A 57,671-nucleotide genomic window follows, 5' to 3' on the forward strand; every position below is an offset into this window, starting at 1 on the left:
AGACTGCCTGCACTGCCACCGCCGATGCCGCCATCCGTGATGGCGCCAGCAAACACCGTGGAGTCCGCGGTGCCGACGGTCAGGGCATGACTGCCGAGAGCAACGATGCTTCCAGCTGCACCGCTGAGATCCTGCAACGTCTCCGCACTTGCCTGGGAGATATCCAGCGTGGCACCGGTACCGGTCAGGGCGACACCGCTGCTGGAGGCGATACTGCCGGCAACGCCACTGCTGTTAGTGCCCAGATACAGTGTGCTGCCGGTGCCGATCGTGGTCGCGCCGGTGTACGTGGTATTGGCAAGCAAGGTGAGCGGCAGGTTGCCGATCTGTTGCAGCGAACCGCTGCCGCTGATATTGGAGAGCGAGACGGCGGTGACGCCATCCACGGCACCAGCCGTGTTGTCGACAATCAGTGTGCCGTTGTCCGTGATGCGATCGGTGCTCAAACCGTTGGCGCTGTCGGCAGTGAGCAAGCTGCTGTTACCGCCGGAACTGTTGTAATAGCCGACGTAAAAGTCGACATTGGCCGGAATGCTGCTGGCATCGCCTTGTGTGCCATCGCCAAGCTGCAGGATAGTGCCGGCATCGATCTGGGTGAGGCCGTTGTAATACTCGCCCTGGGTAAAAATCACGTGGTTGGCGTTGGACGCGTTGCCGGTGATGACGATATCGCCGATACCGGGGGTGCTGAGTGAGCCAAAGTATTGGCCGCCGCCGATGGCGGTATTGAGCGTGGTCGTGCCGTTATAGTCGAACCCGAGAATGCCGTTGTTGTGCAGGTTGATGTAGGTGTTCTCCGAGTTGCCGGAGATAAACATCTGGCTGGTGGTGCCGTCGCCGAACTGCACGACGGAGCCTTCGATATTCACCCCGCGCTCGGAAGCATTGCCGGCTAGCGTGGTGAAATTCAGCTTGGCATTGGACAGGCTCGGGTCGTCATCGTTGCCAGAGTCGCTGTAGCTGTAGACCCCGCGAAACATGACGAGGCCGGTATAGGCATTGAGATTGATGTCGTTTTCAAAACCGACTTCCCAGATGTTCTGCGTGATATCGATCTTGCCCGGCAGACCCAGCACCGGCACGGGCGTTTCTGGCAGATACGAAGTCTTGATAACAATAAAATCCGTATCGGGCGTGCTTCCGTACTCACCGTGGTTGCCGATATTGGCGCCATCCTCCAAGAAGAGCGACGGTCCCGTATACGTGTTCACGCCATACAGACCTATGCCGCCATTGCCGCCAGGGCTGATCACAGTAATGCCGCCGCTGCCGCTGACCGATCCGGTCAGCGTTATGACTCCCGAGTCGGCCTCGTCCAGCAGCAGTGTGCCGTTGTCGAGAATATCCGTGCCGTGGCCGTTGTCGGTACCGGGACCGGTACCGGCAACGCCTAAGTTCACGCCACCGGCGGTGGCATTGCCAAGTTGCAGCGTGGTGTTGTTGCCGATCGTCAGCGAGGGGGGATCGGGATTGTTGACGGCGATGACGCCGCCATGGAAAACGTTCGGGCTGGTCAGGCCGTCGTAGGTAACAGGGGCAGTAAAATTGACGTATCGTAGTAGGTGGTCTGCGTCTGTTGGGAAACGGGTAGCGTGTAGGTGGTTGACTGGGTAAGAATGAGCTTCGAGGCGCCATTGGGCGAATCGATGGTCAGCGTTCCGGTGCCAGAGATGACACCACTGTAGGTAGTGACGCCGGTCGGCAGGTTGATGGTGTAGTTGCCGCCCTGCAACGAAATGTCGTCATTCGCCGTGACCAGACTGGTGATGTCACCGCCGGCGCTGGGTGTGGTGACCTGCGCGAATGCGTCGACGCTGGTGGCGGCCAGCGCGATGCCAAGCATCACCACGAGTCGCTTTCTGGCGGGCTCGCCCTGACCGGACTTTTCTCTCAGCCAACGACCGTTATTGCCGACACCGACAACGTGCTTCATCTGCTTGTCCCCTGACCTAGATTTATCAAATGAAGATGTCTAGGGGCTTCCTGCGACGAGCCAGGGTATCAAGAGGCCCGAACCTCGGTCCGGAGCCGTCTGCCCCTGCCCTTATCCAGCAATTGCGTGCGATGCCCCCAGCATCGATCTGCCGCATCCTGCGATGTCGGAAGATCACCGACAATTATGAAATCGCGTATCGCGATTCATGTTTCTCCAATTTGCGACGCTCTCGTCAATTCGGACCATTCCTAAGTCAAGTTTCCCCTGCTGTGACATTGTTCCGATTTTCGGAAACGCTGAAACCAGAAGTGGGCCGCTCCTGACATCGCTCGATAGCCTCGTCATTACTCAGTCATGTACTGACATATACATTCGCGACCTTCGTTGACTTTGTCCGGATACTCCCGTCTTGAGCTTCCCGGGAATGCAAATAAATTCTTAAGGGACGGAGCTGAAAATTGAATCTTCCATTCAAGACTATCGCCTGCCATTTCGGCGTTGTGATGATGACCGTGCTGACCGCACCTTCTGTGCTGGCACAGTCCTTCGTTCACCCTGGTGCCTTGCACACCCAAGCTGACTTCGACCGAATGAAGACCAAGGTCGCACAAGGTGCTCAGCCGTGGCTGGATGGGTGGAACATGCTTATCAAGAACCCGCATGCGTCATTGAGCTGGACACCACGCCCCGTCGACGTCGTCTATCGAGGCAAGATCGGAAACCATCCGCAAAATTACTCTGCGCTGTTTAACGACGCTGCCGCTGCTTACGCACTCGCTTTGCGCTGGAAGGTGAGTGGTGACGATGCCTATGCCGACAAAGCCGTGGCCATTCTGGATGCTTGGTCAAAGACGTTGACCAGGATCGACGGAACCTCGGACAAATACCTGGCATCTGGCCTTTATGGTTATGAGTTTGCCAATGCGGCAGAGATCATGCGCACCTACAGGAAATGGCCAGCGCGTGATTTCGATCGGTTCAAGAAGACGATGCTCGACGTTTTCTATTCGATGAACCACGACTTTCTGATGAACCACAACGGCGCGAAGATCGACCACTACTGGGCCAACTGGGACCTGTGCAACCTGGACTCCATGATGGCCATTGGCATCCTTACAGATCGACGCGACATCTATGATGAGGCGGTCGACTACTTCAAGCATGGCAAGGGCAATGGCGCCATAGACAAGATGGTGTGGAAGATCTACCCGGATGGTCTTGCGCAGACGCAGGAAAGCGGACGCGATCAAGGTCACAGCACGCTCGATGTCTCCGAGCTTGGCGTGCTAAGCCAGATGGCCTGGAATCAGCACGATGACCTTTTCGGTTATGACGATAACCGTATCCTGAAAGGTGTTGAATACATCGCAAAGTACAACCTTGGCTATGACGTTCCATACACTACGTACGCCAACAGTGACGTCACACAGGACGTCATCTCCAATATGGGAAGGGGCGCCACCCGCCCGACGTGGGAGCTTTTCTACAATCACTATGTGGTGCTGAAGGGCCTTGATGCGCCATATATAACTACGTGGGCTAACAAGGTGCGCCCCGAGGGTGGCGGTGGCAACTATGGACCGAATAGCAGTGGCTTTGATCAGCTTGGCTACGGCACTCTGACCTTCACGTTGAAATAGCAGTGGAAAGGCTGTGCAACCCGCATCACACAGTTTCGACGAGGGATAACAACCTGCAGATAGTCTGGATTAAAGCTTGGACCGCGGCTTTTGCACTCCAGGCGTCAAGCTTCCACCCGTCTGCGGACGCAAATTCCCCCTGAACCCGCCTGTTCCAGACCAATCTGGCAGTCCCTGATGCTTTGGTCCTTGCAGATGTTCTTGCAGGTGTTCAGCAAAGCGTTCCCTGATGGTTGTTCTACCTTGATCTTTCAAAGTGGGCTGCTCTTTCGTGATCCATGTACTGCCTTGAAATGTGTTGCTCTTGAAATAGGGATCAGTGCTTGGCGCAGCGTGGATTACATCCACCCTGCCGGTTGCCTGCTTGGCAAAACGGACGGAAACGACATCCCATAAGGCGCCCGCAGCGGAACCCGGGCGGGCCAACGGGCCATATTTTTTCCCTGCTTTATCAGTCGTGGTCAAGCGATCGAATAAACCATTACCCATTTCCTGGCGAACATCCCGGCCGGCATTTGTTGCACCTTTGGTGATCAGGCTTTCACGTAATGCTTGGGGCTCTTTCCATTTCGCCGACGTGGTGTATTGAAATCGTTCCTTGAGGTAATTGAAGCTGTTCGGGTGTCCGGCGTAGTTATGTATGGCGTTTCCGTTTACCTCAGCCTGAACCCTTCAATCCAGCCGCGCGACGCGTGATTCGCGGTTGATCCAGACCAGGTAGATTTCACCGACGACAAACAGACCGATCACGAACACGGCGCCGGCGATGCCGGCCACATCGTCAGCGAAGCGCGCGCATACGTAAAGCAATACCAACAGGCTCTGTACCACCCCGACCAGGCCCGGGGTACGAAACAGCGGCCCTTGGTGATAGCCGATCCAGAATACGAAGCGCGCAAGGATCCAGACGACGGTGGTCGCTGCCACGGCGCGCATGGATGCACCGTCGTCGCAATAATGCGCAAGCCCCAGCAGCCCTGGAATGAACAGCAACAGTTGTTCCACTGTATTTTGCAGATAGCGCAGGTTGACCTTCATGCGCGCCGATTCAGCACCCGCCAGTGGATTGACGGCGGCAGTGACGAGACGCTCATGCGATACAGCTTCGATACCGAGTAGCAGACAAAGCAGCACGGCCACGCAACAGCAACCTATAGCGAACCACAGTCGATCCGGCCATGCCTGCATATCCGGCAGCGGGGACAGACCGTAACGCAGTGCCAGCCAAACGAAGAGGGCAATGGGTGCGGCGATCGGCAGGCCGCGCATCAACGTTTTCCGTTGAGCGTGCAGATTCTGCGGGTCGTCGTGGTTGCTTGCCTCGTTCATACCGTCACCTCTGGCGGAAGCTCTGACCAGCATGTGTGGTCCGGGCCTCAGGCGCAAGTTGGCTCATTCAATAAATATCGAGTAATGCCTCAGTGAAACGGTCCGCCTGGTGGCATGACGTTACAAGGCACGCGGGAATCTCCCCTGCTTCAATAACAAGTTTCTAGCCGATCGACGCTTCGCTGGCTACGCTACGGTCACGACTGTCCATGACCAATCCGAAGGGATACGCTCGGAGTCACCAGGGGCGCCGTTTTTCAACGTCCTGTTCATGGGTAATCTAACGCCCTGAGCGTGAAAAATAGGACCGACTTGGGTGACTCTGAAGGCTGGGACATTACACGCTGCTGAGAGTGCTCAGCACAAGATCGATGGCTTCATCGTTCATGACGGCGTGTATCCGCCGTCGCTAACCATCAAACGCCACGATCATGAACTCGCCAGTGTCTGTGTGGTGATGGCAGGTGGCTACCACGAATCCTTCGGCCGGAAGGAACGCTACGTCATACCTGGAACAGTCATTGTTCATCCAGCCGGCGAGCATCACGCAGACCGTCATGAAGCGGTTCAGACGCGCATCCTGACGATTGAGATAGAGGCTGCGCGTCTCGCCGCATTAAGACCGGAGACGCGGGTTTTCGACGATTCGTGGCACCGGAAGGACGACGTTCTTGCGATCTTCGGCGCCCGCGTTGGCCGCGAAATGAGGCGCCGGGATACGGTGTCTGCGCTGGCGATCGAGAGCCTCGTTCTTGAACTCGTTGCGACAGTAGATCACGCCCACCTTGCAGAGGTTCGTGGCGCCCGCTGGCTGCTGCGGGTTCGCGATTATCTGGAGGCGAATACGGACGGTGTGCCTTCCATGGATCAGCTCGCGGCCGTCGCCGATGTCCATCCTGTGCATGTCGCGCGCGCCTTCAGGCGGACGTTTGGATGTAGCGTCGGAACCTATGCGCGTCGTTTGCAAGTCGCGCGGGCCGTGACATTGTTGCAAGACGGGCGTGAAAGTCTTTCGACGATTGCCCATCAAATCGGCTTCGCGGATCAAAGTCACATGAGCCGAATGGTGCGCGCACACACGGGCCTGACACCGGGCACTTGGCGCCGTCATGACGAGGCTTAGCCCACCCGATGTTTCGCACGTTCAAGACGGCAGCAACGCCGAGCGAATATTTTGTCGGCCATGAAGCTCAATCCATCCATGTTCCTTCCGCTCCTTATGGTGGCGATGCTCTTTCTCTCCTCTCCTCCTGCCACCGCGCAAAATGAGGATAAGGCCACGGCGATTCTGACGGCCATGCGACAAGCCTCCGGCGGTGACCATTGGGAGGGGATTCGGACTCTTCATACGGTCATGAACATGAGCTCAGGTGGGCAGACTGTCCGCGCCGAAAGCTGGGAAGATGTGGCGACGGGGCGTTACATGGATCGCTATGTTCGATCCAATTTTACGACGCAGCATGGGTTTGACGGCGTAACGCCATGGCGGCAGGCCCGTAGCGGCATCGCCTACTCCTTGGGTGATGTCGACGCCGCACTTGTCGCCGCCGATGAAGCCTTCCGTGTGGCGCGCGGATGGTGGTTTCCCGAACGTCGCCCCGCGACCATCCGCTTCGTCGGCGTGCGCAACGAAAACGGGCGGAGTTTCGATGTGTTGGACATAACGCCGGAAGGCGGGCGAATGTTTGAAGCCTGGATTGATCAGGCGACGCATCTGCTGGCCCGCACCGACGAGCAACAGGCTGAAGATCGCGTCGTCACGACCTATTCGGACTATCGTCTCGTACATGGCGTCGTGCTGCCTTTCGCGATCAGATCGGGCGACGGCGGCGATCCCACGTTTGACGATGTGGCGACCGTCCAGTCCGTCGACGTGAATCCCGACATCACAGACGGCCTGTATTCGGTTCCCCCTCTTCCTCCCTCCGACATCGTGTTGCCGCCGCACAAGGATAGCGTGGAGGTACCCTTTCGCCTGACGGCGGACAACCGTATTTTCGTGCCTCTGACAGTCGATGGGCATAAGATCTTCAGCGCCGAGTTCGACAGCGGGGGCAGCCTGATCCTGCAACCCGCTGCAGTGGCGGCGTTGAACATCGGCGTCGTCGGCCGTATGCAAGCCAGAGGTGGTGGTGAGGGCACAGGCCCCATCTCAACCAGCGGACGTCTGGGACAGGTAGCGCTCGGCGATGCAGTGATTAATGACGTGGCTTTCCACAGCATGGCCTTCGACGCTGGAGTCCCCGACAAGGCGCTTGTGGGCTTGGAGATATTGCAGCGCTTCGTCGTCCGGTTCGATTTCGACCGACAGACAATGACCCTGACCCGGCCTGATGCCTTCACCTACAGTGGCGTCGGCGCGGTGATTCCATTTCATTTTCAGGATAACCAGCCCGAGGTCAAGGGAGCCATCGACGGGATCGCGGGGCTTTTCACCATCGATACCGGCGATAACGGCTCTCTATTGCTGATTGCGCCCTTCGCCCGGCGTTACGGCTTGGTGGAGCGCTATCACGCCGACCTGCCTTATACAGGGCAGGCCCTTGGCGCCACCCACGGCGTGTGGGCTCGTAAACGGGTGGGAACGGTTTCCTTCGATGGTCCGGATGGTCGATCGCTGGCCGTCGTCCACGCCCCGGTCACGCGCATCTCGCTTCAGCACTCGGGCTTTGATGCCAACCGCAACGTCTCGGCCAATATTGGGCTCGGCATTCTCAAGCAGTTCAATCTGACCTTCGATTACGCTCGCCAACGGATCATCCTGGAGGCCAACCACCTCTATGGTCAGAAGGACGTATTCAACCGGGCTGGTCTCCGCTTGCTGCGCAAAGGAAATATCTGGTCCGTGAGCGCTGTCTATTCCGACAGCCCTGCCGCCGATGCGGGCATCAAGGTTGGTGAAGTGGTATCCCTCATCGATGGCCAAGGCCCAGATGCGCTCAGCCAAGAACAACTCTGGAGCAAGCTGGAGGGTGCTTTAGGGGCCCGGCTGGAGCTGCAGATGGCAACACCGGGCAATGTGCGCTTCGTAACAGTGATCCTGCGGGATATTCTTTAAATACCGAAAAGGGTGGCATAGACAGTATTCGCGTCACCGCGTGCTGATTGCTTTCGAAAAATATCTCTGAACGCTTTTGTTGGATCGTGAGTCAACAGGAGATAGAAGATTCAATGCGATCACTGATCATCAGCAACGCACTGACCTGCGCCTACAGGAATAAGTGTTCCAATGAATCGGAATCCGCAACTAAGACTGGATGTGGATTTGACAGGCTCGGCTTGCGCTCGAGAGATTTATTACCGAAGGCCTGCCCTACTCGCTCTGATGGCGATCAGACCCAGAACCACTTGATGGCTAGCGTAATGGGATATTTCAGGTTGGTGGCGTAGCCGAAATTCGCTGGAGTGACCTCACACCTCGTAGCCAAGATTGGCAATCGGCTCTGCCGTATAGGGCATCAACGAGCCATTTGGTGCGCCTGATCTGGACGCACCAAAGGCCACAAGCTAGGTCAATCAATGACCGTTGTGCTTGTGCGCGTGCTTCTTTGCAGCGTGTTCGGCGTGTTCAATGGCGTGAAGTTTGTGGCCATGAGCCAAATGGGCGTGTTGACTCGCTTGCTCGTGATGGCCAGCTTCTGAATGCTTGGCTGCTTCACGATGATGCTTGGCTGCTTCGTCAAGATGCTTGGCTGCTTCGTGGTGATGATGATGAATTTCGTGCTGGTCGCTCATGGATAGCTCCTTCATCAGTGGTATTCCCGATCCACAGGAGGATCGGGAATACCGAAGGTAGATACATACGGTGACATTGGTGTGACCTCGCACTCAATGAGTGCTACCAAGCTCGAATGCCATTGCCGATAACGCCCCAATATAGCTTCATGCGGCGACCTTAAAAGGTGTACATAGCACTAACGTACCCCGCTACAGTGACTGCCCAAGACGCCTTTCGAGCAGGGAGCGATAGGTGCGACTCACTCGTGTCTGTCCACCATGCTTGAGCACCACATCGAACTCACCATGGGAGCTCTGCTCCATGCGCAGGATGCTGTCGATGTTGACGATTGACGAGCGGTGAACGCGCACGAAAAGCTGGGGATTCAAGTTCTCTGCCAACTCATTGAGCGAGGCTCGATAGAGGATCGGCCTTCCGGCGACATGCAGGTTGACGTAGACACCGGCGCCTTCGATCCAGTCGATATCGGCAACGCGAACCAGATGAGTCACACCGTTCGACTTCAACACCAGGCGGTCGAGGTAGCGTTCGGACTCGGCTCGCTCCGAAAACATCCGCGTCACATGCTGACCAAAGGCCTGTAACTGTCTTTCCGCCAGCCGTGTCTTTGCCCGTGCCAAGGTCGCTTCCAGACGCTCATCGCTGAAAGGCTTCAGCAAATAATCCAGTGCGTTGGATTCGAATGCATCAATCGCATGCTGGTCGTAGGCCGTAACAAAAACGGTCAATGGCATATGCGAAGGCCCGATGGTCTGGATAACGCCCATGCCGTCCAACTCGGGCATCTGCACATCGAGAAACACCATGTCGGGCCGTTCTTGCTCGATGCGAATGACAGCCTGGAGGCCATCGCTCGCTTCGATCAACGACGTCACCTGGACGTCCTGCTTCAGCACATCGACGAGGCGCTGGCGAGCCGGCGCCTCGTCATCGACGACCAGCACACGGAGAGTTTCAGGCGATTTGCCGATCATGGCTTGCTTGATGAATGTGCAGTGGAAACAGGATATCGACTTCGGTGCCACCTTCCGCGCGTCGATGAATGGCAAAACGACTGGAACCATCTGCATAGCTGGCGATACGTTCGCGGGTCACCGACAAACCTACGCCTTGCCGGCTGCCATTGGGCCAGTCGGGCGGAAGCCCAACGCCGTCGTCGATCACTTGAATATGCAGTTGCTGGTCAAGCCGCTCGGCAACCAAGGTGACCGTTCCGCCGTTCGCGCGGGGCGACAGCCCATGGCGGATGGCATTTTCCACCAGCGGTTGCAGAAACATGCTCGGAACCATGGCCCGTTTCACGTCGTCGGATACGCTTAGATCCAGCCTGAGGCTGTCGCCGAAGCGAATCTTTTGAATGGCCAGGTAATGATCGAGGAAAGCAAGTTCGTCCGTGAAGGGAACCTCTTTCCTGCTCTGCGGTGCGAGGGAAAGACGCAGAAGATCGCCCAAATGCTCGATCATGGTACGCGCCAGCTTTGGCTCGCGCTCCAGCTGCGCGGAAATGGTGTTGAGCGCATTGAACAGGAAATGCGGATCCAGCTGCATACGCAAGCCGTTGAGGCGGGCCTCCGAAAAATTCCGTTCCAGTCGCTGCACCTGCAATGCAGCCGAAACGTAGCGCTGCTGATAGGCATAGGCCTGGCATACGCCCACGATCAAGCCATAAACCAACATGCTCCAGAACATGCCGTGGATGGCGCCCAACAGTATGTCGACATGCAGCAGTCTCGACCAAGGTTGCAGCTGCATCGCCGTCGCGATGGCGGCCGACACATACCCATATGCCACCACCGCCAGCGGCCCCAGCAGCAGATGGGCAATGATGCGATAGCCCAACTGGCTGCCGGTGAACGGTAGTCGTCTATCCAGAGCGTTTATCAGCGGTGTCAGCAATCCCCATGACCACCACTGCGCCAGCGACGATAACAATACATGTTGCCACTCGCCGCCCTGTGCCCGCTGCGACAAAGCGAAGACGCCGGCCACGGCCGTCCAGAAGCCGATAGCCAGGATGAACGAGTGCCATCGCTGAAGAGGCGGCACAACGGTCTGGGAGGGAGATGTTTCCATGGTTATCACCATAGACCTTCGATGTGCCACGTTCCAGAACTGGCGCGCCACCTTCAAGGTGCAATCTTCACGCGCTTGAGGTCATCCAGGCGCAGCTCGACACCCCACCCATATTTATCCGACATATCCGGGGTATTACTGCGGATCGCGATCACCACATCGTTCGCGCCCTTGTGCAACGGCAGGTCGAATGATCCGTTGTCGATCGACAGGCGGCCATCGGGTTCTTTTCGCTGCCCCGGTGTGTTGTACAGATTCTTGTCGGTGTAGACGAGCTTGCCATTGGCGAATACCCACACCTCGCGCAACCAGCCGATCGATAGGTGTTTGGTTTGATCGCGATCGGATTCCAGGCGAGTCTTCAGCCAGGCGATCACCGGAATCTTGCGATCGCTATTGGCACCGTAGTGCCGAGCCAGATTGATCAGGCCGTTTCCTTCGGCATGAATCGTTGTCCACTCTGCCGAGGCCGACGGTATGCCAGCAGCATCCGGTTCGCCGCCTTCGGCGAGCAGCGTAAGGGATGCCAATTCCCAAACACGCAGATACCGTTGATCGCTTGCAGTGGGGTCAGCCATCGGCTCGGGCGACAGACCCTCGACCGCGTTCGGCGTCACGGTCAAGTTGGCAAATGTCGCCGGGCCGCTCAACTCAATACCGCCGGCAAGCGTATCCCCCTCCAACCGCTCCACGCTCAGCGATGGCGTGGATTGACGGTTGACGTAAACATTCATGCGTCGTCCGGAAATCACCAGCTTGATGTGATTCCATTGGTTTTCCAGGAACGGCGCCGGTTTTTGATATTGGATATAGGTATCCCACAACATGCGTCCGTGCGTAACTGGTGTGTATTGCAGGCAGTCCTGTGCCGCAGGGCAATTCGGCCCAACGCGTATGTAGAATTCTTCCGCCGTATTCGCATCGCGCTGACGGAACCGAATGCCCGGCATGTCTTCACCGATCGCTTTCATGTCGAACTCGATCGTACCATCGCTGAACGACAAATCCTTCAGCGCCGCGGGCTCCTTCGAGCTGTCGCCACTCAAGCTCAGCAGCCCTTGCGGGAAGCCTTCTTTCTTGACGAATTTCGCGTCACCCTGCACCTGCCATCGATCTGCCGTGAAAGGCACGGAGATCGAGGCGGCCACCGCAGCGGCCGGCAACGGGGTCACCAGCACCGTGCCGAGCAGCGCAAGGGGCATAACGGCAAGCTGACGATAAAGCATGGCATTTCCTGGCAGCGGTCTGATTGACCGCCAGGCGATGCTAGCGGTCGAACATGGCCGTTACCGAGCGAAATGTTGCGAGCCGGTCGCAGGGTGTTGCCAAATGGACCGACCTCTCCCCGGGACTGAGTAGTGAGCAGCTTTCGAGCCAATGCATCTAGTGACGTCGCCATTGGGTTGAGCTTTGAACTGGCTTGTCACTCACGGGCCGGTTCGCTCCTCGACATCCAGTGCGCCGCAGTATCCCTCAGCAGTATCCCTCAGCTGAGACTGCGCGAAAACTGCCTTGTGCAAAAAATGCAGACATCGGATTTATGATGCATGGATAGTCTCGCTGATCTAAGTTTCTATCCGTCAATGTTGTATTGCGTTTAGTTGAACCCGGGACTTACCTGGAAGAAGCACCGCCGACGACGCCGAATGGTAGAACCGTGTCGGTCAGTCGGTTGGCCACACTGTGTGCCGCTTTACGAATCTCCGGCATGGCCGTGCATTCCCATAAGCCGCCACGAAGCAGAGAGCCAAGTGCATATAAGCCTGGCTGAGCTCTGCCATCGCGGCTCAGTATTTGGCCGTCTATTTCGGTGGCTATACCGAGCTGGAGAGGATCTGGCACCACCATCCCATTTTCCAGAAGCCTGGATATCAGAGGATGCTCTGTGTATGCACAAGCCGTGTCCAGACCTGTCGCCTGGATGACGAGATCGGATTCCAGGATACTGTTCAGCTGAGAAGCACGATCACGGATCGTCAGCCGCAACGGCGCAATGCCCTCGACACGTAGCACCCTCGCAGCCAGGATCCCTAGCCGCCCCTCTTCACGCAGCTGTTCGATCGCGTCATGTGAAGCGGGGGGTACTCGATGGCGCCCTGCTTCCCAAACCCAGCGCACGTGCCGCAGAAACTGCCACCGCTGCCTTGTTGTAAGGCCCTGCCAAAGGAGACTGTTGATCGGCCGTAGACCGTCAACGACGCTACGCCAGTCTCCGGCATGTTCGGTAATCGCACGTCGAATCTTACGGACGATCTGCGGAATGCTGGGAGTACTTAGAAGATCGTCGTTGAGCGTTTGCTGGTCGGGATATGGATCAAGCCCGTCTCGGGCGTGTACCGAGGGCAAGAGACCATGCCGGGAGACGGCAACCATTTGGGCGTTAGGCCAACGCGTGGATACCGTGAGGAGGGTGTCGACTGCTGTAAGCCCGGTGCCGATGACAACGACTCGACGCGGATTGCGCGCGTCACTCGCCAGGTTCCAGGGATCGAGTTTGTATGCGCCACTCTCACGAGCTTCTGATGTGACACATCTGAGAGCGCGAGGCGGTAGCGCACCGAGCGCCAAGACAGCGCCATCCACTTCGATCCTTCTTCCATCGTGCAAGGCGATGCTATACCGGTCATCGCCCGCTGGGGCGATGTCTACCGCACTCGCGCGATGTATCTCCACGGATTGTCCTTGTTGACGCGCAGAATGGATGAGCGCAGCGACTTGGGCCTGGACAAAATCGCCAAATAGACGGCGAGGAAGAAAATCCGAGCCGCTGACGCTCGCCAGTTCGCCGCTCGCATGCTCCAGAAAATCGTAGGGCTGGTGCAGAAAAAGCCCCATCTTGTCGGCGCGAACATTCAACAGGTGACGGTCGTCATCCGTGCTGTATGCCACGCCCCGACCCGGTGAGGACGCACCGACGATCCAGTGAATCGTGCAGGCGCGTTTACGCTGAAGGAGTTCACCAAATACGGCAGCGCCTGCGGCGCCGCCACCGATGATTGCGATGTCTGTCATGGCCTATCCCCACCTGGTTGCGCACAACGTGTGTTGTGGTGCTTCTTCAACTTCAGTCAAGCACGCGCATCGTTAAACTTGCGTATGATTTTTCGCTCTTCCAAAGGAATTGAAAAGTCCATGTGGATATGCCAAATGGTCATTGGCATAGCACCGGAGCACAATGTATTTTCGCACTGCGCGCAGCTCTTTGGCGCCCTATATGAATTGCTCGACCAGCACTTTCTGAGAGCCGATAAGTGATCGACTTTGGATCGTCGCCGTAAGCAATGCAGGCGTCTTACGCGAATAGATGATGCACATTCTTCTACGTCGCATGCGTTCTGTACGCGTTACAGAGTTTCCGTAGACGTTGATTTTCTCTCGCGCGTGGCGACCTCGTGGTCTGGATACACGTCGTACGACTGCAAAGAGCCCCCATAGATGTGAAGACTCAGCGCTGGAGACGACATGGATGGGTTGGAGCATGCGTGCGCGTAGGCGGCGTCTTCGAATATGGCTGCCGAATCGCAGGCAAGATCGATGGCTCTGACGGGGGTCACTGTTTCTCCGATGATCTCGAACTCGTCGACGTGAAGCGATCCCGAGAGAACAAGCTCAATGCCCCAAAGGCCATCATGATCGTGAACTGGCGTGTGATGACCCGGTGGCCAACCTATCAGGATGGCTGAGTAGTGCTCGCTTTCAGCAACCAGCCACCGTCGATAGAAAAATCGGGCTTCATCAGCTTTTTTCGCCAGTTCATTTCTAGCCTGTGTGCGATCTGTTGCCTTGCTAAGTGCTTCTGTAAGCAACGTAAGTCCGTGACGATCATGCGCATGGTGATCTTGCAGCAAGCGTTTGATCTCTTCTTGCCACGACTTGAGAGTTTTCTCTGACATGCACTGCGTCTGTAGGGATACCAAAATTGACCATAACGGATTCCCTGGGGAAGATGCCATAGCACAGTGCAGAACAAGACATTGCGCGGCTTTGATGGAATTGTCTCGCGGATAGCTTCCAGCTGCCAAGCCTACATGCCATGGTATTTGGCAATCACGATATAGACGGCCAAGTCTGTTTGAAGTGTTTTCGTATTTCCGAGTCACTTCGAGATGGGTGTAAGTGATGCAAATGGATCAACAGATCAACTGAGCACCTAGCAGTAAAGACGGCTTTTTATTATCTCTTCCTTGGTGGTCGCTTGCCGATCTTCATCAAAGTTATGGCCATAACCAAATAACTTCTAGTCATTGGTATAGCCGGAAAATCCGCTGCTAGGATCGCTGACAATGGGAACTGTCCGGGGCTATCAGCATGCGCCCTGCCGCTGTTCATGATGAACGAAACTGCCGACCCCGGACCGTTCCCTTCCCTGAAAAATATTCATCGCCGACATATCGGGCGAGCAGGACAGCCGTGACCGCGCTGAATGGTGCGCCATGAGTCAACACTTCAACTTAGGGATGGATACATGGGTAATACGTTCTACCGTCTAGCCATTGGTGCGATAAGTCTAGTCACCGCTGCCGGCATGGCTCACGCGCAGACATCCGCATCCCAGAATGACAATGGTGGTGAGCCTGCAGTGCCTGCCACGAAACAATTGAAAGCTGTTGTGGTGACTGCCCAGCGCCGAGAAGAAGAGGCGCAGAAAATCGGCATTGCACTCTCTGTGTTGCAGGGAAAAGAGCTCAAGGACCACAATGTCCAGAAGGTCAACGATCTGCAGAACGCTACACCGAGCCTTGAGGTCGAACCCGCGTTCGGTGGAGGCCAGCCTGAATTCCGACTCCGCGGGGTGGGCTTTTCTGACTACGCCTCGAACAACTCCTCGCCGGTCGGCGTCAGTTTCGATGGCGTCGCCTATGCCTTCTCGATCCAGACTCAGGGCCAGCTCTTCGACCTGGCGCGAGTAGAGGTGCTACGTGGACCGCAGGGTACGTTGTACGGACGCAACACCACCGGCGGCGCGATCAATTTCATCACCAACGCACCGACCAAGAACCTGCATGCCGGCGTCACCGCGTCGTATGGGAAGTATGGCGAATTGAGTACCGAGGCCTTTGTTTCCGGCTCCCTCAGCAGCACCGTGCGTGGGCGTCTGTCCGTCGCCAACGATCAGGGCGGCGCGTGGCAATACAACCGCGTTACCGATCAGTCACTGGGCACCAAACGTCAATACGCCTTGCGCGGACAACTCGACTGGGATGCTTCATCGATACTGAATTTTCATTTGAATGTGCATGGCGCGCGCGACAAATCGGACGAACAGGGGTTGTATCTGTTCGCTCCCTTCGCCACGGCTGGCGGCGCCGGCCCAACGGTGCCGGCAGACACCAGTTCGCGGGCAACGGGATGGGGCTTTCGGCCGCAGTTTCTGCAGTTGATCGGACAGTCCGCCGACGCCAAGCCACATCGCGACAACAGCAGCGGTGGTGTCGATGTGACGGCCAATCTGGATCTTGGCAGCGTAGCGCTAACCAGCATCACTGCATGGAACCGCATGCTGCGACGTGAACTCAGCGATTGGGACGCCACTCAATATGCGGAGTCCGACGAATACTTCCACAGCAACATCAATGTGTTCTCGCAGGAGCTGCGCCTGAGCTCGCAGGATCAGGGTCCGTGGAGCTGGGTCACCGGGCTGTATTACTCACACGACACGCTGGATGAGCGCTTCTATTCCGACTTCACCAATGTGCTCGGCGGGATAGCAAGAACCTCGTATCGGCAAACTGACGATACCGTGGGCTTGTTTGGCCAGGCCAGCTACCAATTCAACGAGCAGTGGAAGCTGACCCTGGGTGCGCGCGAGGAACACGAATCGCGCGACCTGACCGATCTGTCCACGGCGTTCCTGACCCCCGTCTACACCCCTTTCATCACCAACCAGAATCGCTCGCAGGTTACCAATGAGCCCTCCGGCAAGGCCGAGCTGGATTTCCAGCAGAGTCCTGGCACGCTGTACTACGGCTCGATCAGCCGCGGGGTGAAATCCGGCGGATTCACCGCTTACAACACCACCAATCCGGCACAACTGGCCGCGTTCAAACCCGAGGTATTGAATGCCTATGAGCTGGGTTTCAAGAGTGACCTGAGCTCGAGCCTGCGTCTGAATGGCTCGATCTTTCACTACGACTACCGCAATCAGCAGGTGCTCTCGACGGTCTACGACCCGGTCTCCGGCGGTCCGATCGGGCGTATCACCAATGCGCCGAAATCGAAAATCGACGGCGCTGAACTCGAGGCCTTGTGGCGGCCGCTGGACAACTTGGAGATCACGCAATACCTCGGCTACAAAAAGGGCAAGTATCTGAAATTCGACACCGTGGATGCGCAGGCCTCGATTGCTGCTGGTCACGAAGTCACCAAGAATTTCGCTGGCCAGCCGTTGAGCTTTCCCAAGTTGAGTTACGGCGGCTCGGTGGCCTATACGTGGCCGCTGGGCAGCTACCAGCTGCGCGCCGAAACGAATTACAGCTACCACGATACCTATACCGCGACGCCGCTGATTTTCACCCCGGCCTACGATATAGCCTCCTATTGGCTGGCGAACGCCAATCTCACTTTCAAGCCTGCTGCGGGGCCCTGGAGCGTGTCGCTGTGGGGTCGCAATATCTTCAACAGGCACTATGACCTCACGCGCAACTTTTTCATCAACGCACAGGTTGCAGCCGCGGGTGAGCCGGTGACCTACGGGGTCAGTTTCAGCTATGCCTACTAGCCGGGCCCGACAGCCCACGGGTCTGCACGAAGGCAGGCTCTCGCCGTGGGAAACGCTGGGACAATCGCTGGCGAGCATTGCGCCCACTGCGACCCCAGCCATGGTTGCACCGTTGGTACTGGCGGCATCGGGCAAGGGCTCATGGCTGGCCTATGCATTGGCCACCGTAGGCATCGTCGCGATTGCCGCAGGCATCAATTACTTCGCGCGCCAATCCTCGTCGCCGGGTTCGCTGTACGCGTTCGTGCATCGGTCCTTGGGCAAGTGGCCCAGTCTGATTACCGGTTGGGCGCTGCTGATTGCCTACACCGGAACGGCAGCAGCGGTGACCGGTGGCTTCACCAGCTACGCCTATTCGCTGTTCGCCGGAACCTCAACCGTGGGTTCTATCACGGCTGCAGTGATGACTTTGGGCGCGGTGCTCGCAGCCGGTGCGTTGGCTTATCGCGACGTGCAGATATCGGTGCGCTTGATGCTGGTGATCGAGGCTGTGTCCATCGCCCTGATCCTGGCCCTGTTCCTGATTCCGGGCCAGGGGTCGGCACTGCGCTTCGATGCCAGCCAGTTCCATCTGGATGCTCTGGCCGCGGGTCCGATTCGAGCCGGGCTGGTGTTGGCGATTTTCAGCTTTGTAGGCTTTGAAAGCGCGGCAGCGCTCGGCAGCGAGGCAGCTCGGCCACTCACAACGATTCCGCGCACGATAACGCTCACGGCGATCCTGTCCGGCCTGTTCTTCGTTTTTACCGCGTATGCCGAGAGCATTGGCTTCGGTACGCAGGTCGCCGACCTGGCTAATAACGGTGCGCCCTTGCAATGGCTGGCGCATCGCCGTGGCCTGGATTTTCTCGCGCCCCTGCTCGCCATCGGCTCGACGATCAGCTTCTTCGCCTGCACGCTGGCATGCATCACCGCTGCCGCACGGACCCTGTTCGCGCTGGCGCGCGACGGCTACCTGCATGCGCTTTACGCGCGCGCGCATGTGCACAACAAGACGCCGCACACCGCCGTCGTGCTGGCGGCCTCGTTGACGGTGATTCCTGCGCTGGCGCTGATCGTCGCAGGCACGGGTCCGTTCGATATCTATGGTTGGGTCGGCACGCTGGCCACCTATGGTTTTATCACCGCCTATATCGTCGTCACCCTCGCCGTGTTGCGGACAGTATTCACGCAGGGGCGACGAATCGTCCGCACGCTGATCTTCGCCATCGTAGCGCTGGTGGTGCTGGCCCTGGCGGGCTGGAGCGCTTTCGATCCCGCCGCCGTCGGCCCTTATCGCTGGCTGCCCTATCTGTATCTCACCTTGCTGTTGCTGGGGGTGCTGATTTCAGCACTTACCCCCGGTGCGCATATCTCCACCACCGCAGAGCAATCCACCTCATGAAACATCCGATCCGCCTGCTGTTCCTGTTGCTACTCAGTCTTGTTCCGCCGGCTTTTGCACAATCCAACGCTGCACATGCCAGCGATGATCTGACATCGCAGTTGATCAAGCTGCATTCGGGCATCACCCTGAACTATGTCGTGCAGGGCAAGGCCGATGGCCCAGTCATCGTGCTGTTGCATGGTGCGGGGGACTCCTGGCATTCCTATCAACGCGTATTGCCGCTGATTCCGTCGAGCTATCGCGTCTATGCCGTCACCCTGCGCGGGCATGGCCTGTCGGATCATCCCTCCACGGGTTACAGCCGCGCCGACTTTGCCGGGGATATTCTCGATCTGCTGGATCAACTCAAGATCCAGCACGCCACCCTGGTGGGACACTCGCTGGGTAGCTTCGTGGCACAGAGCGTGGCCGAACTCGACCAGGGCCGGCATATCGACCGCCTGGTATTGATCGGCTCGGCACCCGGCGCGCCCAGCAATCCGCAGGTGCGCGAGGCGATCCGTAGCGAGTTCAACGCGCTGCGTGATCCGATCGACTATACCTTCGCGCGCGACTTTCAAGCCAGCACCATCCAGGGATCTGTGCCGGCCTGGTTCTTCGAGGTGATGGTGGCTGAGGCGCAGCGGGTGCCAGCAGCCACCTGGCATGGCCTGGCGACCAGCCTGACCAGCGACGAGCCAACGGGTGCGCTGGGCAAGATCCAGGTGCCGACGCTAATCCTGTGGGGTGATCGGGATTCGATCTTCAATCGCGACGAACAGGACGCGCTGGTCAAGCACATCGCGCACGCCAAACTGCTGGTCTATCCCGGCACCGGCCATGCCCTGCATTGGGAGCAGCCGGTGAAGTTCAGCCACGACCTGCTCGCGTTTATCGCAGCGACGCCGAACCACACGACCAACCCGCACTGATACGACCGCACTAATTACGAGTCTAGGAATTCACCCCATGTCGTCATCGGCAGACCGCTTGCCACCCCTCACAATCGGCCCACACGAGCTGGATGCCTTGCGTGATCTGGGCAACTTTTCATTGACCGATGCGCTGTTCAATCGACGTTCGCGGCGTTTCTTCCGCGGCGCGGAGATTCCGGACGGACCGCTGCAATACCGTTCGAAGCATGCGCCCTTGCCCCTGTCAGACCTCGAACGCCTGCTCGTGCTGCTGGCGATGGGGGGCGTCACCGGCTGGTCGAATCTGATCACGCGTCATGATCGTTACGCGCCGCATCTGTCCAACTACTCCGGCTCGGCCAGCGGGCGCACAGGAATTTCGGCGGCGGGCTTTCAGACCAGCGAGATTTTCTTCACCGACGACAGTGGCACCTATATCTTCGAGACGCGCGATTTCGCGCCGCCGGTAGCACGTGGCGCCGATGGCAAGAATGATCTGGAGGCCTTGCTCAATGCGCACCAATCGCGCATTCGGCGGATTTCAAATGAGCGTATCCACTTGCCGCGGCGCGAACCCTATATGGAAGGCCATAACACCTGGGTCGCCAATGCGCCGGGGTCCCTGCTGGCGTTTCCGGTAGGCGACCTGGCCCAGCACACGCTGCTGAACCTGATCTTCTACGTGCAGAACGGCTTTTGCATCTACGACGATATCAATGGACGGCCCATTCCCGGTATCGAGGAGTTCGCCGACCTGGTCGACATCAAGCAGCCTTACCCGCTGAGCTTTGTCGATCAGTATTCACTGGCCGAACTGTCCGCCGAGTTGGCGGTATCTTCCTACAACGGCCAACTGCTGCTGCAGGCCATGGGCCTGGGCGGCTGGAGCTTCGATGGCATCGACCGGCTGAGCATACTCGGCGCCAGCGGTGACCCGCAGGTGCCAGGGCTGGGTTTCCGCTTCGACACCGATCCACGCTGGGCGCTGCCGAACCCTACTGGCCTGGAAGGTGTTTTCACCACGCTGACGCCGCCACATTATCCGGACATGCACGCCGCGCTGGATGCCCTGATCGAACGCAAGTACGGTACTGGCGGCCCGTTCCATCCGGATACTCCGGGCCCCTGGAGCGACAGTCCCGGCGTGCGCGCCAGCGCCCAGGTACACGATGCGCGCTTCCGTGCCTGCGTCGCCTTGCAGGCGCAATACGCCTACGACACCTTCGGCAAATTCCCGGCCACGATTCCGTCGACCTACATCCTGATGTATCTGCAGGCGCATCACCTGGACCTGGATTTCTACGACCGCAAATTCACACCAGGCGCCTATCTCGCCACGCATGCCGAGCATCTGCAGCGCTGGCATGCAGGCCACACCGATATCTCGGCATGACGGCATGCCGCGCTTTGCATCTCTCACCTCTGCCTGGAACAAGCCCATGACCTTGAGTCGACGTCGATTTCTGCAAGGACTCTCCGCTGCCGCCCTGGCCAGCCAGTGGTCGTGGTCTTTCGCTGGCACAACGCCGACGCCTGCGGGCGGCACGGCAGGCTACCGTACCGGCCCACGCAATCTGATCACCGATGTACCCGGCCTGCGTGTGGGCTTGGCGCAGGACGAGCGCGTACGCACCGGCACCACGGTGATCCTGCCGGACCAGCCCGTCGTGGCCGCCGTCGATGTGCGTGGTGGTGGCCCTGCCACCCGTGAAACCGATGCGCTGGGTGAACACAATCTGGTGCAAACGGTGGACGCCATCGTGCTCTCGGGTGGATCGGTGTATGGACTGGCGGCTGCCGATGGCGTCGCTGCATGGCTCGGTCAACACGGCAAAGGCTTCGCGCTGATCCCTGCAGCAGGCGTACCGGTATCGCCGATCGTGCCAGCAGCCAGCCTGTACGACCTGGCCGATGGCGGTGACAAGCAATGGGGCGGCGAACCGCCTTATCGGCAATTGGGACTGCTGGCGGCAACGCATGCCAGCGATCACTTCCCGCTGGGCACGGAAGGTGCCGGATACGGCGCCACCACGGGCTTTGGCAAGCTCAAGGGCGGCCTGGGTTCGGCTTCGGTCGTCGCCCCCGATGGCAGCACAGTCGGCGCGATTGTGGCGGTCAACAGTCTGGGCTCGGTGGTGGCGGCCGGCACCAATGCGTTCTGGGCCACGCCGTATGAACTCGGCAATGAATTCGGCGGCGGTGGTGGCAAGGCGCTGGCTCGCTTGCGCGCCCAACCGAACGACTGGCTCGTTGGCGCACTGGACGAGGGCCGTAAAAACACCACCCTGGCCTGCGTCGCCACCGATCTGGCACTGACGCGGGTGGAACTGCAGCGGGTGGCGATCATGGCGCACGACGGCATGGCACGTGCCATCCGTCCCGTGCACAGCCCTTTCGACGGCGATATCGTCTTCGCCGTGTCCACCGGCAAACGCGAACCGGGTGCCAACCGCGAACTCGCCGTGCTGCAGGTCGGCGCGCTGGCGGCCGACACACTCACCCGGGCCATCGCGCGTGGCGTCTACGCGGCAACCGTATGGCCTGGCAGCCCGGTGAAAAGCTGGGCATCTCTGCATAACGCCAGCTGAGTGTCGCCCAAGGCACGATCCAGCCTATCGAGACGCGGGTGTGCAAGCCGAGGAAATCCGACAGGGAGTAGCATCTGAACTTCTCACATGTCCCGAAGGATTTGCTGTCGTGAAGTCTTATCTGCTGATCGTTGCGATGTTGTATGCAGGTGCTGTCAGTGCAGAAGTGCCGACGGGTGACGACTACCTGGTACCACGATTCAGAGCAGGCCAGACCTTCAGTAACGTATTTTCCATTTTGCGTTCAATGAAGGCGGACGGTTATGACGAGCACGTTAGTCGCAATGGGGGTTCGGCCGATGACACTGTACTTTCTATTCGCCCTTCCGCCTGGCGCTTTAGCTCAACTTGGCGCTATGACGGGCAAGCCGGAGGGCATGATGAAGAGGAGCTACGGGATGGCGGCCGTACATATTGTTCCGTGAACGTTGGCGCCCAAGACAAATGCTCGCCATATCTGGAAGCTAGCGGGCTGACATACAACCCCACGCTTTGGGGTGTTCCACCGAAACAAGTGATCCAAGGCATGAAGTGGAACGTAGACCTGAAACAGGCTTGGGAACTCGGTGGCAAGAACGGCACTCAAATGGTGACCGTGATCCGTGTTGATCCATTGACTGACACCGTGACCTTGATGCGTGAGGGAACCTCCGAGGGAGGTTTTTCTGAAAGCGATGCGAACACGATACAACTTAGCCATGCTGACCAAACCGAAAAGTTTGACATCGTTCCGGGCGCATCGCACTGGAAGGGCTATACGACATTCGTCAAAGGTATAGTTTTTAGTGATGAACTTTTGGTGACGCGCAGTGATGTGCTACACGCTAAAAATGGCAAGACAGTGAACGCAATTGAGCGGCGCATCATGCTACTCAATAGCTCGCCATTTCCGACGCTCTGAGCAATCGCATATTTATATTGGTTCCCATTTCATTATTTTGATGCCGGAGCTCAAAATGAAATCCGGGAAGCAATTCGGCTAAACATGCTTTGTTACCGCATCTGCATGCAGGACGAAGGCAAGCGCGCCGTTACCCATTCCGGCGCGCGTCGATCGTTTTATGGAACGGCGTGGGTCGCCGCTTGTTCAATCAAGGCGGCTACTTCTTTGGGGTGCGACTCATAAACCGAATGGCTGGCTCCCTGCACTTCAATCGTGTGGCTGTGGGCGCGCTTGGCGTACATCCGCTCAAGATCAGGATTGATGATGTGATCGGACGTCGCTACGGCGTACCAGCTCGGTTTTGTTTTCCAGGCAGGCTGACCGGCCGGTGAGTTGAATACGGATGCCGCGGTCAATTCCTGCGCATTCGCCTCGAACTGGGCCTGTTTCAGCGGCAGATCCGCAGCAAAGTCTGCCGGATAACGCGCCAGGTCGAGATACAGAAAGCCATCGGCAGTCTTCTTGACGTCGTTGGTTTTGCTGATGGCATTGGGGAAAAGCTTGCCATTGGCAACCTCGGTTTCACCTTGGTCGAGCGCATGTGCGGCGATGTAAACCAGACCTACGACTTTCGAATCGTTGCCGACATCGGTAATGATCGCGCCACCATAGCTGTGGCCCACGAGAATGGTCGGACCATCCTGCATGTCGACAATCCGTTTTACGGCGGTTACGTCATCGCCAAATGACGTCAGCGGATGCTCCGCAACCGACACGTGGTAGCCATCCTTTACCAGAATGTCGTAGACCGGCTTCCAACCATTGCCGTTGACCCATGCGCCATGCACGAGAACGATATTGTGCACCGGTGTTGCTGCCATCGCCTGGCCGGTCAATGCGCTCATGCCCAGCGTCAACGCTGCGGATAGAAAAATGCTCTTTTTGCTTTTGATCTTCATCATCGTGTCCTTGGGGGATGTAGGGAGTTATCGTTTAGACTGCCGGCGGTCCATATTCATCAGGCGAATCGATCGTAACTCCTGCGACTCAGTCGATTTATGAAGTTATCAGAAGCGATTCAGAGGGATTTCCAATGCGACCATTACCCTCCGAGCTTCTCCGCAGCTTTGTCGTCGTCGCCCAGACCGGCAGTTTCACCGTCGCCTCGGAACAAGTAAGCCTTTCGCAGTCCACGGTCAGCCAGCACATCCGTCGGCTTGAAGATCTTGTCGGCCAGCCACTGTTTGAACGGGATACTCGCAACGTGCGCCTGTCGCCTCAAGGCGAGACCTTGCATCGTTACGCAGAAAGAATTCTTTCGCTGATGGATGAGGCGATGACAAGCCTCTGCGGGCCACCGCTGAATGGCACCGTGCGCGTCGGCCTTCCCGAAGATTTCGCCTCCACTCGTCTGACGACAGCGCTGGCCAGTTTCGTGCAGCGTAATCCCGAGGTCGAACTGATCATCAGTACGGGCATGAGTGGTGATCTGTTTCGTGAACTCGACGAAGGTCGGCACGATCTGGTTTTTGCCAAACGTCTCAGCGGCAGCCAGCGCGGCACGGTCGTCCGCACGGAACCTTTGTATTGGTGCGGGAGCCCTACTTCACCATTGAACGGTGGCGAATCGATCATACCGCTGGCCGTGCATCCCGAGCCGAGCATCGCCCGCCGTCGCATTTTCGAGGCTTTGAAGGCTGTCAATCGACCGTACCGGCTTGCCATCGTCAGCAGCAACGTCATGGTGATCCAGGCGGCGGTCATGGCGGGGCTCGGCATCAGTGCATTTGCGGGCTATGTCATTCCGGAAGGTCTGGTACGTCTTGATCAAGGCCTGCCCGAACTTGGCGTTCTGGAATATGTGATCGACCGGCAGCCATCGGTATCGCAAGCCGCATTGGCACTGGAGATGGTCCTCACCGATGCTGCCAACGAACTCTGATGGATCGCTAGCCAGCTCACTCAGGATTGGGTGCTTTTTCCGCCGCCGGGAAACCGGGCAATGGCCTGCTGTGCGGCTTCTTCCAGCGAGTTCACCACTTGGTTGACGCCGGGGTCGGGAAGCGTGATTTCCGGCAGCGCCAGCAACGCAGGCAACAGGACGGCAAGAATGCATGCGTCAGAAAACCGGCGACGCATTTCGCTGGCCACCGTCGCGCTGTTTTCCCTTTCCTTGCCGGGTGCCGCACTGACGATATAGACCATCGAGATGCCGTCACGTGTGACCTCAAGCGGCGGATCGGCTTCAATCGCTTCGATATCCTGGATCGACAGGTGACGTGCATCGATATTCAGATCACGCAGGATACGTGCGAGAATTTCAGTAGCCAGATCATCGCCAATCGTGCCGAGGCCCGTGCACAAGACTACCGATCGCGGCGCCACTACCAGCGGACCCTGCCAGCGTCCGCTGACGCTTTCGCGCCGCTGACGAAGGACCTGACCGATACTCGATCCCTCGAGCACCGATGCGGAACGACGCCAACTCGAATGCCTGCGTCCATGACTACCGAGTGATTCGATCACTCGCACAATGGCGCTGCGAACGATGACCTGCTGCTCCGGATTGATCAGGCCATTCACCAGGTCGATGCGGGTGAGCTGCAGCGCCGGCAGCAGCACGGCATCACAGTAAGCCGCGAAGGATTTTCGCTTCAGAAAAACGCGCGCACTGGCGATGATTTCATCGGAGTCGCCCGAAATCGCACGCTGGTAAAAGCGCTGCGGCATGGTGAGCGCAGGCAAGTCGCCAAGCAGGATATCCAGCAGGTTGAGCGCTTTGACATGCCGCCCGGCGACGACCAGACACAGCGTCAACGGCGTCGACATGATCAGTCCGACCGGCCCCCACAACCAACTCCAGAAAATCGCAGCGACCACCACCGCCAACGGCGACAACCCGGTGGTGTGGCCATATAGCTGCGGCTCCACCAGTTGCCCAACCACCGTTTCGACCACCATATATAGACCGATCGTCATCAGCATCAATGACCAGCCGGGATCGACTGCGGCCGCGAGCAGAGTGGCGAGAATCGCCGCCAGCCAAACACCTACATAAGGCACGAAACGCAGAATCGCGGTAAGAGTGGCCCATAACGGCGCATTGGGTACACCGATGATCACCAGACCGAGCCAGATCACCACACCGACACCAAAGTTGACCGCAAACTGCGAAACGAAAAATCGCGAGAGGCGCTCACCGGCATCGTTGATCGCTTCCGTCGTGGCGCGCAAATCCGACCCACCTGCCAGGCGGATGAAGCGATCCCGCAACGACTCGTGCTCCAGCAATACGAAGATCAGCACCACAAGCACGATGCCAGCCGTCTGCAGCGGTGGCCATATCGATGAAAAAATGCGGCCGACCACGCCCATCGGGCTGGGCGGTGCGGTTCGGATTTCCACCGGCACGACACTGGTGGAGGCCTTCAGATTTTGCTGTGCGTCGGCAGGCTCATTCGCTAGTTCTGCCGTACGGTCACCAAACTGATTCAGTACGCGACCCGCTTCATCCTGCATCGCTTCGAGGCGACCCGCCGTCAGCTTGCTCAAGGCATCGATCTTGTTATGGACCGTCGCCTCGTACTGCGGCAGGCTGGTGGCCATGTGCGCGACCTGCGAGCCGATTATCGTCGACAAGCCCACCAGGAACATCACCAACGCCAGCACTGCGATCAGTACGGACGGCGCATGACCCAGCCCGATCTTGCGTAACCAGCGCACCGGCGGCGCCACGAGCAAACTCAGGATCAGGGCCAGCGTGATCGGCACCAGCACTTCCCTGCCGAGATACAGCAACGCCAGCACGGTGGCACTGGTGATGATCGCTATCGCCCGTGAATGCGCGGGCGGTGCGGGAAGTGGATCTGATGCAGGCGGCATGCACGGGCTCCTGATCGTTGAAGATTCAAAAACGGCTGATCAGGTTGCTACCTTACAAGCTACAAGGCCTGGAAACCGCAGAGCCGTCCAAAGAAATCCACCGCCAGTCTTGAATGCCTATTCACCGCCCTCTCCATCGCCCGCTGCTAGGCCGATCGCGCAGCCATGCGCTTATCGAGACACCTGCCCTGCCTCCGCTACATGATCCGGATCGACTGAGTCGCCGACGCCATAGCCGCCACCCAGTGCCTCGATGAGCTGGATGGAAATATCGGCCTGCTGGCTTTCCAGCGCTGCAGTACGCTGATCGGTCAGCAGCAACTGCTGACGGCTGATCAGGGGTACGAGTGGACCGCTGACACCACCTTTGTAAGCAGTCATCGCCTGCTCCCAACTTTTTTGGGCATCCAGCTGCGCACGTTTCTCCAGATCGATCTGGGTTCGCACCGATTTCAATGCAGAGACCTGATCCGATACGTCATTGAGCGCGGCAACGAGAAGCGTGTTGTAGCGTGCTACCGACTGATCGTAGACCGAGTCAGTGGCGGCAAGCTTGGCACGCAGTCGGCCGCCGTCGAAGATCGGCAGGCTGAGTGCCGGACCAATGCTGAAGGTCCGTGCCGGCAACTGAAAGACATTCGTGCTGTCGCCGACAGCGACCACACCGGCCATCGCGCTGAGGCTGATATTGGGAAGAAACTCCGTCTTCGTCGCCTTGATGTCTTTCGCCGCGGCTTCGACCTGCCAGCGCGCGGCCACCAGATCGGCGCGACGCCCCAGCAAGCCCACCGACAGCTGATCCGGTAAGGCGACCATGCTCTGATCGAGCAGGTGCGGTCGCGTGATGGCGAGGCCCCGATCCGGACCCTGACCAAGCAGCACGGACAGACTGCTGCGCGCCGCATCGATGGCACGATCGGCCTGCACCCTCTGCTGTTCGGCACTCGCCACCTGCGAATCGGCCAGATACGCCTGCTGCGTCGTACCCAGGCCGCCCTCAATCAACCGACGGGTCAACGCGAGCGATTTACTGGCGCGCTGCTGTTCGGCATCGGCCACGTCGCGCTGGGCAAATGCATAGCCCAGCCGCACATAGGCACGTGCCACGTTCACCGACAACTGGATGCGCGCCGCGTGCGCATCGATCTGCACTGCACGACTGCGGCCCAACGCAGCCTCCCAGGCATCGCGTTTGCCACCCCAGAGATCCAGATCCCACGAGAATCCCGCCGTCACCGACTTGCCCCAGGCGAAGGATCCCAGTGCATATTCGGGATAGACCGGATCCTTGCTGGAGAGCCGTGCTCCTACGGCGCTGGCGCTCAGATCTGCCTGCGGATCACGGGCGGCTTTCAGGCTGTCGGCCACGGCCTGTGCCTGTCTGGCGCGCGCTTCGGCATCGGCGAGTGTGGGGTTGTTCTTCAACGCCTCGGCGATGAGTGTATTGAGCTGCGAATCGCCGAAGCCGACCCACCAATCTTGCGCTGGCCACGCGGTCGGACTGAGTGGTACCTGGGCCAGGCTACGCTCAGTTTTTAGGCTGGCGGAATCAGTCATCGCGCCCGTCGTATGCAGTCCGCCGCTACTGACACAGCCGGCTAGCGCAATGCTGAGCACGAGCATTGCGGTGCGGAAAAACTTTCGTGATTTGATGTCATGGACACTCATGGCGATGCCACTACGGCAGTGTCGGCGCTATGCGGATGCACGATCAAGGTGGCGGTCATGCCCGCGGCGAGAACGGTTCCCGCCGGCATATGGTCGGTATCGATATCCACGCGCACCGGCACACGCTGAGCGAGTCGCACCCAGTTGAAGGTCGGGTTCACATCGGACAGGAGATCAGAACCGGTGGGATTGGCAGCATCGGTAATACCACGGGCAATGCTTTGCACCGTTCCGTGCAGATGCACACCGCCGCTCATCAGACGGATATCGACTGAATCGTGGACATGCACCTGCGGTAGCTTGGTTTCCTCGAAATAGCCGTAGACCCAGTAGGAGTGGCTGTCGATCAGTGCGAGGCGTGGCACGCCGACGCTGGCATAGTCGCCGACGCGTATGGCGAGGTTGGTGATGTATCCGTCGGTTGGCGCGCGTACTTCGGTTCGATCCAGGTTGAGCTGCGCGGCAGCCAACGCCACCTTCGCCTGGGTTACTGAGGCCTGCGCCTGCTGCTGACTGGCCAAGGCCTGATCCATGCCAGCTTGCGCGCGGTTGAACCCGGCACGTGCCGTGGCAGCGGCGGATTTGGCATCGGCGCGGTCTTCATCGGATACCACATCGTTCAACTTTTGCCGACGGTTGGATTGCTCGGACGCCATGTCGTAGCTCGACTTGCTTTGTGCTGCGCCAGCCGATGCCGCCTCCACACCGGCCTGGGCGGCACGCGCCACGGCCTGTGCCGCACCGACGTTGGCATTGGCCAGGTCAAACGCATTCTGATAACGCGCACGGTCGATCACAAACAGCAGCTGGTCCTTCTTGACCGTCTGGTTATCGATGACGTTGACCTGCGTCACCAGTCCGGACACGTCGGGCGCTATACGCACGATCTCGGCGCGTACGCGGCCATCGCGCGTCCACGGCGAGTACATATAGTGTTTCCATAGCGCGTGCGCGACGAGTACTGCGACAAGCACGACAACGAAAGTCACAGCAAAACGAATCAGTGTGGCAATTTTCATGGCATCACTCTCAGAACAGGAGCAGCGCAGCGCTGCCAAAGACACAGACAAACAAGGCCAGCCGAAACAGCGGTGGCTGCCAGACCAGGCGATAGAGTCCAAAGTGGCCGGCCAGCCAGTCGAACAGCCAGAGCAGCGCCAGTGAGAACACAAACAGCACCAGCAGGCCTGGCACCAGCGCATCACCCAGGGCAATTTCACGAGGCATCAGCGATCTCCTTGGGAGCCGGTGCAACCGGCCTGATGTGATCGGGCATGTAATCAGCGAGCACGGACTCACCATCCAGCAAGGCGAGCCGGATCAGGTGCAGATGATCGAGCAGTGGACGCGCGCTTGCTTCACTGTCAGCCATGTCGATAGCGGCAGCCACGGCATCGCGCGTGCGTGCATACCCAGCGCTATCCGGATGCTCATAAAAACGGGCCAATGCGTTGATCGCCTGATTGACACATCGATCAACTTCGGCAGGCACGGGATGGCTGCCCATATCCTGGCGCAGTTCGATCAGGGCTCGGCCGGTTTCATGCACGGCCAGGGTCCATGCAATCAATGCACGGGAGTCCGCGCTGCCGGGCTCGGTCTGCGCAACAACCTGGCTGAAGAGATCGTGGTTGACGCTCTCGAAGCGATGGCGCAGTCCGGCAAGCGGCGCTTCTGCCGCCAGCGTCACCTGTCGGCGCAACCGTTCAAGCTGGCGTCGACGCAGCCAGTGGCTACCGATCGCCGGAGGGACCACGATGAAAGCGAGCGACGCTGCACTCACACCGATGATTTGCGCAATGGTGTCATTGATGAAGTTGGCGGGGTCGAACACCATCGGATTCTTCAGCGCCAGGATGTAGACAAAGCCCATGGAATAACCCAGCCCATAGCTGGCAATCGACGGCCGCATGAGCATCGCCAAGCCCACCATCAAGAATGGTGCCGAGCCCGCAACAAGCAACATATAGCCTTCCATTTTCGTCAGGACAAAAAACACGCATACAAAGCCCGCAACCATGCCTGTGGCATAGCCCATCAGCACCGATCGGGTGACTCGCGCCGGATTGGGTGCCGTGGCAAACAGGCCAGCAAAAATGGTGGCGATGAGCATGGCGCTCGCACCCATCGGCCATGCCGAGTAGATCCAGAAAGCACCCAGCACCAGCATGGTCAGCGTGGTACGGAATACGGCCAGTCCAGCGCTGGCAAAATCGTTGCCACGTTCAAAACGCACGCGCTCGGGCGAGCGCAGGATCAGGCGCGGCGCCTGCAGCGATGCCGCCGTTTCCACGTAGGCATGCAGTTCATCGGCAAAACGGTTCAACAAGGTGGCGCCGGTATCGAAATCGCGCAACGCGGCAGCGTCGGTCAAACTCTGGCGCAGCGCCTGCGCCTTCTTCTGCATGGTTTGCCGCGCCTCGACCAGACGCGGCAGTAATACGTAGGAAGCGGCACCGGCCTCGATCGGCGCATCGAGCGCCTTTCCAATCGGCGCGTAAAGTGCGATCAGTGCTTTTGCCGACGCCTCATGGCCATTGCGCTGCAGTCGATTGATCAGGTGATGCAGCGACTGAAAGCTTGTCGAGGCAGCCATGAAGCGCTGATTGAACAGTTGCAGATGACCACTGCGCGCGCGCGCTTCGGCGTCTTCAAAAATTACCGAGCTGCGCAGGTCTTCCAAAGTCACCGCATCACGCACGAAGCGCAGGTGTGCGTTTTCCATGGCATTACGCGCAATGGTGCCGCCAGTGCTACCCTGGACAAAACCGATGAAGTGGGCGAACTGCGCGCGTGCGCTACGCCGCAGCACGTCGCGCATGCGGCTGGGCAAAACGACATCATTCACCACGCCGCTGACCAGCAGGCCAAGCAATACTTCGCTGATACGCGCCACGGCGGAATCAAACACGCCCGGCGGATTATTGATGACCGGAACGGCAATGATCGCTGCCGTATAGCCGCCCAACACAAACGCATACGACTTGAAGTTGCGATACAGCGTGGCACCGCCTGCGCAAACACCGATCCACAGCGACAGCGCCAACAGAAACAGTTCACGCTGCTGCGGGAACAAAGCCACAATGACAAACGCAGCCGCCGCACCGGCCAGCGTGCCGATGCCGCGATAAAAACTCTTGGCCAGTACCATGCCCGACTGCCGGTTGGCGACGATGATCACGGTGAGCATGGCGCTCGACGGCTGTGGCAGCGAAAAGCGCATCGCCAGCCAGCCCGTCAGGTAATAAGCCAGCAGCGTCTTGAACACGAACAACCATACGCCAGCTTCATCGCGCAACGTGTCGACAACGACGGTGCGCGTTGTCGGTGCAGTCATGGTGGTGGGGTTTGCTGACATCCGATGTGCCTTAGCTGGTCAGGCCGTTCAACATCTTTTTCAGCAGCTTCTCCAACTGCTTTTGCTCGATCGCACTCAAATCACGGCCCTGGCGTTCCAGCAGGCCGCAGACATCAGGAAGAAAGCTGTTGATCAAGGCCAGGCCGGCCGGTGTCAGGCTCAACTCGACCTTGCGGCGATCGCCAGCACTGCTGGCGCGGGCAATCAGATCCTTTTCGCAAAGCTCGTTGGTCAGGCGTGTGATGTTGGCCGATTTCTCCCCCGCCGCTTCAGCCAATTCCGACGGTAGCATCGTGCCGCTTTCGGTGCCGTAAATCATCATCAGCAGGTTATATTCGGGGTGATTGATGCCATAGGGCTTGAGCAACGCATTGACGTCATCGTGCAAAGCTTTATGAATGTGCTTGATCAGCCGTGCCAGCACGCCGGGACCCATCGGGAAACGTGGATACCGCTTGCAGGTAATGACAAGCCGCTGTTCGGTCGGTGCAAAGCTGCTCACTGGCGGCATCCTTTATTTCAAGTGAATATAGTTTATATATGTAATATATGTTTGTAAACATATTCGCCCGCATGAATACTTTATGCCGGATTCGACGAGGCGACGCTGACGCAGGGCACGAAGAAGATGAGTAGCTCGCTGGCTGCGGACATCCGTTGAGCAAACGATATTCCGCGCATGTCGTACCATGTGTGCATATGCAGCAATTCGCACTGTCGACACGTTTTGCATCGAACAAGGTGACATTCCATGAATGACAAAAAGGTTCCCGGTGTTGGCGAATACGACGGCCCTGCCGGTGGCTGGGGCGCGCTGCGCGCGGTAGCCGGCGCCATCAGCAAGCAGATGGCCGTGGTTCGCGAAACCTCGGCCATGCGCCGGATGAACCAGCCGAACGGTTTTGATTGCCCCGGCTGCGCGTGGCCTGACCCGAAGCACACCTCGTCATTCGAATTTTGCGAAAACGGTGCCAAGGCAGTGAGCTGGGAAGCCACTTCAAAGCGTGCGACGCCCGAGTTTTTTGCCAAGCATACGATCAGCGAACTCTGGAACTGGCACGACCACGCGCTGGAAGATGAAGGCCGTCTTACCCATCCGATGGCTTACGACAAAGCCAGCGATACCTTCGTCGAAGTTTCATGGGAAGAAGCCATGCAACGCATCGGCGTCGGCCTGCGAGCCCTGCCCGATCCGAACATGGCCGAGTTCTACACCTCGGGCCGCGCGTCGAACGAGGCGGCATTTCTGTATCAGCTATTTGCGCGGGAGTACGGCACCAACAATTTTCCCGACTGCTCCAACATGTGCCACGAAGCGACCAGCGTGGGCCTGCCGATGTCGATCGGCGTCGGCAAGGGCACGGTATCGCTGGAAGATTTCGACCACTGCGACGCGCTGTTCTCGATCGGTCACAACCCGGGCACCAACCATCCACGCATGTTGGGTACCTTGCGCGAAGTCGCGCAGCGCGGAGTACCAATCATCGTGTTCAATCCGCTGCCTGAGCGCGGCCTGGAACGTTTTGTCTCGCCACAGAGCCCGGCTGAAATGCTCACCGGCAACGCCACCCAGCTCGCCACCACCTACTACAAGGTCAAGGTCGGCGGCGACGTGGCCGTGCTCAAGGGCATGATGAAATACGTGCTGGCCGCCGATGCAGCCGACCGCGTAGCCGGCGGACCCGGCAAGCTGGACGATGACTTTATCGCGCAGCACACCGTCGGCTTCGACACACTGGTGGACGATCTCAATGCCACGACATGGGAAACCATTGAGCGCAAGTCGGGTTTATCCCAAGCCGATATCGAAGCAGCGGCATCGGTTTACGTGAATGCCAAACGCGTAATCGTCTGCTACGGCATGGGCATCACCCAGCACAAGCACGGCACCGAGAACGTACATCACATCGCCAACCTGCTGTTGATGCGCGGCAATATGGGCCGCGAAGGTGCAGGTATCTGTCCGCTGCGCGGGCACTCCAACGTGCAGGGCGATCGCACGGTGGGCATTACTGAAAAGCCCAACGAGGACTTGCTCAACGGCATCAGGAATCGCTTCGGCTTCACGCCGCCGAGCGCGCATGGGCACGATGCAGTGGACGCGGTCAAGGCGATCCGTGATGGTCGCTCCAAGGTGCTGATCTGCCTTGGTGGCAATCTGGCCGTGGCGATGTCCGATCCCGAGGCCACCTTTGCCGCAATGGCCAAGCTCGATATGGCTGTCCATATCGCAACCAAACTCAACCGCTCGCACCTGATCCTGGCGCGCGAGTCGATCATCCTGCCGTGCCTTGGCCGCACCGAACTGGATCTGCAAGCTGGTGGCTTTCAGTCGGTGACGGTGGAAGATTCGATGTCGATGGTGCATGCCTCGCAGGGGCGACTGAAACCGGCCGGTCAAATGCTGCGCTCTGAGCCTGCCATCATCGCGATGATGGCGAAGGCCACGCTGCCGGACACCAGAGTCGAGTGGCAGGCGATGGTCGACGACTACGACCTGATTCGCGACGGCATCGAAGCGGTATTCCCGATCTTCAAGAACTTCAATGAACGCGTGCGCAAACCCGGTGGGTTTCGGCTATATATCGCCGCCTGCGAACGCGTCTGGGCCACACCCGACAAGCGTGCGCACTTCCTTATCGGCAAGGGCCTGGATGAGGACGGTCCAGAACCGAAAGATGCGCTAACGCTCACCACCATCCGTTCGCACGATCAGTACAACACCACGATCTATGGCATGGACGACCGCTACCGCGGCATTACCGGCCGGAGGGATGTGATCTTTATTCACCCCAGCGACCTGGCTGCCCGCGGCCTGCAACACGGCGACCGCATCGACGTCGAAACGGTTGCCAGTCAAGCCAACGGCAGTGACCCGCGGGCGGTGCGCGGCTACACCGCCGTGGCCTACGACATTGCCAAAGGCTCCGTGGCAATGTACTACCCGGAAGGCAATTCACTGGTTGCGCTGGAAAACCATGACGAGCGTTCCGGTACGCCGTCATACAAGTCGGTACCGGTGAAAATCGTGGCAGCCAAGCGAGCCGCCTAAAGCCGCCGATCGGCCGAGACCAAGGTCATTCCATTACATCGGCGGCACGGTACCGTTGAGGCCAACGGCAACCAGTCCGGCATTCACCGGGCTACCCGGTTTGCCGACCACGAATACGTGTGCACCTTTGACGATGGCGGTCTTGTCGACCGGCTGGAAGGTCACGACTGGCACGTTGGCCGGCACATTGATGGTTTTTTCGCCCTTGCCGTAATCGACAACCAGGGTGCGTGCTCCGCTGCCGGACGACGTCTTTACGGTGCCGTTGGTCATCGCCGACATGGTGCCGCCATGGTTCATCTTCTTCACGGTGCCATTGGTCATGGCGGAAGCCGTGCCGCCCTTGGCCGGAAGATCCCAGGCATAGTCTCCAAGGCCAGTACCCTTCATCGCATCGGGGAACACCACCACCTCAAGCGCGCGGGCGCCAGAAGCACCCGGGACGTTGGCCGTACCGATGAAGGTGCCCGCCTTGATGGCGTCCAGACTGCTCGGCACGATGCCGGTTACCCTGGTTTCTGCCGCAATGGCAATGATCTGCGGGCCAGTGGAGGTCTGTACGGTAAAACCGGTGCTGCTCACATCGAGCACGGTGCCGCGGATATGCACCGGTGTAGCCGGCTGATCGGCAGCAACCGCCGGCACGATCGCCACGACCGAAAGACCGGTTGCCATCGCGATAAGCATCGCCTTGCGCTTGAGGGTAATCATGTTCATGTGTCTGTCCTTGGTTGGGAAGTGGATTTGCGATTAACAATCCTGCCAATGGCATTCGTTCCCGACCGCCAAATGGTTACATGCTTGTCGATAGGTATAAGTAACGGCGTGCTTCTTGCCCGGGCATCGTGAATCTTGGAATACAAAGCCGCGTGAATCGCTCTTGTCCAACCGCGCCGATGACGCCCCCTTGAAACTCGCGGGCATATCACGCAATTTATTTTCTGCCTACAAGAGTCAGCACCAATGTCCAGGATCGAAATCACGAGCTTGAGCGCGTCGCCGAAGATCGTCGACATGCTCAGCGAAATCATCGTCGAGGTAGTCACTAATGGCGGCTCAGTCAGCTTCATGCATCCGCTCGCCCCCGAAACGGCAAAAGCATTCTGGAACGACTCGCTGGCAGTCGCGGCCATAGGCAAACGCGTTGTGCTGGGTGCCTGGGATGGCGAGATGATCGTTGGCACGGTCACCGTGCTGCTCGACTGTCCGCCCAATCAGCCGCACCGGGCCGAAATCGCCAAGCTGATGACCCGGCTCAGCCATCGGGGTCAAGGAATAGCCGTTGCGCTGATGCATGCGGCCGAAGCCATGGCGATCCAAAACCACCGCAACCTGCTAGTGCTCGATACCGCCGTCGACGGCGGCGCATCAGCGTTGTACGACGGCCTTGGCTTCACTCTCGCCGGTGTAATCCCGGACTACGCTTTGAAACCACACGGCGGACTGACGGGCACGAAGATTTACTGGAAACATATCGGCGATCCGCTTTAGGCCATCGCTCGCGATCAGCCCGCACTAACACCGGTACTTCAACCAGCGATAAAATCAGCGGCCCGCTCGCCAATCATCGCGCTGGGCGCTTGCGTATTGCCCGATATCAGCGATGGCATGATCGACGCATCGGCTACGCGCAGATGGCTGACGCCACGCACACGCAATTGCGGATCGATCGGCGCGTTGGCATCGCTACCCATGCGGCAGGTGCCGACCGGGTGATAAATCGTATCGGCGTGATCACGAATGCTTTGCCGCAGCAGGTTTTCGTCCGTACTGTCCGCATTGTAATACGTCTTGCCCGCATAGCGCGCAAACGCGGGCGCCGCGAGAATGTCCTGGGCGATGCGCACGCCGGCCAGCAGCGTATCCAGATCACCGGGATGCGAGAGATAGCCTGGATCGATCATCGGCGCCTTGTGGATATCGTTTGAAGCCAGTCGCACGACACCGCGGCTTTCCGGCCGCAGATTGCAGACATGCAGGCTCAGACCACGCGTCATGTGCATCTTGCGATTGTGGTTGTCGACGATGCCGATGCACAGATGCAGTTGGATGTCCGGACGATCCAGTTCTTTGCGCGTTTTCACAAAGCCGCCCGCCTCGGCCACGTTGCTGGTGAGCATGCCGGTGCCGCTCTTGTACGGCTTGATTGCACGAATCACCTGCGGAATAACCGAGGGCACGATTCCGAGCAACTCTCGATCGTTGATTGCACGGCAGATAGTGAAATCCAGATGGTCCTGCAGATTGCCACCCACCTCGGGGCTGTCATGGAGTACCTCGATACCCATCGCACGCAGATGATCGGCCGGCCCGATACCGGACATCATCAGCAACTGCGGCGTACCGAAAGCGCCCGCGGACAAGACCACTTCGGCGCGCGCGGCAAACGCCTTGCCATCGACGCAGCGAATGCCGGTGGCACGTCCCTGCTCGATCAGTACCCGCTCCACCTGGGTGGTAGCGATGACCGTGAGATTCTTCGGCGCCAGACCGCCGATATAAGCACGCGCTGCGTTGTAGCGGCTGCCCTGCTTCTGGAAAACCTGATACTGCCCCACGCCTTCCTGCGTCGAGCCGTTGAAATCCGGATTTAACCGATGCCCGCATTGCTCAGCGGCTTTGACAAACAGGCGCGCGCATTCACTCGGACTGGCAAGATCGGCGACGTTGAGCGGTCCACCTGTCGCATGCCAGTCACTGGCACCGCGCTCATTGTTTTCGGCACGCAGAAAATACGGGAACACGTCACGCCACGACCAGCCGGTGGCGCCGGCGTTTGCCCAGTCGTCGTAGTCCTCGTGCTGACCGCGCATATAGATCATCGCGTTGATCAGGCTGGAGCCACCGACACCGCGGCCACGCGGTTGCACACCGCGGCGACCACCAAGGCCCGGTTGCGGCACCGTGCGATAGGAATAATTTCGCGGATTCTGGAACGGCACCAGACCGGCCACACCCAGCGGCACATCCGACAAAACGCCGCTCTTGGCCGGCCCGGTTTCCAGCAGCAGCACCGTGCTGTCCGGGCGGGCTGTTGCCAACCTCGCTGCCGTAGCGCAACCCGCCGGTCCCGCACCCACAATGATGTAATCAAACGTGGCAGTAACAGATGACATGGCTGAGCCTTTGATGAGCGCTGCGGCCAATGGCCACGCGACATAGCACGGACGGGCGGATAGGCCGGACGCTAGCACACGCTTCTGGCGATTCCACGCTTCGTTGCAGCATGAAAGCGGCTGGTGAAAACCGGGCGGCTCGGCAGTCCGAAAGAAGGAGCGATGCGCGATATCTGTTGCCTTCTGCTCGTCCATCGGTAGATGGGGACCTGCGCTGACTGGTGAATCGGCACAGCGGCGTTACAATCGTGCACTGCGATTTCGCCAAGCCACTCAATCGATCCTCATGCGCAATCCTCTGCAAGAACAATTGCTCAAAGCGGGCCTGGTCAACAAGACCAAGGCGGCGCAGGTCGTGCGCGAGCAGACCAAGCAGCGGCACAGCAAGTCACCCACGGCGCCGGTCGATGAGCACGTCGATACCCAAAGGCTGCAGGCCGAGCGCGCCGAACGTGATCGTGCGCTGGCCGCCGAACGCAATGCGCAGACGCGCGCTAGCGAGCAGCGCGCGCAGGTTCGCCAGATCGTCGAGAGCCATAAAGTGAAGCGCGAAGGTGAAATTGCCTACCGCTTCGCCGACGGTGAGGCGATCAAAAGCGTTCTGGTCAACGAGCCTCTACGTGCCCAACTTGCCAGCGGTACGCTGGTGATCGTTCGTCATGACCAGGGTTACGAACTACTGCCTCGCTTGACGGCGGATAAAGTGTATGCACGCGATGCAGCAATGATCGTGCTTGATCATGACCGTCCAGACACGAGCCATGCCCAAAGCGATGACGATGAGTTCTACAAGAAGTTCGAAGTCCCGGACGATCTGATCTGGTAGTTGATTTCGCTTCATACCGGAAGGGAAAAGGCCGAGCGGGTTTTCAGGGCGACCTGCGCCGCCTCACGCTATCGCGCACATCCACGTCAAAAAGCAGCGTCAGTTCATCCTTGCCGTTGTTCGCTGGGAGTGTGAAGCGTAGTCCTTCCCGCGTCGGCAGACGATCGACATGTTCACGCACGGCGACTTGTGGCAACTCGATTCTCCAGGCGCCGGCCTGACCGGCAAACCTTGGCTCATCAGCGTCTATCAGTGCGAGTTCAAAGCCTATCGCAAACGCATCGGCGAAATAGCTGCGTGCATCGACAACGTCGCCGGCGAGCAGCTGCGCCAGCTCATCTTCATCGATACGCACTCGAAGATGCTGGCCCTCAATCTGCAGTTTCATAAAGACACTCCAACATGCGCGCGGTTATGGCGATGATCGGACGCGAGGCGGAGAATCCGCTTCGAGGCTGACAATCTCGACACGCGCTCCAGCAGGGCAATCGCCCGCATCCTCCGGCAAAACCACCCAGACGTCGGCATCGGCAAATGGACGAATCCGGAACGGCTGTTGTTGATTCGATATCGTGGCATGCAATTGGCCGTCCGAACCTTGGTGCAGGTTCGCGCGCAAAAAATGCCGCAGGCCGGCCTTGGGTTGCTGGGGCGTATCGAGTACGGCGAACAAAGCGTGTTCGCTGCCCTGCCCGGTCATGGCACGCATGACCGGCACCACGACGAAACGCATTCCCGCGGCGACAGCCATCGGCGTGCCTGGCAACGCAATGATCAATGGACCATTCGCCATTGCCGCGCACAGCAGCGGCTTGCCGGGGCGGATCGCGACCTTGTGGAACAACAGCTGCACATTGAAACGACGCAGTGTCTCAGGCACGAAATCATAGCGACCCATCGATACCGCGCCCGTACTGACGACCAGATCAACACTGGCATCGATCGCGCGCTGCAGGGCATCGGCAAAAGTGATCGCTGTGTCGTCCACCGTCTCGCAAAACAGCACCTGCGCACCGGCGGCGGCGAGTGCAGCACAAAGATACGGTCCGTTGGAATTATGGATGCGCTCGGCAGCCAGCGGTTGGGTCGCATCGGCCTGCAGCTCCTTGCCAGTGCAAATGATCGCCACACGCGGGCGCCGGACTACCTCCAGCGTCGAGATGCCCAGCGCAGCCAGCAGCATCACTTGCGCCGCTTCGATACGTCTCCCGGCCGCCATCACTTCCACACCAGGCGCAACATCGGAACCGGTGTAACGCACGTTATCGCCGGCATGCAATGGATCACGCAGGCGAATGCGTGCCGGCTTACCGTCCGCATGAGTGCCAAGACATTCGGTGCGCTCCAGTGCCACCACGGCATCGAGACCCTCATGCAGGCGCGCGCCGGTCATGATCTCGCAAGCATCTTGCTCGCCATCGACATGTTGCGCTTTGCCCGCAACATCACCGGCGGCTTGCGAACCATAGACGGCGTGCTCCGACCCTGCAGGCAACGGCTTGGCAGCGGAAAGAGCATAGCCATCCATCGCCGCGTGATCGAAAGAAGGCAGTGCGATGGGGCTTGTGACGACTCTGGCCAGCACGCGTCCAGTGGCTTCATCGAGCGCACACACTTCGGCCGGCAACCGACAAGTCTGCGCGAGAAGTAGTTCGAGGGCCTTGGCGTAGTCGATCATGAGAAGTGATGTATTGCCTGGCAACACGGTTGAGTAGGCCGTGAGTTTCGCACGGGCAGCAGAAGCGTCACCGCATCATCGGCGGATGGAGAGAAGACGAACCGGGCTTTTGACCATACCGGACTCGACAACCTCTGCTCGCGGGCCAGTGGCCGCTTTGCTACCCACGGCACCGCTTGTACCAACCACAGCCATATCACGTGAAATCGTTTTACTGCGTTGCAGCGTGATCCTTGCTACGTCGAACGTGCATGGTATGAGCATGGTGAAAGCAGCGCGTTAACCAGCAGGCGCCATTGTTACAAATTGATGTCTGCTGCGGATGCTCATCCTGCAGGCTTCAACTTCAGGCACGGAAGCAGACGATGACGACAAGATTGAGCGCTGAAGCGATTTGGCGGGCTGACGCTGCCTGGAAACCAACCGACATGTGAAACGCGCTGATGTCACCACAATAACGCCCGGCACATTCGCCGGATACTTCAACTCAATGAGAGAACGCTCATGGCAGGGGTACCAGAAGCAGTTGTTTCGTCAGCGGCAGCAGGAGCCAAGCCCGGATTTTTCGCCAGGGAACGCACCATCGCAGGACCGCGCTTCAATCGCTGGCTGGTGCCGCCGGCGGCGCTGGCGATCCACCTTTGCATCGGCATGGCCTACGGCTTCTCGGTGTTCTGGCTGCCGATGTCCAAGCTGCTGACCACCACCGACGTGGCCACCTGCGCCAACCTCGGCTTTTTTGCAGCGCTGACCAGCACCGGCTGCAACTGGACCGTGCCGCAGGTCACCCATATCTTTGAAACGTTTATCGCGATGCTGGGCATTTCGGCCGCGCTGTGGGGTGGTTGGCTGGAACATGCGGGGCCGCGCAAGGCCGGCTTTATCGCAGCGCTGTGCTGGGGCGGCGGCCTGATTGTCGGTGGCATCGGCGTGTCGACGCATCAGCTTTGGTTGGTGTTCCTGGGCTGCGGTGTCCTCGGTGGCGTCGGCCAGGGTCTGGGCTACATCACTCCAGTGTCTTCGCTGATCAAGTGGTTTCCGGATCGCCGCGGTATGGCGACCGGGTTCGCCATCATGGGTTACGGCGGCGGCGCGATGATCGGTGCGCCGCTGGCGGTGGCACTGATGAAGCACTTCTCGGATACCAGCGCGCAAGGTGTCGCATCGACCTTGATGGTGATGGGCGCGATCTATTTCATCGTGATGGCCTGTGGCGCGCTGGGTTTTCGCGTCTCACCCAATGGCTGGTATCCGAAGGGATGGACACCACCGGCCAAGGATGATGGCAAGTCGATGATCACGCGCCGCCATGTGCATCTGAGCCGTGCGTGGAAAACACCACAATTCTGGCTGTTGTGGGGTGTGTTGTTCCTCAACGTCACTGCCGGCATTTCGGTGATCTCGATGGCCAGCCCGATGCTGCAGGACGTGTTCGGCGGCAAGCTGGCGGGTCTGGCTGACGTGGCCGCCACGCTCACAGCAGCACAGAAGGCGGCGGTCGTTGCCTCGGCAGCGGGACTGGTCGGGCTGATCAGCCTGTTCAACAGCCTCGGCCGCCTGTTCTGGGCGTCGCTGTCCGACAAGCTTGGCCGCAAGGGCACGTACTACATGTTCTTCGTGCTGGGTATCGTTTCGTATTGTCTGTTGCCGACGTGGGGGCATCTGGCACTGGCCGGCCTGTTCGTGGCCACGGTCTGTCTCATTCTCAGCATGTACGGCGGCGGCTTTGCCACCATCCCGGCATATCTGGCCGACCTGTTCGGCACACAAATGGTGGGTGCGATCCACGGCCGTTTGCTGACGGCGTGGTCGGCAGCCGGCGTGATCGGGCCGTTCTTGATCGCCGCGATTCGCCAGACGCAGATCGATGCCGGCGTGGCCAAGAACCTCGTCTACGACCACACGCTGTACATCATGGCCGGTCTGTTGCTGCTGGGCCTGATCTGCAATTCGCTGGTGCGACCGGTCAAGGATTCGGTCTTCATGAGCGATGCAGAATTGGCGCATGAGCGCTCGCTGCAGCACGAGGACCTGATCACGTCCAGCGCCGAAACCTCGGCGCGCGGCAGCTTCGGTGTCATCGGTATGCTGGCGTGGTTGGCGGTTGGCGTGCCATTCCTGATCGGCTTGTACATTGCATTGGCAAAGGCCGCGGCACTGTTCTGAGAAATGTTTGAAGGTGATGCAATGAAACGTGCTGCCAATCCGAATGCACTCAATCAGGGCATGCTGCCGGATATCCCCGACGATATCCGCGCCGCAGTACTCGAAGTCACGGGCCGGCTCAAGGATCTACCAGGCGCTTTGCTGCCCGTGCTGCACGGCGTGCAACAGGCGCTGGGCTATGTACCGGAGGCATCGGTGCCGCTGATCGCGCGCGAGCTGAACCTCTCTCGCGCCGACGTGCATGGCGTCATCACGTTTTATCACTTCTTTCGCAGCAAGCCGTCCGGGAAGCACGTCATTTATGTCTGCCGCGCGGAATCCTGTCAGGCGATGGGCGCCGTGGCGCTGGAACACCACATCAAGCAGCGCCTCGGCGTAGACTTCCACGAGACCACCGCGGATGGCGCGTATACGTTGGAGCCGGTCTATTGCCTCGGCAACTGCGCCTGCTCGCCAGCGATCATGGTGGATGACGAACTCAAAGGCCGGGTGACAGCGAAGCTGTTCGATGCGTGGCTGGCCGCGGAGGCAACATGAGCATCACGGTTTACGTGCCGCGCGATGCCGGCGCCCTGTCACTGGGGGCCGAAGCGGTAGCCAAGGCCATTACCACCGAAGCGAAACGGCGCGATATCGATATCCGCATCGTGCGCAACGGTTCGCGTGGTCTGTACTGGCTGGAGCCAATGGTCGAAGTGGAAATGTCCCATGGACGCGCGGCCTTCGGTCCGGTGCAAGCTGACGATGTCGCTGGCCTGTTCGAGGCCAATTTCCTGCATAACGGCATGCATGCATTGAGTCTCGGACGAACCGAAGACATTCCCTATCTGAAAAGCCAGCAACGACTCACCTTTACTCGCGTCGGCATCGTCGATCCACGCAGTCTGGATGACTACCGCACACACGGTGGCTATCGCGGATTGCAGGCTGCGCTCGGCATGACCGGCCCCGAGGTGGTGCAGGCCGTCACCGATTCCGGCCTGCGCGGCCGCGGTGGTGCCGCCTTCCCTGCCGGCATCAAGTGGAAGACCTGCATGGATGCGCAGGCGGGACAGAAATACATCGTCTGCAATGCGGATGAGGGTGATTCGGGTACTTATGCCGACCGCATGATCATGGAAGGCGACCCGTTCGTACTCATCGAAGGCATGACCATCGCCGGACTCGCAGTCGGTGCGACGCACGGCTACATCTATCTGCGGGTGGAATACCCGCACGCGCAGCGCGCGCTGGAATCGGCCATCCAGACGGCGGGAACCGAGGGCTATCTCGGCGACAACGTACGTGGCAGCGGCAAGGCGTTTCATCTGGAAGTGCGCATGGCTGCCGGCGCTTACATATGTGGCGAAGAAACCTCGCTGCTGGAAAGCCTTGAAGGCAAGCGCGGCCAGGTGCGTTTCAAGCCACCGCTGCCAGCGATCGAAGGCTTGTTCGGCAAGCCCACGGTGATCAACAATGTGGTGACACTGGCAACGGTACCGACGATTCTGGACAAGGGCGCTGCGTTCTATCGCGACTACGGCATGGGCCGCTCGCGCGGCACGCTGCCGATGCAGCTGGCTGGCAACCTGAAGCGTACGGGTCTGGTCGAGCGCGCGTTTGGCCTGACACTGCGCGAGTTGATCGAGGAATATGGTGGCGGCACGGCCAGTGGCCGAGCGGTGCGCGCAGTGCAGGTGGGCGGTCCGCTGGGCGCGTATATTCCGATCTCCCAACTCGATACACCGATCGACTACGAAGCGTTCATTGCGATCGGCGGCATGCTCGGCCACGGCGGCATCGTGGTATTCGACGACAGCGTCGACATGGCTGCGCAGGCGCGCTATGCGATGGAGTTTTGCGCAATCGAGTCCTGTGGCAAGTGCACACCATGCCGTATCGGCTCGACCCGTGGCGTTGAGGTGATCGACCGTCTCAAAGCCGGCAATGCCGCCGAACGCGACCGCAACGAAGTGCTACTGCGCGATCTCTGCCAGACCATGCTGGGTGGTTCGCTCTGCGCGCTGGGCGGCATGGCACCGTTCCCCGTGCTCAGCGCATTGGATCATTTCCCCGAAGATTTCGCGGGCGCCGCCGAAGCGGCTACGTCCTGAGGAGGTAACGCGTCATGTTGTCCATTGTCGAGATCGACTACGGCACCCCGAAAGCCGTTTCCGCGAACACCGTCATCCTGCAGATCGATGGCAAGAACATCAGCGTGCCCGAGGGCACATCGGTAATGCGCGCCGCTGCACAGGCCGGCATCAATATTCCGAAACTCTGCGCCACCGAGATGCTTGATGCGTTCGGCTCATGCCGCCTCTGCCTGGTCGAGATCGAAGGCCGCAAGGGCTATCCAGCGTCCTGCACCACGCCGGTGGCCGCCGGCATGAAGATCAGCACGCAGACGCCCAAGCTCGCCGAAATCCGTCGCGGCGTGATGGAGCTGTACATCTCCGATCATCCGCTCGACTGCCTCACCTGCCCCGCCAATGGACACTGCGAACTGCAGGATATGGCTGGTGTGGTCGGCCTGCGCGAAGTGCGCTATGGCTACGAGGGCGCCAACCATGTTTTTGCACGCATCCCTGCGAGCAAAGGTCAAAAAGCGGCCATCCATGGCCGCACTCATGAATTAGTGCCGAACCCACTGTTTTCCCCGAAAGACGAATCCAACCCCTACTTCACCTTCGATCCTTCCAAGTGCATCGCCTGCTCACGTTGCGTACGCGCCTGCGATGAGGTACAGGGCACGTTTGCGCTGACGATCCAGGGGCGTGGTTTCGAATCCAAGGTTGCCGCCAGCCAGGACAACCGCTTCCTCGACTCCGAGTGCGTGTCGTGCGGCGCCTGCGTGCAGGCCTGCCCTACCGCCACGCTGTCGGAAAAATCGCTGATCGACAAGGGACAGGCCGAGCACAGCGTCACGACGACCTGCGCCTATTGCGGCGTCGGCTGCAGCTTCCGCGCCGAAATGAAGGGCGAGGAAATCGTGCGCATGGTGCCGAACAAGGACGGCCACGCGAATCACGGCCACTCCTGCGTCAAGGGACGCTTCGCCATCGGCTATGCCAGCCACCCGGACCGCATCACCACCCCGATGATCCGCGCCAGCATCGCCGATCCGTGGAAAGTGGTCAGCTGGGATGAAGCATTCGCTCACGTCGGCAGCGAGTTCAAGCGGCTGCAGGCCACCTATGGCACCCATTCCGTCGGCGGCATCACCTCCTCGCGCTGCACCAACGAGGAAACCTATCTGGTGCAGAAACTGGTCCGCGCCGGCTTCGGCAACAACAACGTCGACACCTGCGCCCGCGTGTGTCATTCGCCGACTGGCTACGGCCTCAAAGCCACGATGGGAGAATCGGCCGGCACGCAGGATTTCGATTCAATCGAAAAGACCGACGTGGTGCTGGTGATTGGTGCCAACCCCACCGACGCGCATCCGGTCTTCGGCTCACAGATGAAGCAGCGACTGCGGGCGGGCGCCAAGCTCATCGTGATCGACCCGCGCCGCATCGACCTTGTACGCACACCGCATATCAAGGCCGACTATCACCTTAAGCTGAAACCCGGTACGAATGTCGCCGTGCTCAATACAATGGCCTATGTCATCGTTTCCGAGGGCCTGGTCGACCATGATTTCGTCGCCAGGCGCTGCGAACCGGAAGCCTTTGCCAAATGGTCCGCGTTCGTATCCCAGGACAAATACAGCCCCGAGGCGATGGAGGCGCAGACTGGTGTCTCCGCTGAGGCAGTTCGCGGCGCCGCACGCTTGTACGCCACTGGTGGCAACGGCGCGATCTATTACGGGCTGGGCGTGACCGAGCACGCACAGGGCTCGACAACGGTAATGGCGATCGCCAATCTCGCCATGGCCACCGGCAATATCGGTCGCGAAGGTGTCGGCGTGAACCCGCTGCGCGGCCAGAACAACGTGCAGGGTTCGTGCGATATGGGTTCGTTCCCGCACGAGTTTCCCGGCTATCGCCACGTCAGCGACGTCGCCACCCGCGAGCTGTTCGAAAAAGCCTGGGGCGTGCCGCTGTACAACGAGCCGGGTCTGCGCATTCCCAACATGTTCGAGGCGGCGCTCGATGGCAGCTTCAAGGGCCTGTATGTCGAGGGTGAGGACATCGCCCAGTCCGATCCGGATACCCAGCACGTGACCGCCGCGCTCAGCGCGATGGAGTGCGTCGTGGTGCAGGACCTGTTCCTTAATGAGACGGCCAAATACGCGCACGTGTTTCTTCCCGGCAGCTCATTCCTGGAAAAGGACGGTACTTTTACCAACGCCGAGCGCCGCGTCTCGCGCGTGCGCAAGGTGATGGCGCCCAAGGCCGGCTATGCGGACTGGGAGATCACCCAGAAACTGGCGCAGGCGATGGGCTATCCGATGAACTACGGTCACGCGTCGGAGATAATGGACGAGATCGCCGCGCTCACGCCGACATTCCACGGCGTCAGCTTCGACCGCATCGACGAGCTGGGTTCGGTCCAGTGGCCGTGCAACGAGGAGCACCCGAACGGTACGCCGGTGATGCACGTCGACGAGTTCGTCCGCGGCAAGGGCCGCTTCATGCTGACCGAATACGTACCGACCCGCGAGAAGGTCAACGCCGAGCATCCGCTGATCCTCACCACCGGGCGCATCCTTAGCCAGTACAACGTGGGTGCACAGACGCGGCGTACGGCCAACGTGATGTGGCACGACGAGGACCGGCTGGAAATCCATCCGCATGACGCGGAGGAACGCGGCATCAACGACGCCGACTGGGTCGGTATTGCCAGCCGCTCGGGCGAAACCGTGCTGCGCGCCATGGTCTCCGAGCGCATGCAGCCCGGTGTGGTCTACACGACGTTTCATTTTCCCGAGTCCGGCGCCAACGTCATCACCACCGATAACTCGGACTGGGCGACCAACTGTCCCGAGTACAAGGTCACCGCGGTGCAAGTCACCCGCGTGTCGCAGCCGTCCGAATGGCAGAAGCGTTTTCGCGCCTTCTCCAACGAACAGCAGTCACTACTGGACCAATCGGCTGCGGCTCAACCGGCAGATACGCTTGGGCAACAGTGAGAAAACAGGGCCAGAGGCCGGTTTGCCAAGCGCCGGCTTCGTCGGCCGCCCCGTCGATCGCTGGCGTGATGGCAAGGCGACGCACGAGGACGATTGCGTCGCCGAAGAGATGCCGATCGCGATGCTCTACAACGGCGTGAGTTTTGCCGTGATGATGGCGACACCGCATGATCTCGAAGATTTCGCGCTGGGCTTTTCGCTGAGCGAGGGACTGATCGCATCGCCGGCACAACTGCAGGAGGTCGAAGTCCAGACCTTGCTCGAAGGCATTCAACTTTCGATGACCGTCACTGACGAAGCTCACGGTGCGCATCTCGCCAATCAGCATGAGCGACTGCTACCCGGTCGCAGTGGCTGCGGCATCTGCGGCACCCGCGATCTGGAGCAGGCGATACGCCAGAGTTCGCCAGTCGGTGCAGGCTGCACCACAACGCGCAGAGCGCTGGAAAACGCGTTGAGCCAGCTGCACTCCCAGCAACCCATGAATGCAGCGACGGGTGCCGTGCATGCCGCGGCATGGGCTGACCATGAAGGAGACATTCTGCTGGTGCGCGAGGACGTTGGCCGCCACAACGCACTGGATAAACTCATTGGCGCGATGCATCGCGCCTCCATCGATCCGCAGATAGGTATGGCGCTGGTCACCAGCCGCGCCAGCTACGAGATGGTGACCAAGGCATCCAGCGCCGGCATCGCCCTGCTCGCCGCCATTTCCGCACCTACCGCGCTGGCGATCGAGCTGGCGCGCAGCGCTGGCATCACCCTGGTCGGCTTCGCCCGACCCGGCAGCCACAACGTCTATACCCATCCGCATCGACTGTTGTCCGATCAGCCGTCCGAACGTTTGCAGGAGCCATGATGCACATCGAACGACTGATCACCATGGCCAACGATATCGCCACGTATTTCACCTCGGAGCCTGACCACGCCACCGCGGTGAATGGCGTGCGCGATCACCTGACCCGCTTCTGGGACCCCGTGATGCGTCGCCAGCTGAAAACTTTTGTCACCGAAGGTGGCGAAGGCCTGTTGCCATTGGCCAACGAGGCAGTCGAAGGCTTGAACGTACCCGCCGTGCTCAACTAAGCGGACTTATCGCGTATAAGCAGACTGCAGCACTGTCGTTGGTCCATACCTTTGACTGACGCCATGTAGTCGACTATATATCGAGCGATTCCATCAATTTCGGGACAAACATGCACAAGACCCGCCCGCGCCACATGGCATTCGCCCTCTCGTTGGCTATGACTTTCTGGGTCGGTTCCGCAGCTGCCGGTGACGTGGTGGTGTCGGCTGCATCGAGTCTTACCAATGCATTCCAGAACGTGGCCACAGCCTACGAGGCAAAGCATCCGGGCACCAAGGTGGTGCTCAACTTTGCGGCGTCGGACGTGCTGTTGCAGCAGATTGCCAATGGTGCGCCGGCCGACGTATTTGCCTCCGCCGACCAGACGGCGATGGACAAGGCGCAAACGCAAGGCGTGCTGCTGAAGGGCTCGCGGAAAAATTTCGCGACCAACCAGCTGGTGCTGATCGTGCCGATGGCGAGTCATTTGAATATCACCAGCCTCAAGGATCTCGACCAGCCTGCCATCAAGCGGATTGCCTACGGTGATCCGGCCTCGGTTCCGGTCGGTCGTTATACGAAGGCAGCGCTGGAGGCAGATGGTTCGTGGCCGGCGGTGTCGGCCAAGGCCGTGCTGGCGCAGAACGTGCGGCAGAGTCTGGATTACGTAGCACGCGACGAGGTCGATGCCGGCTTCGTGTTCGCCACCGATGCCGCCATCATGCCGGACAAGGTCAGGATCACGTTGCGGGTGAGCTCACCCACGCCGATTAGCTATCCGATCGCGGTCGTCTCGCTGGCAAAGCACGTCGACGACGCCAGGGCATTCGAGGACTTCGTGCTTTCGCCGGAAGGTCAGCAACTGCTGGCAAAGTCCGGCTTCCTCAAGCCTTGAACTGAAACGCCCGATGGATATCTGGATGCCGTTGCTGCTGTCGCTGAAAGTGGCGATCTGGGCAACGGCGCTGAATCTACTGATCGGAGTCGCGGTGGCCTTCGGTCTGTCGCGGTGGAGTTCGCCGCTGCGTGATCTGCTCGATTCACTACTGACCCTGCCGCTGGTTCTGCCTCCCACTGTGCTGGGATATTACCTGCTGGTGCTATTGGGCCGGCGCGGCGTTTTTGGTGCGTGGCTTGAACGCTGGGGCATCAATCCAGTGTTTACCTGGGAGGGCGCAGTGATCGCCTCGACCCTGGTTGCCTTTCCGTTGATCCAGAAAGCCGCGCGTGCAGCCTTCGAGAATGTCGATCCGCAGCTGGAAAGCGCCGCGCGTGTGCTTGGCCTGTCCGAATGGGCAGTGTTCTTCCGGATATCGCTACCGCTGGCCTCGAAAGGAATCACCGCCGGCGCCCTGCTCGCCTTTGCCCGCGCCCTGGGTGAATTCGGTGCCACGCTGATGATTGCCGGCAACCTCCCCGGTCGCACGCAGACGCTCTCCGTCGCGATCTACGCCGCTGTCCAGGCTGGCGACGACAGGGGGGCCAACATACTCGTGATCGTGGCCTCGACGACCTGTGTGGTGGTGCTGCTGATCGCCGGCAGGCTCGCACCGGACCGCTCACGACTGCGGCGAGTGTCCTGACGTATGACCGTAGATATTTCATTTCGCCGCGTACTGGCCAACACCGACCGACGCTTCGAGCTGGATGTCGCCTTTCGTTCAACGAGCCGACGTGTCGTTTTGTATGGGCCTTCCGGTTCCGGCAAGAGCATGACGCTGCGCGCGATCGCGGGACTGCTGACGCCGGACGAAGGCCGTATAGCCGTGAATCAACACGTACTGTTTGACTCGGCGCTCAGTGTGAATCTGGCACCACAGGTGCGCAAGGTCGGCTACCTGTTTCAAGATTACGCGCTGTTCCCGCATCTTTCAGTAGCACAGAACGTGGCGTTCGGCATGCGTACCGGCATCCTCAATCCGCGCAGAGGAGCTATCCCCCAAGTCGCGGCAAGCTGGCTCGAAGCGTTTGAACTCGATGTCGTAGCGACGCACTACCCATCACAGATTTCCGGCGGGCAGAAGCAACGCGTGGCGCTGGCTCGCGCGCTCGCCGCCGAGCCCGACATCCTGCTGCTGGATGAACCCTTTTCGGCACTGGACCCGCCATTGCGTGTGCGCATGCGTCGCGAGCTGGCCGCACTGCAGACGCGTCTCGATCTGCAGATGCTGATCATCACGCATGATCCGGCAGATGTGGAGGCACTGGGTGACCACGTGCTGGAGATCCGCGATGGACGCATCTTCAGCGACTCGGCTACCGCCAGCTAACAGTGCTGCGGCTGGCGCCTAATCCGTCGCGCCCAGGATGATGCTCGATGCCTTGATGGCCACGATCACGCCGCTCCAGCGAGAAGCGGTCTGGCGAGTCCCAGCCTCGCGCGTCGAAAAGTCGAGAACGAGTCCACCGGGTTCACATCATGACGATTTAAGGCGATTCGACGAACCAAATAAGGGTGCCGCGTGCGGTGAGTCAGCTTTCCCCGTAACCGTTCTGATACGGTCATTGCCAATGGTCAGGCACTGGTCCGCGATCGCCGCTACGCTGGTCCGATGCGAGACCGCGATCAAGATCGTCTGTGGCAAACGACGCTTTATTGCTGAAAGGACCGCTATCTCGGAGGCGGCATCAAGCGCGCTCGTTGCTTCGTCCAGCAACGCCAGAAAGGGCTGTCGCAGAATGACCTGTGCCAGCAGCAACCGCTGCAGTTCGCCTCCGGAAAGCCGGCTCGAAGAGCTGTGCAACGTTGTATCGAGTCCATGACGCGAGCCGGCCAATCGATTGTCGAGGCCGACGTCCATCAATGCACTCAGCAACATCTCATCGGAGGCTTCGGGCGCAGCCCACAGCAGACATTCGCGCACGGAATGCTGCCAAGGTCGGACATTCTGGCTGACATAAGCTCCATTTCGCACGAGTGCGCGGTACTCGTCAAAATCGATCTGCCGTTCGCCGACGCGTGCCGCAAAATCCTCGGGAATCATCATGCCTGCCAGGACATCGACGAGGCTGCTCTTTCCGATGCCGGAGTCACCACAAACAAGAGTCAGTTCGCCGGGTACCAAAACCAGATCACCCACATCAAGGCCGGTTGATGGCGGCCTCAGCCGCATTCGCGTGATGTGCAGCGTACTGACGGAAGTCGCCGTGCACGACGGTGCAACAGGCAATCGGACTGAATCCAGACGCATGTATCTCTGCCAAAGCTCGAATGCCGGGGCAGCCGAACGCAGCTGCTGGAAGCTCTGCCGGGTCGAGACCATATAAGGCAACACGCGTCCGAGCAACAAACACACGGCAATGAGCGACGGCTGATCGATTCCGTGCCAGCGGTGGGCGAGCACGAAGACCACCGCGATCCCGATCGCCGCCAGCAATTCCAGCAAAAGCCGTCCGGAGGCAATGAGCTCCAGCTGACGTTCGTAGCCATGGCACAACCGAGCGGAAATGGCGCCGTAACTTGCTTTTTCCGCGTCCTCCCGTTCGAACGAACGAACGTGACGCAAGCGTCGCGGAAAATCCTCGCTGTGCCAGAACAACTCTGTCATGTCTGCAACGTACTTTCGGCTGACCGACGCTTGCTCGTGACCAAAGACACGCGATGCAATGAGCCCAAAACCCACCAGCAAAGGTGCTCCAAACATCAATGGCGGCGATACCCAGAACGCAAATCCCAGGCTGACGGCGGATGTGACGCCGGCTACCAGAAGCAGCTGCAGCGCACTGAAACCCTGAACAATGATTTCGACGTTATATGTGAGGACATTGGCGATTTCCGCGGATGTGGAGTCCGCGAGCGAAGCCAACGGAGCGTCGATCAGGCGTGCGTGAACTGTGCGTCGCAGGCTCATACCGTAACGGCCAACCAGACGCGCTCCCAACCGCGCCGCCTGCCAACGCATCAAAGCAAACGTGCCGGTTGCGGCAGCGAAGATTGCAACATGTATTTCGACGCTGCCACCTGCGTCAAACAGGCTACCGCCGAATAGCAACGGGTGGCCCGGCTGAACCAAAGGCACCAGAAATACCGTCGCGAAGCTGCCGGCAAATGCCGCACCCAGCGATAGCACGACGTACGCTACAGTTTCCGCGAGATCGACGCCCATGAGTCTGTGCGCAAGCGAACGCAGCAGGTCGTTGGGCACCAGCGGCTCGTTAGGCATGTTTATGCGCTCATTCGGCTGGCACGGAACAATGACTTCGCTGACGCTTTTTAAGGCTCAGAACAACGCCTCTCCGCGGGTTGAAAATTCCCATGCCGGTAAGTGCGATCTCAGAGGTGAAAGGTTGCCTTGACGCGACCGCCGCAAGCGATCCGGAAAATCAGTCGAGAAGATGTCGCAGCGCGTCTACGGACGCTCGCGGATGGCGACCGCGGCGCAGTTGATGAACGCCTAACTGCATCGACTGTTGCTCGAAGTGTTGCCAGCCTGGCTGTCCGACCGCATACGGCTGATCGGCGGACAGCCTTGCGGCGATTTCGTCTCGAGGCACCGCGCTCAATAAAACATCCGGGTCGTCGGCCGATTGATTGGAGACGAAAACCACGCCCGCCAGCCGCAATGGAACCGCGGCGAGGTGTCCATGATCCTGTCGTAAATCCGCTTCGAACTTTTCGACGCCACTGCGGCGACGGATGATTGGCGCCTGGCTGATCCAGCGCCTGATCTTGTCGTCCTCGACGAAATTCAATGCATCGGCCTGCACGTGCAAGTAATTGGCGACACCCGTGGCGAGCATGCTCTCTGGTTGCACTAACACGGCGTCCTCAGCGAGAAACTCCAAGCCATCCAGAAAACTGTGCAAGGCCAGCGTCGACTTGCCTGATCCACTCGCTCCCAGCAACAAGATTCCACGCCCCTGCCGGCCAACACAGGCAGCATGTAGTGGCACCAGCCCCAATCCACGTGTCGCCAGAATGAAGACCGCGAATTCGATCAGCTCATAACGCAAGTGGTAAGGACGACTGAGCATGTCTTCAGAGGCCACCACCAGAGCCTTATGTTGCTCAGGCGCAATGACTACATAGTTCGACGCGTCCATGACGCCGCAGAGAAAGCCCGCACCCGATGTCGTCTCTACGGGAGGAGGCTCCGATGCGTTCGGCTCAGCCTGTCGACGCGAAAGGCGCAATTCAATGCGGAATTCGGGTACAGCCATCGGCAACTGATAGCGCGGCAGGCCGCCATAGGCGATCTCGACCAGACGAAGCAGAGACTCGCTGGTGCTTTCGAAGTGGAACTTTCCTCCCAATATCTGCATGCGCATAGAGAAGTTGTGACCGGATCGCTCGCAAAATGGGTCGGCGCCATCCTTTCGACCGCCATGGCGTGGGGTCAAGGCCATCGTCGTCGTTCAAAAGTTTCAGTCGTCTGGATGTCACTGCGCAGCACTGCACGAATTCCAAATAGGTTGGCTTCGTGTGTGCGACATCAAAGAAAAAAGGTTGCCGCTGAGTAGGTGCCGCACGCCATCCTGAGAGTTTTCCGAGAGGCAGCCGATGCGCCTCGATGGTTACGCATGGATCGCCGCTACGGGCCAAGGATTCAAATGCTTTTGCTGCACAAGGCAACCGAAAGGCTGCGCCGCGGCACTCACCTCAGAAACATGACACCGAACGATGGGTTCTTCAGACCGGCCCGACGTCGATGCGTGCTGCAGCTTATTCCCACGGCTACGACCGAGGCCTCTCCGAGATGCTAAAGATTCAAGTTGGCCACTCCTACTTTTTGAGCTACGACCGAAAACAGTGGGAACGTGGCAAGCCCTATCCTCCACTCGCCACGATCCAGATCGCCGCACTTTTAAGGCAAGTAGGCCACGACGTCACACTCTTCGACGCGATGCTTGCCGACGGCGTTGAAGACTATGAAGGGTCATTTCAGGCTGCGCGACCGGACGTCGTCGTCATCTACGAAGACAACTTCAACTACCTGACGAAGATGTGCCTTGGGCGCATGCGTGAGGCGGCCTGCCAGATGATTACCGAAGCCCGCACTCACGGCGCCCGGGTTATCGTTGCGGGTTCCGACGCTTCCGATCATCCGGATGCCTTTCTCTCGGCGGGCGCTCACGCCGTCCTGATCGGTGAAGGCATTGGAGCTCTTATTGAATTGATCGGGCGGCTCGAACGCGATCCAGGCGTCGACGCGGCAAGTTGGGTATCCGATATCGCGGGTATCGCTACGCTGGTGAGCGGCCAGACTCGCTTGATGCGCATCGGCGCACAACCGCCGGATCTGCGATTGATCGGCCACCCCGCGTGGGATCTGGTCGACATCGAACGCTATCGGACAATGTGGCTCGAACGGCATGGGTACTTCAGCCTCAACATGGCAGCATCCCGCGGCTGCCCTTTCCGTTGCAACTGGTGCGCAAAGCCGATCTGGGGAAACCACTACAGGCAACGCGGTGCCCAGGATGTGGCCGCAGAAATGACTTATCTGAAACGGACGTTCAAGCCTGATCACATCTGGATGGCCGATGACATCTTCGGCTTCCATGTCGACTGGGTGGCAGAGTTCGGTGCGCATTTGATCGACGCCGATGGATCCGTTCCATTCACCATCCAGACGCGCGCTGACCTGATCAGCGAACGCATGGGCAATGCGCTTGAACAGGCCGGATGTGCCGAAGCCTGGATCGGTGCGGAGAGCGGCAGTCAGCGCGTACTCGATGCCATGACCAAGGGCACGAAGGTCGAAGAACTCATCGTCGCACGCGGACGACTGGGTGAACACGGTATTCGCGTGGGATTCTTCATCCAGCTGGGCTATCTCGGCGAGCAACTGGCTGATCTGCTGATGACGCGCGAACTGATCAGACAGGCTGCTCCGGACGATATCGGCGTCAGCGTTTCGTATCCGCTGCCAGGAACGAAATTCTACGAGCAGGTCAAAGCCCAACTGGGCGCAAAGACGCATTGGCAGGACAGCGGCGACTTGGCGATGATGTTCCGTGGCGCTTACGACTCGGATTTCTACCGCAGCGTCCGCGATCTGCTGCATGAGCAGGTCACGTTTCAGCAATTGGCTACCGGTGAACCACCGGAGCTCCGCAGTCAAGCTGGCCTGGCGCTTGATGCACGTTGGGATGCACTGATCGCAAGCGAGCAATCACACCGTTCCGACGATCCGACCCTGCCGCTTGCAACCGTGCAGCAAACCAATGTCCAGGTGAAACGTCATGCCGCCGTCTCTCAAAATCGTTAAGGAGGGTTTGCGCCGTACCACGGAGGCGCTTGCCTTGGAGTTGGCGCTTCCACAGCCCAGTGACACCGCACCCGAGTGGAGCGATCTCGAATGGCAGTTGGCGTCCGCCGCCGCCGTCGCGCACGGCGTATCACCTCTACTTTGCAAGTCGTCCCAATGGCAAAACCCGGGATGGAAGTTTTTTCTGGCAAGTCAGCAAGCACACGTTGAGCATCGCCATCGACGCATTGCAGCGCTACTGGAACGCATCGATACCGACGCCCGTGCCGTCGATTTGGCGATCGTTCCCCTGAAGGGTTCGGCATTGCACGCCCTGCGACTCTATGAGCCCGGCGACCGTCCCATGGCCGACATCGACTTGCTGGTCCGCGAGGAGGACGCGGGACGGACGATCAAGTTGCTGCAAGAGCTCGGCTACGTGGAATCGTTCGTCGTGTGGAAGCACCATGTGTTCAAGCCGGCGAAGGGCGAGCCAGTGGTGGGGTTGGGCGAACACCGCGACACTCCGATCAATATCGAACTGCATACACGTATCCAGGAACGCCTACCGGTAACGGCCGTCGACATCACCCGGCGGATCTATCCGCGGCAGCCCCACCCAGGCCTGAATCCTTATCCGTCAGACGGCGCCTTGATGAGCCATCTGCTGCTGCACGCCGCAGGCAACATCTGTCACCGCAGCTTGCGCCTGCTGCATCTGAACGACATTGCACGACTGTCGGCGCGCATGTCGCCAAGCGACTGGGACTCCTTGTGGGACACGCACAGCGTTGATGCTCCCTGGTGGGCACTGCCGCCGTTGCGCCTGGTCGAACGCTATTACGCAAACACCATCCCCAAAAACGTGTTGGCCAGACTCGCGTCTCACTGCCACCCGTTGCTGAAGATCGTTTCACGCCGCCAGACCCTGACCCAGGTGTCGTGCTCGGAACTCTGGCACCACACGCTTCACGGCGTCGAATGGCTCCGCTCTTTTCGTGATATCGGGCGTTACGTCAGGAATCGTGTCAGGCCTACGGACGAAGCCCTGAAGGAACACACCGACCTGGTCCGGACGCAGATCTGGCTCCAGGAGAAAAGCTGGGTGACGTTGTCTCGCGGCCAGCGCGCCTTGGCATTACTCACCCGCCCTCTCCCTCGGATGGATACGCTGTACGTGGTGCGTGCGGCGTTGGAGGCTCCGCCTCCCTCTGGCTAGGACGAGATCGCAGCCCGGCTGCCATAGTCAAGTCAGCATCTGCCGGTACAGAATCTCGAACGCTCGAGCGGTGTGATCTGCATCGATGACGATCGCCCGACGTTGCGCGGCATGAGCCAAGCGCAGTCGTAGTTCTTCATCGGCAAGCACTCGGCAGATCGCGTTCGCCAGGCCGACATGATCGCCAACCGGCACGGCCAAGGCGGCAGAC

The 57,671-nt window shown here is 59.4% G+C and carries 47 protein-coding genes (1 of these 47 running past the window's edge); 24 read left to right on the forward strand and 23 right to left on the reverse strand.

Annotated features, from left to right (window positions below):
- Both HDE79_RS11515 and HDE79_RS11520 read right to left on the reverse strand, forming a co-directional pair.
- A partial coding sequence (locus HDE79_RS11515; RefSeq protein ID WP_221440134.1) for a hypothetical protein occupies window positions 1-1,400 on the reverse strand: 1,400 nt, incomplete at its 3' end.
- A gap of 113 nt (window positions 1,401-1,513) precedes the next feature.
- Window positions 1,514-1,933 carry a hypothetical protein gene (locus HDE79_RS11520; RefSeq protein ID WP_184602135.1) on the reverse strand — a complete coding sequence of 140 codons (420 nt, stop codon included), beginning with the start codon at window positions 1,931-1,933 and terminating at the stop codon, window positions 1,514-1,516.
- Window positions 1,934-2,394: 461 nt separating this feature from the next.
- Here HDE79_RS11520 and HDE79_RS11525 point away from each other — a divergent pair, with 461 nt between their 5' ends.
- Complete coding sequence (locus tag HDE79_RS11525; protein ID WP_221440135.1) at window positions 2,395-3,576, forward strand: alginate lyase family protein; 1,182 nt, start codon at window positions 2,395-2,397, stop codon at window positions 3,574-3,576.
- A gap of 672 nt (window positions 3,577-4,248) precedes the next feature.
- Here HDE79_RS11525 and HDE79_RS11530 read toward each other — a convergent pair.
- Window positions 4,249-4,905 (reverse strand): MAPEG family protein, encoded by a 657-nt coding sequence (locus HDE79_RS11530; RefSeq protein ID WP_184602137.1) that lies wholly within the window; start codon window positions 4,903-4,905, stop codon window positions 4,249-4,251.
- A gap of 316 nt (window positions 4,906-5,221) precedes the next feature.
- Between HDE79_RS11530 and HDE79_RS11535 the strand changes: the two genes are divergently transcribed.
- Together HDE79_RS11535 and HDE79_RS11540 are read left to right on the forward strand one after the other, a co-directional pair.
- Window positions 5,222-6,028: an AraC family transcriptional regulator gene (locus HDE79_RS11535; protein WP_184602138.1), complete on the forward strand. Its 807-nt coding sequence runs from the start codon at window positions 5,222-5,224 to the stop codon at window positions 6,026-6,028.
- A 60-nt stretch (window positions 6,029-6,088) separates the two neighbouring features.
- On the forward strand, window positions 6,089-7,963 hold the full coding sequence (locus HDE79_RS11540; protein ID WP_184602139.1) for a hypothetical protein: 1,875 nt from the start codon (window positions 6,089-6,091) through the stop codon (window positions 7,961-7,963).
- Between the two features lie 458 nt (window positions 7,964-8,421).
- On the opposite strand, the gene HDE79_RS11545 is transcribed toward HDE79_RS11540, so the two are convergent.
- The 6 genes from HDE79_RS11545 to HDE79_RS11570 all read right to left on the reverse strand — a co-directional run bounded on the left by HDE79_RS11545 (window position 8,422) and on the right by HDE79_RS11570 (window position 14,610).
- A complete protein-coding gene (locus HDE79_RS11545) occupies window positions 8,422-8,640 on the reverse strand; it encodes a hypothetical protein (RefSeq protein WP_184602140.1) in 219 nt (72 codons plus the stop codon).
- A 192-nt stretch (window positions 8,641-8,832) separates the two neighbouring features.
- Complete coding sequence (locus tag HDE79_RS11550) at window positions 8,833-9,618, reverse strand: LytTR family DNA-binding domain-containing protein (RefSeq protein WP_184602141.1); 786 nt, start codon at window positions 9,616-9,618, stop codon at window positions 8,833-8,835.
- Window positions 9,599-10,717: a histidine kinase gene (locus HDE79_RS11555; protein WP_184602142.1), complete on the reverse strand. Its 1,119-nt coding sequence runs from the start codon at window positions 10,715-10,717 to the stop codon at window positions 9,599-9,601. The genes HDE79_RS11550 and HDE79_RS11555 overlap by 20 nt, the downstream gene beginning before the upstream one ends.
- A gap of 53 nt (window positions 10,718-10,770) precedes the next feature.
- The gene (locus HDE79_RS11560; RefSeq protein ID WP_184602143.1) at window positions 10,771-11,943 is read right to left on the reverse strand and encodes a hypothetical protein; all 1,173 of its coding nucleotides are present in this window, start codon (window positions 11,941-11,943) and stop codon (window positions 10,771-10,773) included.
- Between the two features lie 388 nt (window positions 11,944-12,331).
- Complete coding sequence (locus HDE79_RS11565; protein ID WP_184602144.1) at window positions 12,332-13,729, reverse strand: FAD/NAD(P)-binding protein; 1,398 nt, start codon at window positions 13,727-13,729, stop codon at window positions 12,332-12,334.
- Between the two features lie 332 nt (window positions 13,730-14,061).
- A complete protein-coding gene (locus tag HDE79_RS11570) occupies window positions 14,062-14,610 on the reverse strand; it encodes a cysteine dioxygenase family protein (protein ID WP_184602145.1) in 549 nt (182 codons plus the stop codon).
- Window positions 14,611-15,182: 572 nt separating this feature from the next.
- Here HDE79_RS11570 and HDE79_RS11575 point away from each other — a divergent pair.
- The 6 genes from HDE79_RS11575 to HDE79_RS11600 all read left to right on the forward strand — a co-directional run bounded on the left by HDE79_RS11575 (window position 15,183) and on the right by HDE79_RS11600 (window position 23,201).
- Entirely contained in the window at window positions 15,183-17,435 is a 2,253-nt protein-coding gene (locus HDE79_RS11575; RefSeq protein ID WP_184602146.1) for a TonB-dependent receptor, read from the forward strand.
- Window positions 17,425-18,816, forward strand: coding sequence for an APC family permease (locus tag HDE79_RS11580; protein ID WP_184602147.1), 1,392 nt, complete (start codon window positions 17,425-17,427; stop codon window positions 18,814-18,816). Before HDE79_RS11575 ends, HDE79_RS11580 begins: the two co-directional genes overlap by 11 nt.
- Entirely contained in the window at window positions 18,813-19,730 is a 918-nt protein-coding gene (locus HDE79_RS11585) for an alpha/beta hydrolase (protein ID WP_184602148.1), read from the forward strand. Before HDE79_RS11580 ends, HDE79_RS11585 begins: the two co-directional genes overlap by 4 nt.
- 37 nt (window positions 19,731-19,767) lie before the next feature.
- Window positions 19,768-21,105, forward strand: coding sequence for a hypothetical protein (locus HDE79_RS11590; protein ID WP_221440136.1), 1,338 nt, complete (start codon window positions 19,768-19,770; stop codon window positions 21,103-21,105).
- A gap of 46 nt (window positions 21,106-21,151) precedes the next feature.
- Window positions 21,152-22,300: a P1 family peptidase gene (locus HDE79_RS11595; RefSeq protein ID WP_221440137.1), complete on the forward strand. Its 1,149-nt coding sequence runs from the start codon at window positions 21,152-21,154 to the stop codon at window positions 22,298-22,300.
- A 109-nt stretch (window positions 22,301-22,409) separates the two neighbouring features.
- Window positions 22,410-23,201, forward strand: coding sequence for a hypothetical protein (locus HDE79_RS11600; RefSeq protein WP_184602149.1), 792 nt, complete (start codon window positions 22,410-22,412; stop codon window positions 23,199-23,201).
- Between the two features lie 158 nt (window positions 23,202-23,359).
- Here HDE79_RS11600 and HDE79_RS11605 read toward each other — a convergent pair whose 3' ends face one another.
- Window positions 23,360-24,142, reverse strand: a complete 783-nt coding sequence (locus tag HDE79_RS11605; protein ID WP_184602150.1) for an alpha/beta hydrolase — start codon at window positions 24,140-24,142, stop codon at window positions 23,360-23,362.
- Window positions 24,143-24,276: 134 nt separating this feature from the next.
- On the opposite strand from HDE79_RS11605, the gene HDE79_RS11610 reads away from it, so the two are divergent.
- Entirely contained in the window at window positions 24,277-25,125 is an 849-nt protein-coding gene (locus tag HDE79_RS11610) for a LysR substrate-binding domain-containing protein (RefSeq protein ID WP_184602151.1), read from the forward strand.
- Window positions 25,126-25,145: 20 nt separating this feature from the next.
- On the opposite strand, the gene HDE79_RS11615 is transcribed toward HDE79_RS11610, so the two are convergent.
- The 6 genes from HDE79_RS11615 to HDE79_RS11640 all read right to left on the reverse strand — a co-directional run bounded on the left by HDE79_RS11615 (window position 25,146) and on the right by HDE79_RS11640 (window position 32,593).
- Window positions 25,146-27,065, reverse strand: a complete 1,920-nt coding sequence (locus HDE79_RS11615) for an AI-2E family transporter (protein WP_184602152.1) — start codon at window positions 27,063-27,065, stop codon at window positions 25,146-25,148.
- A gap of 171 nt (window positions 27,066-27,236) precedes the next feature.
- The gene (locus tag HDE79_RS11620; RefSeq protein ID WP_184602153.1) at window positions 27,237-28,733 is read right to left on the reverse strand and encodes an efflux transporter outer membrane subunit; all 1,497 of its coding nucleotides are present in this window, start codon (window positions 28,731-28,733) and stop codon (window positions 27,237-27,239) included.
- Window positions 28,730-29,752, reverse strand: a complete 1,023-nt coding sequence (locus HDE79_RS11625) for an HlyD family secretion protein (RefSeq protein WP_184602154.1) — start codon at window positions 29,750-29,752, stop codon at window positions 28,730-28,732. Before HDE79_RS11625 ends, HDE79_RS11620 begins: the two co-directional genes overlap by 4 nt.
- Window positions 29,753-29,762: 10 nt before the next feature.
- Window positions 29,763-29,960: a DUF1656 domain-containing protein gene (locus tag HDE79_RS11630; RefSeq protein WP_184602155.1), complete on the reverse strand. Its 198-nt coding sequence runs from the start codon at window positions 29,958-29,960 to the stop codon at window positions 29,763-29,765.
- The gene (locus HDE79_RS11635) at window positions 29,950-32,070 is read right to left on the reverse strand and encodes an FUSC family protein (protein ID WP_184602156.1); all 2,121 of its coding nucleotides are present in this window, start codon (window positions 32,068-32,070) and stop codon (window positions 29,950-29,952) included. Before HDE79_RS11635 ends, HDE79_RS11630 begins: the two co-directional genes overlap by 11 nt.
- 31 nt (window positions 32,071-32,101) lie before the next feature.
- Window positions 32,102-32,593 carry a MarR family transcriptional regulator gene (locus tag HDE79_RS11640; protein WP_184602157.1) on the reverse strand — a complete coding sequence of 164 codons (492 nt, stop codon included), beginning with the start codon at window positions 32,591-32,593 and terminating at the stop codon, window positions 32,102-32,104.
- 249 nt (window positions 32,594-32,842) lie between these two features.
- Between HDE79_RS11640 and HDE79_RS11645 the strand changes: the two genes are divergently transcribed.
- Window positions 32,843-35,143 (forward strand): FdhF/YdeP family oxidoreductase, encoded by a 2,301-nt coding sequence (locus HDE79_RS11645; RefSeq protein ID WP_184602158.1) that lies wholly within the window; start codon window positions 32,843-32,845, stop codon window positions 35,141-35,143.
- Window positions 35,144-35,176: 33 nt separating this feature from the next.
- On the opposite strand, the gene HDE79_RS11650 is transcribed toward HDE79_RS11645, so the two are convergent.
- Window positions 35,177-35,860, reverse strand: a complete 684-nt coding sequence (locus tag HDE79_RS11650) for a metal ABC transporter permease (RefSeq protein ID WP_184602159.1) — start codon at window positions 35,858-35,860, stop codon at window positions 35,177-35,179.
- Window positions 35,861-36,106: 246 nt separating this feature from the next.
- On the opposite strand from HDE79_RS11650, the gene HDE79_RS11655 reads away from it, so the two are divergent.
- Window positions 36,107-36,634: a GNAT family N-acetyltransferase gene (locus HDE79_RS11655; protein ID WP_184602160.1), complete on the forward strand. Its 528-nt coding sequence runs from the start codon at window positions 36,107-36,109 to the stop codon at window positions 36,632-36,634.
- Between the two features lie 38 nt (window positions 36,635-36,672).
- Here the strand turns inward: HDE79_RS11655 and HDE79_RS11660 are convergent, their stop codons facing one another.
- Window positions 36,673-38,259, reverse strand: a complete 1,587-nt coding sequence (locus tag HDE79_RS11660) for an FAD-dependent oxidoreductase (protein WP_184602161.1) — start codon at window positions 38,257-38,259, stop codon at window positions 36,673-36,675.
- Window positions 38,260-38,545: 286 nt separating this feature from the next.
- Here HDE79_RS11660 and HDE79_RS11665 point away from each other — a divergent pair, with 286 nt between their 5' ends.
- Window positions 38,546-39,085, forward strand: a complete 540-nt coding sequence (locus HDE79_RS11665) for a DUF2058 domain-containing protein (protein ID WP_184602162.1) — start codon at window positions 38,546-38,548, stop codon at window positions 39,083-39,085.
- Between the two features lie 43 nt (window positions 39,086-39,128).
- Here HDE79_RS11665 and HDE79_RS11670 read toward each other — a convergent pair whose 3' ends face one another.
- Entirely contained in the window at window positions 39,129-39,473 is a 345-nt protein-coding gene (locus tag HDE79_RS11670) for a hypothetical protein (protein WP_184602163.1), read from the reverse strand.
- Window positions 39,474-39,497: 24 nt separating this feature from the next.
- Window positions 39,498-40,763, reverse strand: a complete 1,266-nt coding sequence (locus tag HDE79_RS11675) for a molybdopterin molybdotransferase MoeA (RefSeq protein ID WP_184602164.1) — start codon at window positions 40,761-40,763, stop codon at window positions 39,498-39,500.
- A 504-nt stretch (window positions 40,764-41,267) separates the two neighbouring features.
- Here HDE79_RS11675 and HDE79_RS11680 point away from each other — a divergent pair.
- The 9 genes from HDE79_RS11680 (at window position 41,268) to HDE79_RS11720 (ending at window position 51,321) form a co-directional block, all read left to right on the forward strand.
- A complete protein-coding gene (locus tag HDE79_RS11680; protein WP_184602165.1) occupies window positions 41,268-42,929 on the forward strand; it encodes an OFA family MFS transporter in 1,662 nt (553 codons plus the stop codon).
- Window positions 42,930-42,950: 21 nt separating this feature from the next.
- A complete protein-coding gene (locus tag HDE79_RS11685; protein WP_221440139.1) occupies window positions 42,951-43,466 on the forward strand; it encodes a formate dehydrogenase subunit gamma in 516 nt (171 codons plus the stop codon).
- The gene (locus HDE79_RS11690) at window positions 43,463-45,022 is read left to right on the forward strand and encodes an NADH-quinone oxidoreductase subunit NuoF (RefSeq protein ID WP_184602166.1); all 1,560 of its coding nucleotides are present in this window, start codon (window positions 43,463-43,465) and stop codon (window positions 45,020-45,022) included. The genes HDE79_RS11685 and HDE79_RS11690 overlap by 4 nt, the downstream gene beginning before the upstream one ends.
- A 14-nt stretch (window positions 45,023-45,036) precedes the next feature.
- A complete protein-coding gene (gene fdhF / locus HDE79_RS11695; RefSeq protein WP_184602167.1) occupies window positions 45,037-47,985 on the forward strand; it encodes a formate dehydrogenase subunit alpha in 2,949 nt (982 codons plus the stop codon).
- A complete protein-coding gene (fdhD, locus tag HDE79_RS11700) occupies window positions 47,972-48,844 on the forward strand; it encodes a formate dehydrogenase accessory sulfurtransferase FdhD (protein ID WP_255488392.1) in 873 nt (290 codons plus the stop codon). The genes fdhF and fdhD overlap by 14 nt, the downstream gene beginning before the upstream one ends.
- Complete coding sequence (locus tag HDE79_RS11705) at window positions 48,844-49,071, forward strand: formate dehydrogenase subunit delta (protein ID WP_184602168.1); 228 nt, start codon at window positions 48,844-48,846, stop codon at window positions 49,069-49,071. Before fdhD ends, HDE79_RS11705 begins: the two co-directional genes overlap by 1 nt.
- 110 nt (window positions 49,072-49,181) lie before the next feature.
- Window positions 49,182-49,946 (forward strand): molybdate ABC transporter substrate-binding protein, encoded by a 765-nt coding sequence (modA, locus tag HDE79_RS11710; RefSeq protein WP_184602169.1) that lies wholly within the window; start codon window positions 49,182-49,184, stop codon window positions 49,944-49,946.
- Between the two features lie 13 nt (window positions 49,947-49,959).
- Entirely contained in the window at window positions 49,960-50,634 is a 675-nt protein-coding gene (gene modB / locus HDE79_RS11715; RefSeq protein WP_184602170.1) for a molybdate ABC transporter permease subunit, read from the forward strand.
- A gap of 3 nt (window positions 50,635-50,637) precedes the next feature.
- Window positions 50,638-51,321 (forward strand): ATP-binding cassette domain-containing protein, encoded by a 684-nt coding sequence (locus HDE79_RS11720; protein WP_184602171.1) that lies wholly within the window; start codon window positions 50,638-50,640, stop codon window positions 51,319-51,321.
- Window positions 51,322-51,468: 147 nt separating this feature from the next.
- Here the strand turns inward: HDE79_RS11720 and HDE79_RS11725 are convergent, their stop codons facing one another.
- Window positions 51,469-53,214 carry an ABC transporter ATP-binding protein gene (locus HDE79_RS11725; protein WP_184602172.1) on the reverse strand — a complete coding sequence of 582 codons (1,746 nt, stop codon included), beginning with the start codon at window positions 53,212-53,214 and terminating at the stop codon, window positions 51,469-51,471.
- Window positions 53,215-53,374: 160 nt separating this feature from the next.
- Entirely contained in the window at window positions 53,375-54,319 is a 945-nt protein-coding gene (locus HDE79_RS11730) for a serine kinase (protein ID WP_255488393.1), read from the reverse strand.
- Between the two features lie 428 nt (window positions 54,320-54,747).
- Here HDE79_RS11730 and HDE79_RS11735 point away from each other — a divergent pair, with 428 nt between their 5' ends.
- On the forward strand, window positions 54,748-56,262 hold the full coding sequence (locus tag HDE79_RS11735; protein ID WP_184602174.1) for a radical SAM protein: 1,515 nt from the start codon (window positions 54,748-54,750) through the stop codon (window positions 56,260-56,262).
- The gene (locus tag HDE79_RS11740; RefSeq protein WP_184602175.1) at window positions 56,237-57,460 is read left to right on the forward strand and encodes a nucleotidyltransferase family protein; all 1,224 of its coding nucleotides are present in this window, start codon (window positions 56,237-56,239) and stop codon (window positions 57,458-57,460) included. The genes HDE79_RS11735 and HDE79_RS11740 overlap by 26 nt, the downstream gene beginning before the upstream one ends.
- Before the next feature lie 27 nt (window positions 57,461-57,487).
- Here the strand turns inward: HDE79_RS11740 and HDE79_RS11745 are convergent, their stop codons facing one another.
- Window positions 57,488-57,671: the 3' portion of a glycosyltransferase family 4 protein gene (locus HDE79_RS11745; RefSeq protein ID WP_184602176.1), read on the reverse strand. Its footprint extends 914 nt past the window's final position; only the last 184 of its 1,098 coding nucleotides appear in the window; its start codon lies beyond the right edge, outside the window; it ends in the stop codon at window positions 57,488-57,490.

Source organism: Rhodanobacter sp. MP1X3, from assembly GCF_014207165.1.
GTDB lineage: Bacteria > Pseudomonadota > Gammaproteobacteria > Xanthomonadales > Rhodanobacteraceae > Rhodanobacter.

Bases quoted from the DNA above. Each gene is read 5' to 3' on its own strand.
- fdhF (WP_184602167.1), top strand. From the start codon at position 45,037: ATGTTGTCCATTGTCGAGATCGACTACGGCACCCCGAAAGCCGTTTCC.
- HDE79_RS11615 (WP_184602152.1), bottom strand. From the start codon at position 27,065: ATGCCGCCTGCATCAGATCCACTTCCCGCACCGCCCGCGCATTCACGG.
- HDE79_RS11650 (WP_184602159.1), bottom strand. From the start codon at position 35,860: ATGAACATGATTACCCTCAAGCGCAAGGCGATGCTTATCGCGATGGCA.
- HDE79_RS11635 (WP_184602156.1), bottom strand. From the start codon at position 32,070: ATGACTGCACCGACAACGCGCACCGTCGTTGTCGACACGTTGCGCGAT.
- HDE79_RS11560 (WP_184602143.1), bottom strand. From the start codon at position 11,943: ATGCTTTATCGTCAGCTTGCCGTTATGCCCCTTGCGCTGCTCGGCACG.
- HDE79_RS11705 (WP_184602168.1), top strand. From the start codon at position 48,844: ATGCACATCGAACGACTGATCACCATGGCCAACGATATCGCCACGTAT.
- HDE79_RS11605 (WP_184602150.1), bottom strand. From the start codon at position 24,142: ATGAAGATCAAAAGCAAAAAGAGCATTTTTCTATCCGCAGCGTTGACG.
- HDE79_RS11730 (WP_255488393.1), bottom strand. From the start codon at position 54,319: ATGCGCATGCAGATATTGGGAGGAAAGTTCCACTTCGAAAGCACCAGC.
- HDE79_RS11540 (WP_184602139.1), top strand. From the start codon at position 6,089: ATGAAGCTCAATCCATCCATGTTCCTTCCGCTCCTTATGGTGGCGATG.
- HDE79_RS11550 (WP_184602141.1), bottom strand. From the start codon at position 9,618: ATGATCGGCAAATCGCCTGAAACTCTCCGTGTGCTGGTCGTCGATGAC.
- modA (WP_184602169.1), top strand. From the start codon at position 49,182: ATGCACAAGACCCGCCCGCGCCACATGGCATTCGCCCTCTCGTTGGCT.
- HDE79_RS11555 (WP_184602142.1), bottom strand. From the start codon at position 10,717: ATGGAAACATCTCCCTCCCAGACCGTTGTGCCGCCTCTTCAGCGATGG.
- HDE79_RS11580 (WP_184602147.1), top strand. From the start codon at position 17,425: ATGCCTACTAGCCGGGCCCGACAGCCCACGGGTCTGCACGAAGGCAGG.
- HDE79_RS11690 (WP_184602166.1), top strand. From the start codon at position 43,463: ATGAGCATCACGGTTTACGTGCCGCGCGATGCCGGCGCCCTGTCACTG.
- modB (WP_184602170.1), top strand. From the start codon at position 49,960: ATGGATATCTGGATGCCGTTGCTGCTGTCGCTGAAAGTGGCGATCTGG.
- HDE79_RS11625 (WP_184602154.1), bottom strand. From the start codon at position 29,752: ATGAAAATTGCCACACTGATTCGTTTTGCTGTGACTTTCGTTGTCGTG.
- HDE79_RS11670 (WP_184602163.1), bottom strand. From the start codon at position 39,473: ATGAAACTGCAGATTGAGGGCCAGCATCTTCGAGTGCGTATCGATGAA.
- HDE79_RS11680 (WP_184602165.1), top strand. From the start codon at position 41,268: ATGGCAGGGGTACCAGAAGCAGTTGTTTCGTCAGCGGCAGCAGGAGCC.
- HDE79_RS11565 (WP_184602144.1), bottom strand. From the start codon at position 13,729: ATGACAGACATCGCAATCATCGGTGGCGGCGCCGCAGGCGCTGCCGTA.
- HDE79_RS11590 (WP_221440136.1), top strand. From the start codon at position 19,768: ATGTCGTCATCGGCAGACCGCTTGCCACCCCTCACAATCGGCCCACAC.
- HDE79_RS11585 (WP_184602148.1), top strand. From the start codon at position 18,813: ATGAAACATCCGATCCGCCTGCTGTTCCTGTTGCTACTCAGTCTTGTT.
- HDE79_RS11545 (WP_184602140.1), bottom strand. From the start codon at position 8,640: ATGAGCGACCAGCACGAAATTCATCATCATCACCACGAAGCAGCCAAG.
- HDE79_RS11685 (WP_221440139.1), top strand. From the start codon at position 42,951: ATGAAACGTGCTGCCAATCCGAATGCACTCAATCAGGGCATGCTGCCG.
- HDE79_RS11740 (WP_184602175.1), top strand. From the start codon at position 56,237: ATGCCGCCGTCTCTCAAAATCGTTAAGGAGGGTTTGCGCCGTACCACG.
- HDE79_RS11725 (WP_184602172.1), bottom strand. From the start codon at position 53,214: ATGCCTAACGAGCCGCTGGTGCCCAACGACCTGCTGCGTTCGCTTGCG.
- HDE79_RS11660 (WP_184602161.1), bottom strand. From the start codon at position 38,259: ATGTCATCTGTTACTGCCACGTTTGATTACATCATTGTGGGTGCGGGA.
- HDE79_RS11570 (WP_184602145.1), bottom strand. From the start codon at position 14,610: ATGTCAGAGAAAACTCTCAAGTCGTGGCAAGAAGAGATCAAACGCTTG.
- HDE79_RS11630 (WP_184602155.1), bottom strand. From the start codon at position 29,960: ATGCCTCGTGAAATTGCCCTGGGTGATGCGCTGGTGCCAGGCCTGCTG.
- HDE79_RS11655 (WP_184602160.1), top strand. From the start codon at position 36,107: ATGTCCAGGATCGAAATCACGAGCTTGAGCGCGTCGCCGAAGATCGTC.
- HDE79_RS11645 (WP_184602158.1), top strand. From the start codon at position 32,843: ATGAATGACAAAAAGGTTCCCGGTGTTGGCGAATACGACGGCCCTGCC.
- HDE79_RS11620 (WP_184602153.1), bottom strand. From the start codon at position 28,733: ATGAGTGTCCATGACATCAAATCACGAAAGTTTTTCCGCACCGCAATG.
- HDE79_RS11575 (WP_184602146.1), top strand. From the start codon at position 15,183: ATGGGTAATACGTTCTACCGTCTAGCCATTGGTGCGATAAGTCTAGTC.
- HDE79_RS11530 (WP_184602137.1), bottom strand. From the start codon at position 4,905: ATGAACGAGGCAAGCAACCACGACGACCCGCAGAATCTGCACGCTCAA.
- HDE79_RS11520 (WP_184602135.1), bottom strand. From the start codon at position 1,933: ATGAAGCACGTTGTCGGTGTCGGCAATAACGGTCGTTGGCTGAGAGAA.
- HDE79_RS11720 (WP_184602171.1), top strand. From the start codon at position 50,638: ATGACCGTAGATATTTCATTTCGCCGCGTACTGGCCAACACCGACCGA.
- HDE79_RS11595 (WP_221440137.1), top strand. From the start codon at position 21,152: ATGACCTTGAGTCGACGTCGATTTCTGCAAGGACTCTCCGCTGCCGCC.
- HDE79_RS11610 (WP_184602151.1), top strand. From the start codon at position 24,277: ATGCGACCATTACCCTCCGAGCTTCTCCGCAGCTTTGTCGTCGTCGCC.
- HDE79_RS11675 (WP_184602164.1), bottom strand. From the start codon at position 40,763: ATGATCGACTACGCCAAGGCCCTCGAACTACTTCTCGCGCAGACTTGT.
- HDE79_RS11665 (WP_184602162.1), top strand. From the start codon at position 38,546: ATGCGCAATCCTCTGCAAGAACAATTGCTCAAAGCGGGCCTGGTCAAC.
- HDE79_RS11735 (WP_184602174.1), top strand. From the start codon at position 54,748: ATGCTAAAGATTCAAGTTGGCCACTCCTACTTTTTGAGCTACGACCGA.